Below are 57,671 nucleotides of genomic sequence, written 5' to 3' on the forward strand. Positions count from 1 at the left end.
CACGCTATTGCGACGCTGAAACACCCCGCGCGCAAAATGGATCTGGTGGCGATAGCTCACCTGGATCGTGCGTTCTATGACCGTGTTCGGCATAGACTTAGAATGCCTGGCCGAACCGCTCTTTGACCAGCCTGGACTGAAAAGGGAGATCAGACTCCTGATCCCCCTGCGGACACACAGTCCCCCCAGCAATGGAATTGCCGCTGACGAGAGGCAGCCCAGGGGAAGGATCCTAGTGACGATCGTGAAAGCTGTATAAATGCCCCCCTATTCCCTCGCTCACGTGCGTGTTGGAAAACCGCTCCCCGAACGCAGCACGACCAACTGAGTGAACGTACGTTGCGCCGATTGGTCGTGGGCGTGGGGGCATTGGTCGATATTAAATCTCCATCCATGGGAGGTCGCTCGCCAAATCCGTTTCATCCGCCACCGGTCGCGGTCGAAAGCCGCTCCCGACACCACCACGACAAACCGGGCGAACGTACGTTCGGCGAGTTGGTCGTTCAATCAAGGACCGAGAAACCCATATAATCTTCCTAAAGCAATATACTCAAATTACTTGTGACTTTTTGGAATGAAAACTCCTCTCCCCGACTTGTAGCATTCAACGACCAATCGGCGCAACGTACGTTGAGCAGATTGGTCGCGAGAGGGGGGTGTTGGGTGAGACCGGATCTCCATCCATAGGAGGTCACCGGCTAAATCCGTTTCATCCGCCACGGTCGTGGCCGAGAGCCGCTCCCGACACCACCACGACCAGCCGGGCGAACGTACGTTCGGCGAGTTGGTCATTGGGATGGAAACAAAGAAAGAAAATCCCGCAGTCCCGAAGCAAATCCATCCGTCCTTTTCCCCTCCTCCTGATGGCGTAGATGGCAGGCGAGCCTCGCCTCACTCCCGTCATCGCGGTTAAGGTAGGGCGAAACCCTTCGTCATCGCCAGATTGCTCGAAAGCCCTACCTCGAGGCACGATCCGACAGAAGGCAGTCAACCAATTGTCAATCGCTGGATCTGACCGCAACTCAGCCCATGACACGACTAGAGCGAATTGCGCAGCCACAACGCTAAATGACCCACCAACACGCCCACAGAACTGGTTGTGAATAGCAGATCAGGCGGTCTCTGGCCTCTCAGGGATTTGGCGAAGAAGTAAATGCCTATTAATCCTAGTGATGGCCCAACAATTTGCATGACCGGATAGAGCAACTCAAAAGGGAATACCAAGCCAAACCCATAGGAATTGGGGACGATTACGACCGCAAGAAATGCGAGCCAACCCACGAGTATATGCAAGAACGCCACCATAGTAGCTAATCGAATAATCTTCATCACGTGCAGCATTCCTTCATGAGTCTACAGCTGCTCAGGACCGGACGGAGTGGGGAACTTGAACTGGCTTAACCTCTCAAAAATCTTACCAATATCAGAACTAAGAAATTGCTATTCCACAACAAGCTACCAGCCAAGGCAAGATCGTTGCGCACCGAATCTGAAACCTTTCGCTTCGCGAAGTTCTCGCTACAGTCCTCCCCATGCTGTCCCTTGAGACACTCGCCCAACTAGCAACAGACTATCCCGACGCCCTCCGGGCGAAGGTCGCGGAATTTTCTCTTGGCCAGACTCACTTTGCGTTCAATCGCCAGCCAGCGGTGATGGGAGTGATCAATCTGTCCGCCGACTCCTGGTATCGAGAGAGTGTCTGTTTGACCGCCGAGGCTGCCATCCAACGCGGTCGAGTGCTCCAAGCCCAGGGCGCACAGATCGTGGACCTCGGTGCCGAATCAACCCTAGCGCACGCCACCAGGGCGGATGAAGGGCTTCAGAACTCCAAGCTGCTGCCGGTGGTCAGGACACTCGCGAACGAGGGGCTGATTGTGTCGGTAGAAACCTATCTTCCCGAGGTCACCAAGGCTTGCCTGGACGCAGGAGCCAAGATCCTCAATCTGACCGGCGTGCGGCAGAGCGCGGAGATGTATCGCATGGTCGCCGACCACGACGCGGCGGTTATCATTTGCTTTGTCCAGGGCGCCCACGTCCGCGAGGTGACCGATCTTGAACTCGGCAAGGATCCCATCGGGGCGTTGCATGAGTTCTTCGCCCGGCAGATCGAACTGGCGGTCCAGCAAGGCGTGCGGAAACTGTTTATCGACCCGGGGCTGGGCTTTTACTACCGGAACCTGGGAGATAGCGCGGCTCGGGTGCGCCACCAGATGAACATCTTTCTGAACGCCTTTCGGCTTCGGACGTTGGGCTACCCTATCTGCAACGCGCTGCCCCACGCCTTCGAATTCTTCGGCGATGAAGTTCGCTGCGCCGAACCCTACTTCGCGGTGCTCGCCGCCTTGGGTAAGACCGACCTTTTCCGCACCCACGAAGTCCCTCGGATCAAGGCGGTGCTGGATACGATGGCTTGCTATCAGAGGCCCTGAGCAGCGACCGCTGGCCGATACGAGTAGGACCGCTTTGACGACGGATTTCTCGGATCACACGGATGGAAGAAAAATGGGGAAGCCGCGGCCGGGGCACCTGAGGTGTGAACAGGAGCGACAAGACAAGATGACCAATACGGGCGTTTCTCACCTTGGCGGCAGGGCCTTGAACCCGCAGGGTTCAAAAAGATTAGCCGGGGGTGCTGGCACCCCCGGAACCATTAAAATTACGGAGCATCGCGCAGCGATGCCACCGGCTTCTCATGCTTGAATCACCCCTACTCAAGGACCCCGATCCGTTGGTCGGTCCACTCGCCGACGGGTGGCACGCCTTTCAGGGTGCTGTAAAACAGGGGACCGACAGACCGGGGGTGTCGCTGCGCTCCACGCCCCGGCTAAGCTCTCAGAACCCTGTGGGTTCTCCGTAACGGATCCAGGAACTCACCCGACGAAGTGCGTGAGAAAGGTAGTGAAGCCGCGACGGACTCAGCGGCCTTATGCCGGGCTTTCAGCCCTGAATGGGAGGGGGATGTTTACCTGGGGTTTGTCACCCCAGGCTGTGATGGGACGCACCGTTGGTGCTTAAGCCTAAAGGGCCTTCGACCCAATACCAAACCCAGCCTAGACATTCACTCGTGGTGTTAGGGTCAGCGGGCCACAGGCCCAGCACCATTCCAGCCTGGGGTGACAACCCCAGGTTCCCTCAGCCCACACACGCTGAGGGCTGAAAGCCCGCACCATCAACGGGGAATTGGCCGCTGAGCTCGACCTGAATCTCACCCACTTCTAACCGCGCCCTTCCGCGTTTCCACTCCTTAAGGCTCGCCGCGGCTCACTAACCTCCTATACACATCGGGCTTTCGGGTCTCCTCGGCCAGCCTGCTTTCTCACCCTTCACCAGGAAACGCGCGTGCGATTTCCAGGTAGTCTTTGTCTGCGACCAACGGACACCACATCGCATACTCACTGAATGACAGGAAGGTTTTCGGCTTTCGCGCTTGTATCCAGAGTTCCCGAGAGATCACGAGTCCGGGCGGCGGCTTGTCATGTAGGAACTCGCCGCTGAGAATTTCAGGAACTGACAACTCATCAAAGACTTCCCAGCCAGCTTGAGCAAATCGGAAGCCCTGACAACCTGTCAGAAAATCATAGAAACGACGAAGAACCTCCACTCGACACTCCATCCGTTCCAAGCGCCAGTTGGCGCATGGCAGGCTCATCCCCGGGGGCCGCACGTAGCAGCATGAGGAGTCATTCGCTGAGTGCGTGCCGATCTCCACGCAATCCGCGAACTCCAAGACGACCCCATTCAAGAGAGCCCACTCTTGCTGGCGGAAGATCTCAGCGAAGTGGGATGCCCCACTGCGATTGCTCCCAAAATCGATCATGAATCCAAAAACAACCATCGTTCGGCTCGAGCTCATTGTTTCCAGACCTCGGAGATTGACTCGCGTCAACCGGGTCCTTCGCTCGCGCGCCGCTTGCACTCTGCTATAGCTTGCTCTATCCAAACACGAGACTTCTCGCTCGAAGTCGCCTCAAGCCATTGTTCAAGACCGCGCAAATTATCAGGCGTGGTCAGTTTTTCCACGCGAGCTTCACTTTCCTGTCCCTACAGGTCCAGGGAACGATCTCGTTGGTTGCCGTGACGTGAGCGGCACGTCGAACGGCTGCGGTGGCTCGATTGACATCAATCCATCCGATCAGCATTTCGTGGAATTTGTCTTTTTCGTCCATCCGATCAGTTCCTCAAGCAGGTAGGCAGTCACCCAGAAAATGTTGGCCTTATCGGCATCCCAAGGCTTAGAGGCAGCCGATCACCATGCTGGCTCCGACGTGATCGGAGGCAAACGAAAAGACACCTCCCCTTCAAAAAGCTGAACGTCCAGCGCTTCCACTCCTTGGCGCTCGCCCTCCCAGACTACCCGGAGACCAAATCCTCGAATCGTGTTCTTAAGTTTCTCCAAGAAGCAAAGCTCCTGCCGAGCGACTCGCCGCTCATGCTCCTCAAACACCAACCTAGCCGCAGATGGCATATCGACCAGTTCGCAACGGGCGACAACCGCCCCATACGAGTCACGGGCGTCTGTAAACCGGAACCAAATGGCTCCGGCGTCATCCACCACTGCACCTCGGGTTTTCATAGTCGCACCAGGAATCATGGAACAGCGTGGTCGGTGAAGACATCTGACAACACTCGTTGCCAAGCCGAATTCTGGAACGGAGTCGCCATTCGACTTTGATGATACAAGCGTCCGTGATTCGCCAGTGTGCCTGGTTTCGCGACCACGTCGAATCCAGCTGCTCTGACGCTCGAAATTTTTGCGCTACCCACGGTCTTTGACAATGCAATAGTCCGAGGAAAGGGAAAAGCCGTCCTAAACTGAAAGGCTGCTTCCTGCGGACTGCCACCAATCAACACCGAAAAACCTGGCGGATTCAGAGCGTCTTCAGCTGATGTTAATCCCATGTTTGATTTCCCTCCCATTCGATGAACCGTGAGATCACCCGGCGGTTCGCCATCCTCCTCGAGTGAGGGTGCCCGCTTAAAATTCAGAAACCGTGGCTGGGTTTCCAACACAGCATCCGTAACGAGCGCAATGTTTCCGCCGATTGTAGTTCCCAAAACCGCATAGGTTCCAATTCGGTAAAGGAGCGATCCCCTGACAGAGTGCGCGAATGTTGCCAAGGTTCCTCCACCAAGCGCCTGGGAGTTTTGGTAGATCGTCTGAATAGAGACCTGACCTGAAATCGTGAGGCTGGGGTCGTACCCACTGGGATCCGTGTTGTTGACAGGATCGGCTAGAGCATAGCTGTATTTATGCAGCCCCGCCGGCAGTTCCCGCTGCCCCTCGTAGGAGTCCATCGTTCTGAAGCGGCCGACGTCAGGTTCATACTGCCGGGCGCGCAGGTCCTGCAGCCCGCTGGCTGGATCATAGAACTCGCCTGCATAACCTGCTGCTTCTCGATCCTCCTCGGCGACCGTTCGCGTTGGCTCCATTAGTGCGACCAAGGGGCTGCCGAAGGCATCATAGCCGCGGAGGTCCGCCAACGTCCCCCCATCCTTCACGTGCCCACGCACCGAGTGATGCCCGTCTACCAACGCATAGCTCACTCGATCCATCGCCGCTTCCGCGATCGGATGCAGCCCATGCAGGTAGCTACGATCCCCTTCCCCGTCTTCCCCTCGCTCTGCCACTCGCTGCGCATAACCACTTGGATGCTGCGGATCGATCAGGAAGCGGGTGAAATTCGTTCGCCATCGCTGCTCGACCTCGTCCCACTCGACAACTCGCTTCCCCACCCGCTGGCCATCAGCATCGTAGAGAAACGTTGTCAGTATGGATGGCGCCGCCAGAAGTTCGGCGGCGCCGACAGGGAATAGGCCCGGCAGTAGCAATAGAAGGGAGAGCAGCCAACGCCTCGAGGTCCGTAAGGAACGACCGCTCAAGCGCTGCTGGTGGGCCGATCCGCTCCTATTACGATTCACTCGTGTCATGTGAGACATCCTCGCATGAGCCTGCCAGTTCGCTCGGATCCAACAATCCCGTAAACTAGGGGATACCGTTGGATTCGACCTTGGTTAGGCCCTAGTTCTAGTGAGGGGCTCGACGAGATCAGAACTCTAAACTCAATCGGACCATAGGTCCCCTTTTTGGGAGAGGCAGTCCGGCTATGGCAACTTCGTTCGGTTTCGCGTGGTTGGCGTGTTTCGCGGGCCATCCATTCTCCGTTTTAGGTTGAGGGCGCACCCCGGGGAGGGAACTTTCGACGTTGATGGCCCTGATGCGCTCCTCGCCGCGGCTCCTTCCACCCTTTCGAACGCCGAGCATTCATGGGCTCGACAGAGTCTCTCCCTACCAGCCCAAAACCGTTTCAACTCGGGTGCCCTCCACCCGCATCTCTTACGGCTTAGGAGGGACGGAAACTGGCGGCGGACCACTCGGTGCCTTGTCAATGCTCAAGCCGATGACGCGGTTAGTCACCCCGTAAATCATGTTGGTGTCCGGAACCTTGAACTGGTTCACCAAGTTCGTGACGGACTCGATTCCTAGGCGGGTCTTGAGGCGAGCTTGCAGCTCCGGATACAACCCGGTCTCGGGATCCAACAGTTCGCGCAATGCCTCCTTGCGCAACTCCTCGAAGTCCTGCAGGCGAACGCGCTCCGTGTAGCCAAAACGCTTCTGGAAGTCCTCGTAGATCACCCGCGCCAGCGTCTCGTAGCGCAGCGCCTCATTCATCTTCAAAATCGACATCTGCGAGAACGCGCTCTTGAGGAATCCCAGAATGATGGGCTTGATCCGCTGAACGTTCCCATCGTCGATGATCTCCTTAAGGCGGATCAGCGCATAGGGCTCCATCTCGGTTTGCTCCTCGGTGAAGTCGGGAAAACGCTGCCTCAGCTGCTGAAACCATTGCTCCGCTTCCGCGTTGCGATTGTTCACATACAGCTGGTAGACCACTTCGCGAAGAAAATTTCGATAGGCGACATCGATGCCGGTAACCCGCACGGTTTTCTCCTCCTTGATCATCTCGAGATAGCCCTGGTTGGCTACTGGGATCAGATCGAGATCCGGAGCGGTTTGAGGTCGTCCATCCTTCGTGAAGTTGATGATCCGGCCCCGGAGAACCAGAGAGTGAAGGGACTGATAGATGAGCCGGCGAAGCGTCACCAAGGTTTCACGGTTTCCAGGGTTCTCCGTGCAGTTTTTCAAACCCAGATATCCCCAGTAGATGGCGTGGGGATCAGGGAGCCGCCACTCCATCCGACCATACTTGGATTCGACCTCAGCCATGAGGGCGGGATCGAGCTTGTACCGCTTGTAGAGCGATTCCGCGCGCTGTTTCAACTCATCCGAGTCCGGATTGACCAGCATCGTGATATTGGTCGCGGCACCGCCCAAGGCGGTGTTCATCTCCGCATACCAGGCTCCTTTGTAGTAAAGATGCGCCTCGTCCAGGAAGTAGCCGATCTTGTGCTGAAAAAACCAGCCCAGCTCGCGGTAGACGTCGGCCTCCGTGGGATTGTAACGAAGCCCTTCGTCCCGCAGCAGCTCCACTGCCCGCATGACCCAGCGCCAACGGTCGGTGGGGGACGTGAACCGAACCGAAATGTTGTAGGCCATGTTCCAGGCCATGTGCGACCAAACCTGGGGAATCCGGGGCTCGAGCTTGGTAATCCAGTCCGACAGCTGAACCATCTCGAAGAACTTGCTCTGCTCCTGAAGCTGAGTCGCTCGGATCCACAGCGCATTCGCAATCAGACCACGAAAACTCCCCAGAGCCACGCTGGTGAACGCAAGCAGCGGAGGGGCATTTTCCAGGATGGCGGCCTGCTTCAACCCCATCACGGGATCGAGCCGCTGAACATCCAGCGATCGCTGCAACAAACCGGACAAAGCCAGCAGCAGCACCGCCACCACCGTCAGGACTTGCTTGTAGATCCGATGCATAACATTTCCACGCGGCTAGTGAGCCGATTGCGCCGTAGCCAACTCGCGCCGATTCAACAGCCAGATCCCCAGCACGGCGAAGAATCCGCCGGCCACCACCACGATCTGCAGCCATGCCGAAGCCAGCAGGATCCAGGTCACGCTGCGACCCGTGCTGAGCAAATCCACGGGCGAGGCCACATCAATCAACTTCACCACCGCCAGAATACCCTTGAAGAGAGGCAAGAACAAGGCGTCCAGGACCGGACGGACAGTTTGAAACTCGTCGGGTCGACCGCCGATCACCGTCTGGTTGCTGACCGAATCCGCCAACGTCCCGCTGGACATGATGACGACCAGCACGCTCAACGAGCAAAAGGCGGCCACCGGAAACGAGGTGATGCTGGCGGCAGCGAGCCCCAAGGCAGCGAGGAGCGCCAGCCAAGCGAGCAGAATGCCCAGGCCGCGGAAGAAATTGAAACCAAAGCTCCCGTCGCGATAGAGGATCTCGATGCCTTCATCCAGAGGAAACAGCAGGGTTACATCCTCCCGGCTTTGAAAAAAGACCAGGAGCCGCCCTTGCGAGTCCACCAGATTGCTGGGAATCCGAAACTCCTGAAAGGAATCCGAGGCAAGGCGCATCGGCGGTAGATCGCCCCGCTCGGTGGACCCCGGGGTGCTGAATTGCCAAACCCCGCCGTACAAACCGGCATCGTTGGTGGAGGCGGCGTAAAACTTGACCCGAACGAACAGAGGCTGATCCCCTAGCTGCGTGGCTGGCAGTCCGAGATCGAATCGCCAGACGCGCGTGGAGCGCGGAGGAACAATCTGGGCGCCGGCGTAGACCTGCTCGGCAATCGTCTGCCAGGTTTGCGCCCGGTCCTCCGGCTGCATCGTGGCCACATTGGGCACCTGGTTGAAACGCGTCCGAATCTCCTCTTCCAGATTCAAAGGTTCGGGTTTGAACCCCGCCCTGGCCACCATCACTTCCTGACGAAGGATCTCCTGTTGAATCGGATGGAGTCTCGAGGCTCGCCAATGGAGGAGGCTGTAGGTAGCCAAGCCGGCCACTCCCAGAAGCGCGGTGTTCAAGGCCAGGATTCCGAGCCATTTGCCCAGCCAGATCTGCCAGCGGCCAACCGGCTTCACCGCCACCATCTGGATCTGGCACTCATCGACATCCCGAGCCAGGCTCCCGCAGGCCAGCCACACCGTCGCCAACCCGAGCAGAAAGCTGGTCACACTCAGGGTGTAGGTCAGCAGGATCTGCACAAATCCCCGCGCCGTGCCGTCGTCCTTCAAGATGAGCGGCAAACCCACCACCGCGCCGAGCAAGAGGACGGCGAGCACCCAGAACAGCTTGAACCGAAAGGCTGACTTCCAGGTAAGGCGAGCGATGGCTAACAATGGTTTCATGCGCGGCTAGGACTTGGGCTTGCGCAGCAGGTTGGCCAACTTCTCGTTGGCTTGCGCCACCGATTCCGGACTCGGGGCCGACGCGGCCGAGGGAGCCGGAGCAGCCGCCTCAGCCTCGGTCGGGGAAACGGAGGCTGTTGACGGGGAAGTCTTGGGAGCACCTTTGACCAAGGCGGATAGTTTTTCGTTGGGCACCGGAGCGGCCGGGGCCAGCGAGGGGGACGCCGGATCGGCGGCCGTCGCGGGACTCGCCGCCACCAGCCGTTCCAGGACCTTGTTCGAGGAGGCTCCCCCCGACGCCTCATCCCCGCGAAGATAGGCTGCCACGCGGTTTCCGGACGTCGCCCCGGAAGTGGCCGACGCGGACTGACGCGCCCGTTCCACCACATCCAGAAAATAGCTCTCCAAATTCTGGGTGGGATTGTCGACCTTCACTTTGTCCGCCGCCGCCTCGCTGCGAATGATCTCCAGCACACGATCCAGGGTCGGCCGTGAGAGCACCGGAGTCGTGATGCGCAAGGAATCCGGCCGAGCGAGGAGATCGTGGAGCGGACCCATGGCTTGAATGCGCCCCCCGTAGTAGATCACCACCCGGTCACAGACATCTTCAACATCCGCGAGCAAGTGGCTGGTCAGGATCACGGTCTTGCCACGGCGGGCCAACGCGACGATGACATCCTTGACCTCGCGACATCCGATCGGATCCAGTCCGGCGGTGGGTTCATCCAGAATGATCAGGTCAGGATCGTTGATCAGCGCCTGGGCCAGCCCGATGCGTCGCTGCATGCCCTTGGAGAACTCCCCTACCGCGCGGGTATTCGCCTGGCTCAGGCCGACCATTTCGAGCAATTGGTCGGAACGGCGCGCCCGCTCCTTAGCCTCGATCTGAAAGAGCTGACCGAAGAAATCCAACGTCTCCTTCGAGTTGAGGAACCGGTATAGGTAGGATTCCTCCGGGAGGTAACCGATCTTGGACTTGGTCGCCACATGGCGGGGAGAATGACCAAAGATCTCAATATGACCCTTGGTCGGATTCAACAGCCCGAGCAGCATCTTGACCGTGGTCGACTTGCCCGAGCCATTGGGGCCCAGCAGGCCGAAGATTTCTCCGCGACGGATCTCGAAGTCCACATTGTCGACGGCCCGGGCCTTGGGCCGGCCCCAAAAGTCACTAAAGACCTTGGTCAGTCCGCGCACCGCGACAACAACTTCGTTCGCCGATCCAGGCGAACTGGAGGCGCCTGCCTCCGCTGGGTTAGATCCCAATGGGTTCATAGCATTAGGTTTGATGGTTTAGACGCTACCAAGGACTGTTCGGCATGGTCACCTTAAAATATGCGTCCTTCCGCGCTTGACCTTGCCTTGGGGCCATGTAGGTATGGCCCTTTGCTAGTGTAATCCGAATGGAACCGGTCTGTCCCATGAGCGACGACCGGTCCCGCCCGGCTAGCTGCACGTTGATATTAAGACGCACGTTTGAGAGATAGGCAAACGACTGGAAACGACCGGACCGTAAACGACCGATATGGCAGGACATAGTAGATGGGCGAAGGTTAAGCACTTCAAAGGCGGCATCGACGCCAAACGAGGCAAAATCTTCGCTAAACTCGGCAAAGAGATAACCATCGCCACCAAATTGGGAGGCGCCGATCCCGGAATGAACCCGCGATTGCGCATGGTCCTGCTCAAATGCCGTGGGGCCAATATGCCCAACGACAATATAGACCGAGCCATCAAAAAAGCCACCGGGGCAGGCGAGACGGTGGTCTATGAGGACCTCACCTACGAGGTTTACGGCCCACACGGGGTAGCGATGCTCGTGGAACTGAGCACCGACAACCGGAACCGGACCGCCGCGGAGATCCGCAGCCTGCTGAGCAAGAATGGCGGTTCCATTGCCACCGCGGGCGCAGTAAGCCGCCTGTTTCATCGCAAAGGCCAGATCGTCGTCGCCAAGGAATCCATCGCTGAGGACCGTCTGATGGAACTCGCCCTGGAAGCCGGAGCCCAGGATTTCAAGACCGACGAACACGGGTATGAGATTATCACGGATCCAGGGCATTTCGAGGCGGTCCATAAACAAATCGACGCCCAAGGAATTAAATGCGAAGTCGCCGAGGTGACCTCCCTTCCGGAGATCACTGTGCCGCTGGCCGACGACGCCGCGAAAGCGGCAGTAAACCGACTGATCGAGGTCATTGAGGACCACGACGACGTGAAGGAAGTCTACTCGAATGCCGAATTTTCCGATTGAAGATTCCAAGGGATTCCCTGCCCTGCACCCCGCAGGCCCGACCTCCCGATCGGGGGCCTTCGGTAAGACCCACGCCGCCCGGCTCACCTAAGCCAGCGAATGCCTGAATCTCCTTCACCCGTCAGCACGCGCTGCCTTCAATGGCTTTCCGATGCGATTTACTCGCATCGAAAGGCGTTCCTCTATCCACAGCTTCTGCTCACCGCCCTGTGCCTGTGGTACACCTACGAGAATCTGGAATTCAACACCAGCCGTGACTCCCTGGTCGGATCCGACAAGGCCTACCACGAGCTGTTCCGCAAGTTTCGCCGCGAGTTTCCGGTTCAGGACGATCTGGTCGTGGTGGTGGAGAGTGAGAATCTCGAAAAAAACCGCCAGTTCGTCGAACGACTCGGAGCCTATCTGGAGGCGGAGACGAATCTCGTCACCGGCATCTTCTATCGCCACGACCTAACTATGATGGGGACGAAAGCGTTGCTCTTCGCTCCCACCAATGACCTTATATCGTTGGGCGATCAGCTGGAAGCGTTTGCCCCCTCGATCCAACAATTCGCCCAAGCCACCAACTTGGTGGCCCTCTTTGCCGAGGTCAACCGACAGTTCAGAACCGCGAAACGCGACAACGAGGAACAGGGGGAAAAACTGGTCCAAGCCATCCCGGCATTGAGCCGGATTGTGGCGCTGGCCACCGACAGCTTGCGCCGGGTAGGCACTCCACCTTCCCCAGGGGTGACGGCGCTCTTCGACGGAGGCAGTGACGCGCAGAAGAAGATGTACATCACCATGGCCGATGGCCATATCTTCCTGCTGGTCGCCAAGGCCAAATCGGACGAGATGACCGGGAAGGCCATCAACAAAATGCGACAGCTCATCGCCCGGACCCAAATCGAAGTTCCGGGCCTGAACGTCGGGCTCACCGGGGAACCGGTGCTGGAGGTGGACGAAATGCGCCAGTCGCAAGATGACAGCACTCTGGCTACCATTGTCGCTCTCATCGCCGTCGCCTTGATCTTCATCTATGGCTATCATGAGACGGGACGGCCGCTCAAAGCCAATCTCTGCCTCCTGGTGGGACTGGCCTACAGCATCGGCTTCACCACCCTCGCAGTGGGTCACCTGAATATTCTGACCATCACCTTCTTCCCGATCCTGATCGGGCTGGCGATCGACTTCGGCGTGCATCTCATCACTCGCTATGAGGAGGAGCTGCGGAAGGGGAAAAGCGAACGGGAAGCGATCGAGAAGGCCATCGTGAATACGGGCGTCGGAATTTTCACCGGGGCGCTGACCACCGCAGGCGCCTTCTTCGCCATGGCGTTCACCAATTTTCAAGGCATCCGTGAGATGGGAATCATCTGCGGTGGAGGCATGATCGTGAGCCTGATTCCCATGATGACGCTGCTGCCCGTCCTGCTGCTGCGCGGGACGCAGAATCAGATCGATCAGGAGAAAGGCGAGGTCCTGCAGAAGGAGGAGGCCGCGGGAGTGGATCGTCGCGCAAAACTAGAACAGCTCTGGCTTCGTCATCCCATCCCCGTGACGCTGCTCGTGGCCGCCATCACGGCCTGGTCCTGGCAGTCGCTCCAGCGCGTCCGGTTTGATTACAACCTCCTGAACATGCAGAGCGAGGGCCTGGCCGCAGTGGTCTATCAGGACAAGCTGATTCAATCCTCCACCCGATCCGTGCTCTATGGGGCGGTCGTCGCCGATGATCGCGCCGAGGCCCTGCGTCTCCAGCAGGAGATTGAGAAACTGCCGAGCGTCGGCTCGGTGGACTCCCTCGTGCCCATGCTGGCGGAAAGCACCGAGCCCAAGATTCCGCTGATCCAGCGCGTGAAGCGACTGCTGGCCCCGATCCAGTTTTCACCCGCCGACGCGCGTCCGGTGGATCTCATGGCTCTCAACCAAACGCTGTTCGCCCTCCATGGCTATCTCACCCTGGCCATGGACCTGACCGTGAAGGAAAAGCCGGATCTCCACCAAACACTGAAAGTCCTCCGCAGCGAGATCGGAGATCTGCTGAACGAAATGCGGGCAGGAGAAAAAACCTGGGTGGCCGAGCGCCTGGCCAGATACCAGCAGGCGCTGTTGAATGACGTGCACCACATGCTGGGCCTGCTGAAGCAGCAATCGACCCAGCCAAATCTCAGCGAGCAAGACATCCCCCAGGAAATCCGGGAGCGCTTTGTGGGCGTCACCGGCAAATACCTGCTGCAGGTGTATCCCAAAAAGAACATCTGGGAGCGGGCCGCCCAGGAAGAATTCGTGGCCGAGCTGCGTGGGGTACTGCCCACGGTCACCGGGACACCGGTGCAGCTCCTGGAGTACACGACCCTGTTGAAGGACAGCTTCGTTGAGGCGGCGTACTACTCCCTCGCCGCCATCTCGGTGCTGGTGCTGATCCATTTTCGTCGGATCAGCTGTCTCTTATTGGCGCTCGTCCCCGTTTTCTTGGGAGCGATTTGGATGGGTGGATTGATGGGATACTACGGGATTCCCTTCAACCCAGCCAATGTCATGACTCTGCCCCTCCTGGTGGGTATCGGGGTCACCAACGGCATCCACATACTAAATCGCTATGCAGAAGAGAATAATCCAAGCATCTTGGCGCGAAGCACCGGTAAGGCCGTGCTGGTGTCCGGACTCACCACCATTGCCGGCTTCGGAAGCCTGATCCTCGCAAAACACCGAGGAATCGAGAGCTTGGGAACCATCATGTCCATCGGGGTCGCGACTTGTATGCTGGCGGGACTGACGTTCCTCCCGGCACTGCTCAATCTGCTCGAGCGGATGGGCTGGTCGATAAGAAAAAACCCAGTGTGACAATGCACAGTCAACACTGGGTCGGGAGGAACCGAGGATAAAACCTCAATCGTGCAAATAAGTTATTGGAATGCCCTTGAAAGTCAATTGCCTTATTCAAATGGATGGGTTTAATCCCATTCGGATCCCCTTTATGCTTATCGGGGATTCCAGAAACTCCCGGGCGGCCTTCCGGCCTCGTCTGGGCGACTCTTTCATGTTCAGGCACTTGGCACAAATACTTGTCTTTGCATTACTTACATTCATACCGATCTCGCATCTTGTAACGGCATCGGGGCTTGATGATGGTCCGGACGTTGGACCGGCTTTTGACCGCTTCTCCCTGACGCTGGACGTGGGGGAGCGGGAGGAGTGGTTGGGGCCCTTGTATTTTGAGGAGCGCAAGGGAGAGACCAGTGGTTGGGGTATCCCGCCGTTCGTGACTTGGACCGAGGACGCCGGCACCGAGTCGGCCGAACTGGACATTTTGTACCCGGTTCTGACCTACGACCGGTTTGGCAGCGAGACCCGATGGCAGCTGTTCCAGTGGTTGAACTTTTCAGGAAACCAAACGATGGAGGGCTCGGACAAGCGACGCTTCAATCTCTTCCCGTTCTACTTCCAACAGCGTTCCAAGGACCCAACCAACAACTACACCGCCTACTTCCCGTTTTACGGCACGTTCAAGAACCGCTTCTTCCGGGATGAGGTTCATTTTGTGATGCTTCCCCTCTATGTGCAGAGCAAGAAGCGCGGCGTAGTGACGGACAACTACCTGTATCCCTTCTTCCATTGGCGGCAAGGTGCGGGGGTGCGCGGATGGCAGGCCTGGCCGCTGGTCGGCAGTGAGCACAAGCCGGTCACCCAACGAACCAACATGTGGGACGAACTGGAGGAGATTCCCGGCCACGAAAAGTTCTTCTTCGCCTGGCCCTTTTTTCTCAAGGAGCGCGAACGGATCGGCACCACCAATGAACTCCGGAGCCTGGTGCTGGCCCCACTGTTTAGCTCGGAAAGGTCCCCAATGCGCGATTCCTGGGCGTTTCCCTGGCCGATTGGTTTCCGGCGGACTATCGACCGCGAGAAGGGCTATCGAGAATGGGATGCCCCCTGGCCTTTCGTCGTCTTCGCCCGCGGGGAGGGCAAGCATACCGACCGGGTTTGGCCGTTGTTCAGTCGATCGCAATCACCCACCCTCCGTACCAGCTTCTACCTCTGGCCATTCTATCGCGGCAGCCACGTCGATGCCCCTCCGTTTGCGCGGGATCACCATCGTTTCCTTATCTATGCGTTTTCGGACTTGCGCGAGCGGAACGTGGATACGGGCGAGGAGTTGCATCGCATGAACGCCTGGCCGCTCTTTACCTACCGACGCGACTTTCAGGGCCGCCAACGGTTTCAGGCTCTGGCCCTCCTGGAACCCTTGCTCCCGACCAGCAAGAGCATCGAGAGAGATTACTCGCCCGTGTGGTCTCTCTGGCGATCGGAATCCAACCCTAAAACCGGAGCGCGGAGCGAGTCCTTGCTGTGGAACCTGTACCGTCGGGAAACCACCCCGACCCGCAAAAAATGCTCGCTCCTGTTCGGTCTCTTCCAGTATCAGACCGGCGCTGATGGTAAGCGAATGAAGCTATTTTACTGCCCGATAGGAAAATCCGGAACCGCGGTCCAGTCGGCCTCGAAGCCGGATGCGGGCTCCGGCCAACCGTCAACGCCCCCAGCCCCTTGATCGACACATGTTTCAGAACATAGGCGAAATCATCCTGATGCTGGGCCGGACCATCGCCGCCCTGCCCAACTCGTTCCGCCAGAGGCGTAAGATTCTCGAACAGCTCTTTGAGATCGGCAACTGCAGCCTGCTCATGGCGTGCGTGATTTCGCTGTTCATTGGCGGGGTCGTGGCGCTGCAAAGCGGGCCCGTTCTGGCCGAGCGTGGGTTGGCGTCGGCCTTGGGCGGTTTGGTGGGGATCTCCCTGGCCAAAGAACTGAGCCCGGTCATGATGGCCGTCTTGATCGCCGGCCGAATCGGCTCGGCCATGGCGGCGGAGATCGGTTCGATGCAGGTCTACCAGGAGATCGATGCGCTGCGCACCATGAACATCAATCCGATTCACTACCTGGTGCTGCCCCGGATGGTGGCCATCTGCATCGCCCTGCCTCTGCTGGTGCTCTTCTCCATGCTGGTGGGCTGGTTTGGCGGCGCGTTCGTCTCCGTGGTCAACCACCAGATTGGCATCACTTTTCAGACCTTCCTCGGAAACCTCAAGGATGTCGTCGACTTCAAGGACATCATGAATGGGTTGGTCAAGAGCCTCGTGTTCGCTTTTATGATCGGCACGGTCTCCTGCCACCAGGGACTCACCACCATCGGCGGCCCGCGGGGCATCGGCCGCTCCGTGACCAAGGCCGTGGTCAACTCCATCGTGATGATTCTGATCGCGGATTACTACCTCACCCGCTTCCTGATCACTTTCGACTATGACTGAGCCGGCCACTCATAGCATCAATGTGAGCGTTCGCGGGCTCCGGAAGAGCTACCACGAGCAGCCGGTGCTCAAAGGCATCGACCTCAGCGTGGAACGCGGCGAGATCTTCGTGATCATGGGCCCCAGCGGCAGCGGCAAAAGCGTCCTGCTCAAGCATATCATCGGCCTGGAAACTCCGGACGAGGGGGAGATTTTGCTGGAAAACCAGTCCATCCTCCATACGGATGTCGCGCAGCGCTACCGGCTCGCGATGGTGTTTCAATCGGGAGCACTGCTGAGTTCATTGACCGTCGCCGAGAACGTCGGGCTCTACCTCGCCGAGCACCGGCTGAAGAAACCGGCGGAGATCGACAAGATTGTCACGGAGAAGCTCGAGTTCCTCGGGCTCAAGGGCGTCAAGAATAAGATGCCCTCGGAACTCTCCGGAGGGATGAAAAAGCGCGTGGCCATCGCCCGCGCGCTGGTGATCGATCCCCAACTCATCCTCTACGATGAGCCCACCAGCGAGCTCGATCCGCTGATGACCATCACCATTGGGGAGGAGATCCTGGCTCTCCAAGAACGCATTCACGTGACCTCCCTAGTGGTTACCCACGACCGCGACCTCGCGTTCGGAGTGGCCGACCGCATGGCGATCATGTCCGAGGGCGAGATCCTGTTCGTCGGCACCCCTGCCGAAGTGCGCCGGAGCGATCATCCCTTTATCCGCAAATTCCTAACCGCTGACTTTAAGTTTCAACCAAAAGAAGACTGACCATGAAAAACACACTGGAAACCCGGCTGGGGATTTTCTTTGCGTTCGCGCTGATCGCGGGCGTGATCATTCTCGAACTCATCGGCGCCGCCGACTTTTTCAAAAAGGGCTACCATATCCATGCAAGCTTCAAGAACGCCCAGGAGCTTCGCAAAGGCGATGCGGTCAAGATGGCGGGCGTCGAGGTGGGCAAGGTGGATTCCATCGATCTGACCAACGGCTTTGCGCGCGTCACGATGAAAATCACCCAGCCAGACGCCGAGATCAAAACCGACAGCAAGGCGGCCATCAAGTTCACCGGCCTCATGGGACAGAATTTCGTGTCCATTGAGTTCGGCTCCCCGACCAACAGCCTGCGCGCCCAGGAAGGCTTTTCTCTCACCACTTACGAACAGGCCGACCTGAGCACTCTCATGGTTAAGCTGGAGAGCGTGGCGTCCGGAGTGGAGGGCCTTACCAAGAGCTTCAGCACCGAGAATATCAGCGGACTCCTGGGACCTCTCACCGACTTCATGAAGAACAACAACGAGCGTCTCACCGCGATCCTGTCCAACTTCCGAACCGTATCCGATAACCTCGCGACCGGCAAAGGAACCCTGGGCAAGCTCATCAATGACGACTCGCTGTTCACCACCGCCATGAGCGCGGTCGGAAAACTCGATTCGACGATCGGCGACGTCAAACTGCTGATCAGCGACGCCCAAAAATCGGTGTCGAATCTGAATAGCGGGCAGGGAACGCTGGGATTGCTCATGAAGGATGAGGCGCTGTATCGCGAAACCACCACCGCCATGAGCAACCTCAAGGAGATCATGGAAAAGATCAACCGGGGTCAAGGGTCGGTCGGCAAACTGGTGAACGACGAAAGCTTCTTTAAGAATATTAAGCTCACCTTGCAGAAAGTGGAAAAAGCCACCGAAGGCCTTGAAGATCAAGGGCCGCTGAGCGTCCTAGGCATTGCTGTCAACAAACTGTTCTAGTCCAAGCTTTTCCCGGTTAGCGCTTTCCAAACCAACGGACGTTGGTAAACTACGCCCTCTATGAAACATCAGCTGGATTTCGAGAAGCCGATCTTCGAGCTCCAACGGAAGCTCGAGGAGCTGAAGAAGCATCCGGAGACCCATTCCTTGGGAATCAGCTTCGAAGAAGAGATCCGCCAAATCGAGGCCAAGATCGTCGAGACCCGGAAGCAGATCTACTCCAACCTGACCCCTTGGCAACGTGTGCAGCTGGCGCGACATCCGCGACGCCCGTACACCATGGACTACCTCAAGACGGTCTTTTCCGACTTTCATGAGCTTCATGGGGACCGGCTTTACGCAGACGACCAGGCCGTCGTCGGCGGGTTTGCCCGCTTGGGTGAGACCAAGGTCATGGTCATCGGCACGCAAAAAGGGCGGGACACCAAGGAAAACATCCGTAGAAACTTTGGCTCCGCGCATCCCGAGGGCTACCGCAAGGCGCTTCGGCTCATGCGAATGGCGGATAAATTTGGATTGCCCATCATCAGCCTGATCGACACCGCCGGGGCTTACCCGGGCATCGGCGCTGAGGAGCGTCACATCGCCGAAGCCATCGCGGTGAATCTCCGCGAAATGATGCTCCTTCAGGTACCGATCATCGCGGTCGTCATCGGCGAAGGCGGATCGGGAGGCGCGCTGGGAATCGGAGTCGCCGAGCGGGTGCTGATTCTCGAAAATGCCTACTACTCGGTGATCAGTCCGGAAGGCTGCGCGGCCATCCTCTGGAAGGATCGGGCGGCGACGGCCAAAGCTGCCGCCGCGCTCCGCATCACAGCCAAGGATCTCCTGGAACTCGGGCTGGTCGACGGCATCATCGCCGAGCCTCTGGGGGGCGCACACAACGACGCTGCGGGCACGGCAGAAACCATGAAGCATCACCTGACTAAAATCCTGGGTGAACTTCAGGCCCTGAGCATTCCCGATCGACTGCAACAGCGTTACGCCAAGTTCCGCGGCTTTGGCAAGGTCCTGGAGAAGCAACCCTCGGCCGCCTAACCCCAGGCTTCCACCCCGCCGGCGGACGAGCTCAAGCGCTCCAGGCCCCCGGTGGATCTGATGCCATCCAAGTTCCCTGCCATCATGAACGATCCTGAGCGGTTGCCGCTCTATCCCCTGACCTTCACACCAATCCTGATGGAACGCGTGTGGGGCGGACGCAGTCTGGAGCGCCTCTTTGGAAAAGCACTTCCCGAAGGCAAGCTCATTGGGGAATCGTGGGAAATCTCCGACCGCCCCGGAAGCGTGAGCACCATCGCCAATGGTCCGCTCGCCGGCACCGATCTCCATTGGCTCATGGCTCATCGGGCGGATGATCTGCTGGGTCCCAGCCGGGGAACCTGGACCCATTTCCCACTGCTGGTCAAAATTTTGGATGCCCAGGAGGTCCTGTCGCTTCAGGTGCATCCACCGGCGGCACAAGCCGCCGAACTCGGAGGCGAGCCCAAGACCGAGATGTGGTATGTGTATGAGGCGAAGCCGGGTGCGACGCTCCAGGCGGGACTCAAGCGCGGTGTCACCCGTGAGCTGTTCGAAAAGGCGCTGCAGGAAGGCAAAGCCGGGGACTGCGTGCACACCCACACGGTTCAAAAAGGAGACGCCATGTTTCTGCCCTCGGGCCGCGTGCATGCCATCGGGGCCGGAAATGTGATCTTCGAAGTGCAGCAGAACTCCGACACCACCTACCGCGTCTTCGATTGGAATCGCACCGGGCTGGATGGCAGACCCCGGGAACTCCACATTCCCCAGTCCTTGCGGAGCATCAACTTCGAGGACTACGAACCGCTGCTGATCCGTCCTGAAGAAGTGGGCCAAGGCGCGTTCAAATTCCGCTATCTGGTCGATGATCCGCTGTTTCGAATCAACACCACACAGATCCGCCGCGGCGAGCGCTTTTATCTGCGCACCACCGGAGCCCAGATCATCGGCCTGCTCGAAGGTCGCCTCACCATCAGCGCAGAAGGCCAGAGCATCGAACTCAAACCAGGCCAGTTCGCACTGCTGCCCGCCTCCCTCACTCGCACCTGCTTCAACGCCACCACCCGTTGCGAGTATCTCCAGGTCCAGTTCTAGAGTTCGAGCACGATCCAGTTAGGGATTGGGAATCAGCCGATTGATTGTTTCAGCGATGAGCACGTTCGCCTCCCAGCGGAGATGAACCCGGTCTTCTAGATAGTAATTCAGATCAAAGGGATCTTGGAGCTGCGGGTGGCTCGCAATGTCGATCAGGACGTCGTAGTCAGCCGTTGCGGCTCGAATCAGTTCGTTCAACCGTTGCCGTCGCGGGGGCACCTGTGGCGTGGGCTCCCCATTGGGCAGGATGGTGAAGGCGACGATGGTGTAACCCGCATCGCGGGCCATTTTCCAATACCGCCGGAGATCCGCGAACGCCAGCTCTCCTGATCGTTCCTTGATCTCACGCGCGCCTCCCCAGATGAACAAATAGTTCTTGCCGGGCTGATTAGCAAAGGGAAGGACCTGCTGCTCATATTGGTTCAACATCTCAGGAATACCGTCCCCCCCCCGCGATACATTGCGCTTGTTGAACCTACCCTTCCAGTGAGGCTGCTCAAAGAGTGCTTCTCCCCAGGTCGGGATGAGGGACTCCTCGCTCAGACTGTCGCCTTCGATCATGACGTTGATGGCTGGCAGTCCTAGGCCCACTCCCAAGGTCGTGCGGTACAAGCGTCGCACCTGATCATAAAGCTGATCGGAAATCGGCACATCAAAGATCCCCACAAAACTGATCGTCCCAACAAACGGGAAGAAGTCGTCCAGACGTGCCCCGATGCGCCAGGTGGGATGCCCGTTCCAAACCGGCGGAAAGACCCCTTGATCCTTGAATCGCAGATCCATGTTGGCCTGGCAGGTCACTTCCTCGGGACTGAAGGTTGCGAGCGCCATCTGAGGGTCTCCGGTATTGCCTCGGACGAACGTTCGCCGTCCTCCATGGCCGTAGTTGGAGGGTGGCGTCACGCCATTGGTGGAATAATCAAAGAAAAGTTCCTTGGCGTTGGGCCCTTGCGAGACGCTGCCTCCCGCCAGCAGCGAAGGTCCCTGCAACCTAGACTCACTCCCAACGATCAGCCGAGTGGAAGTCTGATCGGAGTCAAAGACCGCCAGCAGACTGAACTCCGAAAGAAAACCGGGGGCGAACGGATTAGGAAAGGCGATGGAGCCATCGGCGTTGAACTGAATCCCGTTCGTCGTCCATCGAGGGATGCCTAAATGATTCCCCTGGATCTGCCCCCACGGTCCTTTCAAGGCGTGCACCAGGGACCCGGAGCCCGAATTCAAAGCCTGTTGAAGTGGAGCCATGTAGACCGTGTGCTCAAACAGACCCAAGACTTTCAATCCCTTCACCCAACGGCTCAAAGAACTGATGGCCAACGGGTCAGCAACTCCTGCCCGTGCGACGTAGCTCGAGGCATCCGAATCCAACGGAGCAAGTCGAAAGAATCGGCTCCGAGTGTTGGGCTCAAGGTCCACCAGAATGGAGCCGGAGCCTCCAGCCAAGCGACCCGAAAGGGGAGCATACGGCCCGGACGGCTGAGCGGCCGCTTCGAGCTGATAGGACTGCAGCTGATCCAGCTCCCAACTCAACCTCAGCTGGCCATCCGGCAGCAATTCCACTTCCGGAAAGGATTTCGCCCGGACGGCCAGCGATCCACTGAGCAGAACCCCCACGAGCAGGCAGATGAATGGCTTCATATCAAAAAGAGTGAGCGCCCCCCCGGAGCATTCGGTCCGCGAGAGACCGAGGGTGAACCTTCCTTTAGGTTGTTACGGCTATACTGAGAAGCTAACCGTTCCGAACAGAAACGCAAGCGCGACAGCGCGCGCGCCGTTGGAACGGGCGTGAGACAGAGGTCCTCCGCACCCAATCGGCCGCTTAGGGAGCCTGTAACTCACTCCAGGCCCTGCGCCAGATCGTGCCATCATGATAGGCAGGGGGAACGGTCAGAAGGAAACGACCCACGCCATAAAAGAACAAGAAGCCTACACAAAGCCCCATGATCCAGGCGATGGATGAACCAATTCCCGACCAGGCGGAGAAGGAGGACCTCCTCACCGGCCGGGCTTTGGCCAAGCACTCAGCGCACACCATCCGCTGGTCATGCTCCGTGATGCATTCCCGACAGAAAAATCGTCGACACTCCGGACAACGCGCCACCGCCTCCCGGAGACCATGATGGTAACACCGCTGGTGGATGAGGGCGGAAACAGCCATGATGGTTCTATGCGGATGGAGGTGTCGGCTCCCCCGACGGCGCGGCCCAAGATGAACTGGGCCTGGCGTCAGATGCGAGATCCGCGGCTGTGGAGGTGGAGTCAGATGCCGGGTCAGACGGGGGCACGGCCTGGGCTCTCTGGATCAGGGGGAGCAGCTGCTCCACACATCGGCGTGAGGCGGCGAGCCGGCTGAAGGCCTTGACCTGGTGAAGCTGAACGCGAGTTTTGAGGGAGACCGAGCAGGTGGGGCCTCGGAGAATGTTGAAGAGGAGTGAGATCAGAAGCGCCACACCCAGCACCCCAAAGATCACGAGCCCGCCGCTGCCCAGCGCCCAGGCAAGCATCAAGAACGAGGTTCCAAAAAATCCCAATCCCAGGCTCATCAACCCTCCTGAGATCGTCCTCCGAATCACAATTGCCTCGATGTCCGCCAACAGAATGCGGCGATAGCGCTCCTCAAAGCCCGAGCAGTCCACGAGGAGCAGGTGGTCCGCGGCCAAATATACCCGACTAAACCTAAGCCATCCCAGACGTGGGGTTCGCAACCGGCTGTAGGAAGGCGAAGGCGAAGGGGGGACGTTCATCGGAACAGTTCCAGAAGTCCTAGGGCCAGTAAGATGACCTCCAACAGGAACAGCACCAGCGCCACCACCGCTCGTCGTTTCCGCCCCTCAGGGACCAGGCTGCGGGCGGGACCGAATGAGCGGATGGCGAAGTAGAGCCCCACCGGGACCGTAAACAGCAGGGCTGGATAGAGCAGCAGAGGCACAGTGGCCAAGACCAGAGCCGCTCGATCCGGAATAAATCTCCGGTGCGCCAAAATGTCGAGCTGCTGCCGATTTCGGCCCGACTCCAAGCACGACGGACAGAGATGCCGACCTTGGATCTCGAGGTCGCAGAGGGAACACAGGAATCGGCCGCACAAATCGCAGGGGCAGTGGGCCTTGCTCTCCGGATGAAAAAAGCAGCTGCCCTCCGAAGCATCGATTCGTCGCTCAGGCCCCTCCCGTCCGGGCGGAGAACTGGCGAGTGCGGGCAAAGTCAGAACCTCCAACGAGGCATTGCAGCCACCACAGACCATCGGGGTGAGGCTCCCCGGAGCGGGGCCTTCCAGAATCGCGGAGCACTTGGGGCAAGCCAATTCCACAGCGGCGCAGGAGGACGGCAAGCTACACGGGCGGAACCCGGCTGCCGCACAGTTCCTCGTAGGCGGCGGCCCACATTCCCAGCGCCACCGGAATCGCAACCACCAAGCCCAGGCATATTGCCAACACCCCGCCGAGGAGCAGTACCATGCTCAGCAGCCCCATCAACAGGAGGACCGGGATATTCTGATTCACGATGCGACGACTCACGTTGAGGGAGTCCAAAACCCCGTATCCACGATCCATCATGAGCGGGACGGCGAAAAACATGGCCAGGTTGAGATAGATGCTGAGCACCACCAGAATCAGGGAGAGGGCAACCACCATGACGAGCTGCACGCCCGCCGGAGCCACCCCCCCATTCGACTGGAAGAGGAAAAACAGAAACCCGGCGAAGGGTCCAACTGCCACGGCGGCCACAACGATCTGCACCAGCCCCAACAGGACTAAGGGAAGCCATCGCTTGGTGAATCCCGAAAACACCTCTTCAAACGACACCGTCTCCCCACGAAGGGCTTTCAAGAACAAGCTCCAAACTCCTCCCATCAGCGGAGTATTTACCAAGAGACCAATGCAGAACGAGAGAATGGGGATGGCACCCCCAGCCATCATGAGGAACGTGACGATGGCAACAGATCCGATAGCCAGCAGTGGCTCCGCCTTGAGAAACCCCCAACTCCGAGTCAAGCACGCCATCACGTCCAACCGCTCCACCCGGGCCCCGGAACTCCGCACCAGCTGGTCGGGGTCCATTGGCATTGAGCCGGACGCAGCGACCGAAGAAGCAACCCCCTCCTGCATCCGCTGAAGGACAACCGGTTTGCACAAGGCGCAGACCGAACGCCCTCCCAAGGCAACCAGCTGATCCGGCGGGAAAGGCTGGCGACATTCCGAACACGCGACCCGGCCATCGGCCGAGGCAACCGGGGGAATCTCGGGAGGGGGTGGAGAAACCGGAACTCCCGGCCCCACAGGTCGCCAATCCGGCATACCCGCCACCCAGACCTGCTGATACGCTTGCCATTCGGCAAGTCCTTCGCGCCACACCAAAGTGGTCGGCAGAATGGTCTTAGCCCCTACCAGCCGAGCCAATTCCGCATCGTCCACCGGCCCCTGCTGCTGTCCGTCCTTTGCGTAGTACCAGTTCATGTGTGCAATCAAGGAATCGGCCCCCACGGCGCCGTCTTAAGCCCTTCAGGAGGGCAGCATGGTGAATTTCCCGTTCGGGGCAACTCTTTTGTCGCACACCCCGGTGGCGAGCCGGCCAGCTTTGCCTTGTCATCAACGCTTGGATTCACTAGACAATTGCCCATGAACTGTATTGGCAGCTCTCGCACTTTTCTCGGCATTGTTCAAAGCAGTCTCTGCTTGGCCTGGATCATGAGCCTGCTCCTCGGCGGTCTCAACGCGGCGGAAACCCCGGCAGGAGTCTCCAAGGAAGCAGAGGCTCTGTGGCAGCAGATTGAATCGCTCAAGCGAACCAACGCCACTCCGCCCACGGCCATCATCCGCACCAACCGCGAAGCCTATACGCAATGGAGGCTCGAGCGCGCCAGCAACTCCGTGGCCTTGGCTGATCTCCAGCAACGCTTCTACAGCACATTCCCAGGCGACTCGAGGGCCACCAGCGCGAAGCGCGGGGAACTCGACTCCCTGCGCAATGCCAGGTCGGCCGGCCTCTCCAACGCCGTGTCCCGACTCGAGAAGGCCGAACAAGGTTTCCTCATGGATACCAACTCTACGATGGATGAGCGCTTCCGCATCCGACGAGGCATGCTGGATCGCAAATTAGCCCAGATCGGAACCGCAAACCGCAAGGACTATGCGGCGGCGGTTCGCGAGGGGACTAAGGAACTCATGAAGGAATTCCCCACCAAGCAGGAGCAACTCCAACAGGGTTTGCTGCGCGCCGTGGAGCAGGTCGGAAGCGTCGATGGCCTGTCCATCGCGCGCGAGGTGCTCAACTCCAGCACCGGCCGGGTCAAGCAAGCCAGCGAAGCCTTGGTCACCCGCCTTGACCGTCTGGGCAAACCTTTGGAACTTACTCTCACCAACATTTCCGGCGGCACATTCTCCACCACCGCCCTGAAGGGCAAAGTGATCCTCATCGATTTCGGAGCCACTTGGTCAGGGGCCTGGAAACGCGAGCTGCCCGGCTTGAAGAAGGCCTACGAGGAGTTCCATGACCAAGGACTCGAGATCTTCGGCATCAGCCTGGACAATGACCCCAAGAAAATTGAGGACTTCGCCAAGGCCGAAAAACTCCCCTGGGGCTTTTTCTGCGACGGCAAGGCCTATCGCAGCGAGGTGATCCTGAAGCTGAATGCCGGCAACATCCCCAGCCGCTGGCTGATCGATCGCAAAGGCACTGTTCGCGAGCTGAATGCCCGAGGCGATCTGGCCCGACTCGTGGCAGAGCTGATCGCCGAAAAACCCTAGCAGCCCGCTAGATATTCCGATACCAGCCGAGCCGTTGCGGGTTCAGGTTAATGTTGATCTGCTTGGTTTCCAAATAGGCATCGAGGCCGAAGGTGCCCAGCTCGCGGCCATGGCCAGACTGCTTGTAACCACCCCAGGGAGCCTCGTTGAACGTAGGATGATAGGTATTGAGCCAGGTGACCCCCGCCCGGAGCTTCTGCAACACTCTTAACCCCTTGGCCACATCGCGGGTGAACACTCCGCCTGCCAGCCCAAAAGGAGTGCCATTGGCCAAACTCACCGCCTCCGCCTCATCCTCGAACAGCTGCACCACCAGGACCGGACCAAAGATCTCCTCCTGAACGAGACGCATCGAGGGTCGGGTGCGCACAAAGATCGTGGGTGCCATAAAGTTTCCGGTGGCAAAGCTCCCCTCCGTGAGCCGCTGCCCGCCGCACAGCACCTCGGCGCCCTCCCGTTTTCCCAACTCAACATAACCCATCACGCGGTCCAAATGCGCGCGCGTGATCAACGGTCCCATCTCCGTATCGGGATCCATTCCATCTCCCACCACGATGCGACAGCTTGCCTCGGCGAGGGTCGGTAGAAATCGATCCGCCAGGGATCGCTGCACCAGCAACCGCGAACCGGCGCTACAAACCTCGCCCTGACCCGCAAAAATCCCGAACAAGGCATACTCGAGCGCAACATCGATATCGGCATCGGCGAAGATGATGTTGGGGCTCTTGCCACCCAGTTCCAAACTCACCTTCTTCAGGTTTCCTGCGGCGGAAGTCAGGATCTTGCGTCCCGTCGCCGTGCCTCCGGTGAACGCGATCTTGTCCACTTCCGGATGCGCAGCCAGGGCTTCGCCCACGATGGGTCCCGCCCCCAGCAGCAGCTGAACCGATCCGGGCGGAAATCCCACACCCGCGATGATCTCAAACAAAGCCATCGCCGTGAGGGGAGTTGCCTCGGCCGCCTTTAGAATGCAGCAGTTCCCCGCCGCCAAGCCGGGCGCGAGCTTCCAAGCCGCCATCAGCAAGGGGTAATTCCACGGGATGATTTGAGCACACACCCCAATCGGCTCCCGCACCACCATGGAGGTGATATTAGGATCGGGAACTTCATACGTCTGTCCGAGTGGCTTCGTAACCAAGCCGGCGTAGTAGCGAAAGCAGGCCACCGCATCCGCCACATCGCAGCGGGACTCGCGGAGCGGTTTGCCGTTGTTCAGGGTTTCCAGCCGCGCCAACTCCTCGGCCTGCCCTTCCATGGCGTCGGCCAGCTTGAACAGGAGCGCCGCGCGCTCCTGGGCTCGCATACGCGGCCAGGGCCCCTCGTCGAACGCCTTCCGTGCGATGCGAACAGCCCGATCCACGTCCTCTGCCGACGCCTCCGCAACCGCTTCCAGCACCCGGTTGTTCGCGGGATTGGAAACATCCCGGCTCCCCCCCGCATCCGGCGCCTGCCACTCTCCTCCGATGAACAGATTCCCTAGTTTCATAGTGTCCCTTCAGTCTCCTCCACCCTCATGAATGCCGAATGATCATCGAACGAATCTCGGTCATCTCCTCCATGGCATAGCGGACGCCCTCGCGTCCGAATCCACTGGCCTTGATGCCCCCGTAAGGCATGTTTTCAACGCGAAACGTGGGCACATTATTGATCAGCACCCCCCCGACCTCCAGGGTCTCGAACGCCTGAAATGCCCGCGTTAAGTCCCGGGTAAAGAGCCCCGCCTGCAACCCAAAACGCGAATCGTTCACCCGCGCGAGCGCGTCTTCAAAACGGTCATAGACCTGCAGGTTGACGACCGGCGCAAAGGCTTCCTGGGAGCAGATCGGCATCGCGTCGCTCACCTCCTCCAGAATTGTTGGATTCAGAAACAACCCTTGAGCGGTCCCACCCGCGATCACTCGGGCGCCCCCCTCCACCGCCCCTCGAATCAGGTCCAGCGCGCGAGTTACCGCCTGACTGTCGATCATTGGGCCCACGACGGTCCGCCGGTCCTGCGGATCCCCCACCACCACCGCGCGCGCGACATGGTCGAGCAACCGCTGCCGGAACTGGGCGTAAATCGGCCGATGCACCAGAATCCTCTGGACGCTGATGCAGGACTGTCCCGCATTGGAAAACGCACCGCTGGCAATGGCGGGGATGCCAAAGTCCAGGTCCGCATCCTCATGAACCACCACCGCGGCGTTCCCACCCAGTTCCAAGGTCACCTTCTGTCGCCCCGAACGCTCCTTGATCTTCCATCCCACCTCGGGACTGCCCGTGAAGGAGGTCATGGCCACCCGCGGATCTCCTACCAAATGTCCGGCATCCTCGTTGGAGCAGGTCACGATGTTGACCTGCCCTGGCGGCACGCCGGCCGCGCCGAGAATCTCCGCGAGCATCCACGCGGTGAGGGGAGTTTTGGGTGCCGGCTTGAGGATGAGGGCGTTCCCCGTCGCCAGGCAGGGCGCGAGTTTGTGCGCCACCAGATTCAGTGGGAAATTGAAGGGTGAGATCCCATAGACGATTCCCACCGGGAATCGCCGAGCCCAGCCCTGATGACCTTTTCCAGAGCCAAAGGCCTCCATGCTCAGCACCTCGCCCGCAACGCGTCGAGCCTCCTCCGCCGCAACGGTGAAGGTGTGGACGGCGCGCTTCACCTCGGCCTCCGCCAGGGTCACGGGCTTTCCAGACTCTGCCACGATCAGACGGGAGAGCTCGGCCTGCCGGCGTTCCACCGCTTCCGCGATCCGCAGAAGCAGTTCGGCTCGCTCATACGGCGGGGCTCGGCGGGACACGGCGAAGGCTCGCTGCGCAGCCGCCACCGCCAAGTCCAGGTGGACCCGAGTGCCCATCGCGCTGAGGCCCACCGGCTCGCCGGTTGCAGGATTTAGAACAGCCACCTGCTGCGGGGGCGATATCCACTCGCCGCCGATCCAGAGACCGGCGGCAGGCTTGAGACTGGAGGCATCGGATTCCATTCCCGGAGTCAACGCGGAGATCCTACATTCTCTCGACCTCCCGCTTCTCTACAAAAATCGGCAGGCCTTCCTTCGTAAAATTATCCATGAAAGGCTCCGGATCAATGGCCTCGGGCATCATCACCCCTCGCTCCTTCAGCTTGCCTGTCACGATCAGCTTGGCGGCCAGCGCCGGCGGGATGCCGGTCTGCACCTCGGTGAGCGAATAGCCATAACGCTCAAAGGTCTCCCGATGGCTATCCATGGTGTAGACGAAATACTCCACGCGTTTCCGGTCCTTCGTGCCCGAAACTTCCGTTCCGACGCATGAATAGCCATCCACAGTGGCGCCCAACTGTGCGGGCTTGGGCAAGTTCGCCGTCGCCACGCGCACCGGCGCCACCTCCACACCGTCCACCTTCACCTTCTTCCACGTATCCAAATTGAGCAGAGCCAGTGATTTGGCCAGATGATAAACTTTGTCCGAGAGGGTGTATTTGAAGACGGAGTACTGCACGCCCTTTTCCACAAACGGGGGATAGGTTCCCAAGCTCACCCCTTCCTCATGGGCCACAGCGTAAGTCTTCATCAGGCCGATCGGCTCCGGGAACCGCACCCAATCCACCTCGGTTTCCAGCGGTTTGCCGGTCGCCACCCGACCGTCCTTCACATAGTACGGCACCGCTCCCAGCTCTTCGAACAGGGTTTCCGGGTTAAAGAGAACGGCGAATCGATAACCCTTGACCTCGGCGTTGTCAGCATCGAGCACCCGAATGCTGGACGCTGTGTCCAGCCGGTCCATGGCCCAGCGGGCAAAGACATTGACCGCGCCCGGATCCATTCCCATGCACAGCAGGCCCAACAAACCCTTGTCCAGGAATGGATGGTTAAAGCGCTCGATCTCAGCCTCGAAGGAGTTCTTTCCGGGGCGCTTCACCCCAGGAGGGGAATAGATGTCCGCAGCCAGATCGATGTAGTGAGACCCTGCCTGGGCACAGGCCTCCAGCACCGAATGATTCACGAAGCATGGGCAGGCGTTGAGAGTGATTTCGATCTTGCGCTCCTTCATGAACTGCACCAGGGAGCTGGTATCCATGGCGTTCACCTGCTGAACCTCAAAGCGGCTCTTCTTGGTCTGCTCATGAAGCCGCTGAGCGAAGGTCGTATCGATGTCGCCCAAGATAATGCGATCGAAACAGTCGTAGTCATGCAACTTCTGGCCGATTACCGACCCCACACCGCCGATGCCCATCACCATTGCGTTTGCCATAACTCGCCTTTCGCCATTGTTCCTCTAGCCAGCGGCTTCCCTCGCCCTGACTTGCCCCTAATCTAGGGCATAGACACGCCGAGCGCAAAGGGCCACTGGCCAAATCTGGGTTATAATCGACAAAAAATTGGACTGCTCCAGGCGGGCGGTTCCAACCCCTTCGGAGGGAAGGCCCAGGCAACAGAGCACCGGAGGATGCGCACGCTCAAACAGGGAGTGAGGGGTGTCTAGAAACAGGACGACCGGAACGCTAACCCCGGCGGAAGGAGTCCTGTGAGTTGGCAAACGGCCAAGGTGTGCTTCATTAGGGTATGGGAAACGTGGCCTTCCAGGAGCTTCAGGCGCGGGACAAGGAACATCATCTGCACCCGTTTACAAACCATGCCGAAATGCATGCCATGGGGACGGAAGTGATCACCCACGCCGAGGGGTGCTACCTGTTCGATGCCCGCGGACGAAGGCTCCTGGATGGTCTGGCCGGCCTCTGGTGCGTCAATGTGGGCTATGGCCGGGAAGAAATCGTCGCTGCGGTCCAAGAGCAGATGAGGAAGCTGCCCTACTACTGCTCCTTCTTCAACTCCACCACCGAGCCGGCGATCGAGCTGGCAGATAAGCTGGCCAAATTAGCGCCCGGCCGGCTCAAATACACCCAGTTCTGCTGCTCCGGGTCGGAGGCCAACGAGACGGCGATGAAGATGATCCGCGCCTGGAACAAGTGGCGCGGACGCCCCCAGAAAACGAAGCTGCTCTCGAGAAGCTTTTCCTATCACGGCGTGACGCTCGGAGCCACCAGCCTGACCGGGTTGCCCAGCACCACGGTTCCCTTCGACCTTCCCCTGCCCGGCTTTATCCAAGTCCCAGGGCCTCACCACTACGCGGCGCAAACCGAGCTTGATCCCGTCGGCTACGGCGAATGGTGTGTGTCGGAAACCGCGCGGATCATCGAACGTGAGGGAGCCGAAACCATCGCCGCGCTGTTCATCGAACCTGTTCAGGGCGCCGGCGGAGTGATACTCCCGCCGCCCGGCTACCTGGCCTCCTTGCGTCATTTGTGCCGGGAGAAGGACATCCTGTTCGTGGCTGACGAGGTGATCACCGGCTTCGGCCGCTTGGGAGAATGGTTCGGCAGCCGGCTGTGGAATCTAGATCCCGACCTCATGACCCTGGCCAAGGGCATCACGAGCGGGTACCTGCCTCTCGGCGCGACCATGGTGAGCCAGGAAATTGGGGAAGACCTCATTCGCGCGGGCTACTTCGCTCACGGATACACTTACAGCGGCCACCCGACAACCGCCGCCGCAGCGATCGCCAATCTCAACCTCCTGGAGAGGGACCAACTGATCCCCCGAGTGCATCAGGAAATCGGCCCCTACTTTCAAGCCAAGCTCCGGGAGATGGGGGACCATCCGGCAGTGTCGGAGGCCCGTGGAATGGGGCTGATCGGCGCGCTGGAGTTGGTGCCGTCGGGGGCGAAAGCGGCCCTGAAACCAGACTCCGCTTTAGGGGCGAAGGCCGCCAAGCTCGCCCGCGAAGAAGGGGTCATCGTTCGCGGAATCCGCGATCTCATAGCCCTGTCCCCACCCTTCGTGATCCAACATCGTCAGGTGGATGAACTTTTCGACGGCGTCCGACGCGCTCTCGATCGGCTGGTTTCCAGTTAAGGAGCCTTGCGCGACACGGGCTTGTCCCGGCTGGGAATCCAAAGTCGCAGCGTCGTCCCCTTGCCTGGAGCACCTTGGAGAATAAAGTCTCCACCGAAGCGGAGAATCTGTTCCTTCACACCGGACAAGCGAAAGGTCCTGGGGTCCGCTAGTTGCCCCTCGGTAAGGTTCGGCCCGTTGTCTTCAATCTCCATTACCAAGCGGCCCGACTCCCGGGTCAGACGCACCTGAATGGCGGTGGCGCTGCCCTGGATGGCCACATTGCTGAGGGCCTGCTCCAGAATCGGGCAGAGCCGAGTCGCCGGACTTTCTTCGCTGGCGCTGTCACGGATCTGAGAGAACACCGTGCACTGAATGCCCGTTCGCTGCTCAAACTCTTTCGCTTGGCTGCGCATAGCCTCCACTGGCCCCAGCCGCACGGCTCGGCGCCCTCGCTCCTCCCCGGATTTTAGCTTGGCTACGGCCCCGCCAATGTCGCCCAACTCCGACTCCAGAACCCGGCACTCCTCCAAATCCACAGTCCTCCCGGATCCCAGTTCGGCCACGCGACGCTTCAGCTGGGCAATTGACTTGGCCAACTCGTCGGCCGCCTCATCGCGCTGACGGAGCAGCTGGGCATGCGAGGACTGGTACCGGGCCGCGAGCGATTTCCACTGTTCACAGGCGCTGCGCAGGCTCTCCTCCGCCCGACGCCGAGCCGTGGTGTCCCGGATCACCAGCAGATGGCACGCACCGATGCAATCAGGAGTGATCGAGAATTCCAAATCGCCCACCTCCCCGTCCGACTTCAAAAACTGCACCGAACCTTCCAGCAGCCCGTCCTTGCACCACCGCTGCCAGCGAACGTTCCAATCATCCCCATCGACGAACATCTGGTGAACCGCCTTGCCTTTGATCTGCTGCAGGGAGCGCCCCAGCAAATTGGCCGCCGCCGTGTTCGCCGCCAGGCATCGAGCCTGGTCGTCTACCAGCAGCATGGCTTCCAGGGCATGATCGAAGACCGACCCGTAGCCGCGGGAACTCACTCGCGAGACAGCCTCCAGCCGCTGCTTCTCGACAATATGCTGGATCACTCGCGCCAGCAGCGACGGCTCGATCTGTCCTTTGACCAGGACGTCCCGCGCCCCGGCGGCCACCGCATGCTGGCCGAGCGTCGGGTCGTCAACTCCCGTCATGATCACAATGGCAACCTGGGGCGCCGCCCGATGAAACCGCTCGAAGGTGGCGAGCCCCTGGCTGTCGGGAAGGTTGAGATCGAGCAGAATGAGGTCGATGCCTCCCCGAGCCAGGATCTCCAGCCCAGTGCCAAGACGCTCAGCACACATGAGATCGAATCGGTCATGAAGGTTGGCACAGAGGCCCTCACCTATCGCCCGGGCATGGGCGAGGTTGTCTTCTACCAGCAACACCTTGATCGGCTTGTTATGCATCGAATCGTTTGCGTAAACTGTGTGTGGGTTACGTACCCTTCAAAATCTCTTGTCGCACGCGGCTGACACACTCCGGGCAGACGCTATGGCTAAACCGGACATCGGCGTGGCTCACGATGTAGCTCTCCACCTGATGCCAATAATTCCGGTCATCCCGGATCTTTTTGCAATACGAGCAAATGGGCAATAGCCCCTGAAGCTGCTTCTCGCGCACGATGGCGGCCTCCAACTGGGTGACTCGCTCCGCCAATTGGTGTTGGAGCTCAACGATCCGCAACCCGACCTGGATCCGCGCTCGCAGCTCATCCTGATTGAAGGGCTTGGTGATGTAGTCATCCGCGCCGGCCTCCAATCCGCTGACGATGTCTTCTTTCTCCCCTTTGGAGGTCAACAGGATCAGGTACTTGGAACTCAGGGGGGTTGTTTTGCGCAGTTGACGGCATACTTCAACGCCGGTTAACCCGGGCATCAACCAGTCCAAAATCGCCACCTGAGGGCTATCCGGCTCCTGCAGAGTCTTCAAGGCGTCGGAACCACACTCGGCCACGACAATCTGATGCCCCCAACGCTTGAGAACCCTCTCCAGCAGCCAACGCGATGTCACATCGTCCTCAGCAACCAGGATCTTCACGCGACCTCCCTTTCCCGGACCAAGCGCAGGGCGTCAGCCAGTCGGGTGATCTCCTGATCCAACGGGGCGACCAGCGCCAACCCGCCATCTAAATCGCCCCCCTTGCAAATTTGCTCCAACTGGAGGGCAAGATCGGTCGCCCGAGCTGCCACAAAGTTGCCGGCTGCCCCTTTCAGGGTATGGGCTGCCCGCTGCAATCGAACACTGTCGCGCGCTTCGGCAGCCGCATGCAGTTCCTTCAACCCGCCGAGGTGGTCCTCCAGAAAGATATCGATGATTTCTCTCAGCAGGTCGGCATCTCCGTCCATGCGCTCCAAGGCGATGGCCAGGTTCATAATGACAGGCGGCGGATCCTTCGGACCCGTTACCTTCGCCGATTCACTCGTATTTGGAGCCATGTAATTGCGACGCGGCGCAACTCTTTGGTCCACCGTCTGGTGGTCAAGGCCGATCCGCTCGGTTTAGGAAGCAAGTGTCGTTCCCACTTAAGTCGTTGAGGAATAATCGGTCGACCGGCAAAAAACTATAGGGAGAAACCTCAGGCAGGTAGAGCATGCGGCCTGGCCCGGTCCTTGCCTCCCAGGGAACGAGGTCTGGCAAACTCCTCCGGTAACGGGCAAATTTACCCTCCCCGGAGGGCCGTGGGAGGCGAGCATGGGGGTAAGGAGCTCCTGCTTCAGCAGATTAGGCGCGCGAACTCGCTTCGTGGCTGCATCCGCCTTCAGCCCAATCCATGCAGTCGTTCAGCACGCGTTTGCTTGATCCTTTTGCGAAATCCTTCGTTGTTCGTCGCTTACGTATTTCGCTCAATACGCTCGCTCCTCACGCCTCGGTTTTCGCAAAAACCTGCTGCGCAACCGCATGCCGCCCTACTGCATGGATTGGGCTGAAGGCGGAACTCCGTACGGAGCAAGAGCCTACTCTACTCCAGCGGGATACGATAGCACGCGGCCTCCGTTTCGTTGCGAACGAAGAGTAAATCCCCCGCAAGAGCGGGCGGGTTCCAGCACTTGCCCTGCAGCGGTTGAAAGAGCGTCAGTAGGGTTGCTTGCTTCGGAGAAATCTCGAAAAGCAGCACCCGACCATCCTCGGCGGTCACCAGCAGTCGCCCCCCTACCAACAAGACCTGGCCATGCCCATAGCGGCCTTCCTTCCAAGCAAGCTCTCCGGTTGCCAAATCGAGGCACGCCAGCATGCCGTCATCCAAACCGTAGGCAAATCCATCTCGGGCGACCGGATTGCTGAACTTGGATCGGAACCGGGTGGTCTTCCACAGTTCATGGGCCTTCCAGGTGTCATTGGTGCGCTGAACCTGAATCAACCCGCTGCCCGTGCCATAGCCACTGGAGATGAGCAATCGATCGTTCTCCAATCGAATCGGCACGGCTACATGGGGATGGTTCTTCTTCCAGGGATAGGTCCACAGCACGGCTCCGTTGGTCGGAGAATGGCTGGAGACATGTTCATCGTTAAAAATCACCACTTGCTCCTCACCGGCGAACCGAGCAAAGACGGCCGCGCTATAACCTGGACTCGCCTTACCACCGCCCCACAGAAAAGTTCCATCGCCCAGCGCATACGCCACCAACGAACGATCTTTCCGTCCCCCGACGCTGACGACCACCCGGCCATCGCCCACCAGAGGTGCGCTGGTAAACCCCCACTCAGGAAGCCCCGCCGAAAACTCATCCTTCACCTGGTGCTGCCAGACCAGCTTGCCGGTCGTCAGCTCCAGGCAATTCAGCCAGCCCGTGGCTCCAAACGTCACCACCCGATCCCCCACGATGGTGGGCGTCGCCCGCGGTCCTTCCCCCGCCAAAGGATTCTGGTAACGAGCCACATCTCGCCGTTGCCAGCGCCGCTCGCCCGTGACGGAGTGGAAAGCTGTCACGCATTCGTCTTCGCCCACCTGCTCCTGGGTGATGGCCCAGTCACCTTGAACGGCAAAACCACTCCATGCTCCCCCCACCGGCTGACGCCAGAGCAAGACCGGCGGCCGGGACACCCAATTGGTCGCCAACCGAAGCTCAGGTAACATCGCGTCACGAGTGGGACCGAGAAATTGAGGAAAGCTGCGCGGGGTCTCCTGCTGAACGGGAGCAACGACCGCGGACGCGGGCAGGCCCGGAACCTGGGTCAACGGCTTGTTCGGCCGGTTCCATCGCCAGGTGAATTGCGGAACCAGATCGCCGGAGAATCCCTGAAAACGAAACACCATCGCCGCCAGCACAACCAGGCCGAGCACGCCGCCCAAGATGCGAAAACGCCTCCGCCAGGGAAGACGCGAGAACAACAAGAGCCAGAGCAGGAGGGCCGCCAAAGTGGCCAGCACAGCCCCAGCGCTGCGCAGATTTCGCGCCTGAAACGCCCTCTCCGCATCCAACTGGAACACCACCACCACTACGGCACCTATCAATAAGATCAGGCCGGCAAGCCACCAGCGAGGGGCACGAGGTGCCGGGAGCGAAGTCGGGGGATGGTCAGAGTTCATGCGTTTCAGTTCAGCCGGACCAACCTGCCTGAAGCCCAACCCGAGCACAATTCAGAAGCGAAAACAGGACTTCCTAAATTGCGGCGGGCAGCTAGCGTCCAGACCTATGCATTCCCCGCCCCAGAAGACTTGGTACGCCCTGGCGGTTCTCTTTTTGTTGAACGCATTGAACTTCTACGACCGCCAGATCCTCGGGGCACTGACTGAACCCATTCGCAAAGAACTCTCCCTGAGCGACACTCAGATCGGTTTGCTCAGCACCGCGTTCACCCTGGTGTATGCGGCGGTCGGCATGCCACTGGGTCGACTCGCCGACACCCACCCCCGCAACCGCATCCTCGCCATCGGGGTGGCTGCCTGGAGTCTGCTTACCGCCGCCTCCGGGCTCATCCGCGATTACTCGTCGCTGTTCATCACCCGCCTGGGTGTGGGCATCGGGGAAGCCAGCTGCGCTCCGGCAGCCAATTCGCTGATCGGCGATCTGTTCCCTCCTCACCAACGAGCCCGCGCGCTCTCGATCTTCATGCTCGGCCTGCCCGTCGGATTGTTTCTTTGCTATTGGTTGAGCGGAAAGATGGCGAGCGCGTACGGCTGGCGCGCCGCCTTCTTTCTAGCGGCCGCGCCGGGCCTGGTTGTGGCCGTTCTCGCTTGGACCATCCGTGAACCGCTCCGCGGCGCGAGCGAAGGAACCGGTCAGCCAGCACGCCAACGACCCGGATCCCCCTGGCGAGTCGTGCTGGGAATTCCCACCCTGTGGTGGATCATTCTTTCTGGCGCTCTGCACAATTTTAACATGTATGCCGTCAACGCCTTCACGGTGGCTTTCCTCGCCCGCTACCACCGGGTGAGTTTGCCCGATGCCACCTGGATCACTGCTTGGATCTTGGGAGCGGTGGGCGTTATCGGGTTACTGGCGGGCGGCTGGGCTTCGGATCGGGCCAGCCGAACCAGCAAGGAAGGCCGCCTTCGACTCACCGCCATTGCGATGCTGGCAGCCGCACCCTGCGTGTATCTGTCGCTCCGGCAGCCGTCGGGCTCGGTGGCAGCCTTCGCTCTACTGATGGGAATGGGATCACTGCTGATGTTCGTCTACTACTCCTGTGTCTATCCTGCGATTCAAGAGGTGGTGGAGCCTGGGCTGAGGGGCACGGCGATGGCTGTCTACTTCTTTGCCATGTATGTGCTAGGCGCCAGCCTGGGTCCCGTGGCGACTGGAGCGTTGAGCGATCACTTCGCCAAACGCGCTATGCTCCAAGCCGGTGCAGACGTCGTCACCGAACCCTTCAAAGCGGCGGGCCTGCACACCGCGATGCATCTCATCCCCATCCTCTGCCTGCTGCTGGGCCTGGTGCTCTACGCCGCATCGCGCACCGTGAAAGCGGACATGGAAAAGCTAAACGCCTGGATGCGCGGGAATTCGTGATCACTCACCAACGTTTTCCCCGGCCGTGATGGAAAAGGGCCCAAGTTTTAAAACGCAAAGGACGCAAAGGACGCGATGAGGAACCCGAGGAAGGACAAATACAGAATGCTTCTTTCCCCTGCAGACATAGCGTCCTTCGCGATTCAACAGTCCTCGGAGTGGTTCCCGAAATCCGTCTTACAGCCTCTGTCAGTTCCCCGACCAAGAGGCTTTGTGAGCTTCGTGCCTTTGTGAGAAAAAATCGGGTTCCTTCGCCCTATCCCCGTGTCTCACGCATCCATCTTGCGATAACGCCGCGCCCAAGGTGCGAGGCGTCCATAAACCAGCCGAAGCAATGGGTTCACCCAATAGACTCGCGGCTGCGGCAACAGTTGCGGCTTTCCACCCATACGAAGGATGAACGCGTAGCGGCTGGCCAACTGATCCTCGGTTTGGATCTCCTGACTCAACACGGCGCGGGCGATTTGCGGCTCCATCCCGACAAAATCAACCAAGGTCGCCCCCACCGACCGAGCCCAAACCGCACCTTCGTGCGCCAGCATGGCATTGGGATGCTTGTCCCCGTGAAGATCATTCCACCCCTTCTTCCACTGGGTCATGCGCTGGCCAAACCGCATCGATAACAAGCCGGCCGTCACCTGCCCCTCGCACTCCGCAAAGGTCAGTCGCCCCAACCCACGCTCGGCGAACGGCCGCCACAATTGAGCGAGCGCTTCGGGCGTGGCGGGTGCGGGACGGGTGTTCTGACGTCGGCAAGTCGCGCACATCAATTCGAAAAACAGGGGCAATTCCGATTCACCCCCTTCGCGGATGACCACCCCCCGCTTACCCGCTTGGCGAATGTGCTTTCGCGTGCTGCGTGAAATCAGCTCTTCCCATCCCGGGTTGCCCACATCGATGCAGCAGGTTGCGGTGATCAGCTTCGCCACCGCGTTGAGCGCGAACCCCTGCTGAAGCAGCAAAGGGTCAAAGTGACCGGCAAAATCAGGTAGCTGCAGCACGATGCCGCGGATACCGCGCAGCTTCGCCAATCCTTGGGTCGCCTGGATGAGCAAGTTCATCAACCCCTCATCATCCCGATCCACCACGGGCCCTTTGCTGACGTAGGCCATCGCGCCGAAACGGGTGGAGCGGACGAGAAGCTGCACGCCTCCCCGAATCAGATCTCCCTGCCGAACCACAATGCGGAGCGGTCGCCAACCCTCATGCCTCTTCACACCCACCCAGATGGAGGATTGTTGGAAATGCCCGTGAGGTGTGGCTTGAAGAAACGCGTCCCAGTCGCGATCGCTTTCTTCGTCCGAGACCCGAAAGTCGAACGGTTTAGCCGAATCCCGGTGCGTCAGCGGACGAAGCCGGGTTGCAAGCGTTATCTGAGCGTCGTTGGTTGTCATCAGTTGAGCTGGCCGTGAAAGACCCCGGGGGGCTCACGACGCCACGGCGGCCCATTCAAAGGCCAGCTGAAAGGCATCCCCAGCGGGAGCCTTCCACGCAGGGAGTATCGGCCATCCCCGACGGAGATGAAGCCCGCCTCGTTGAACGACAAGTGGAGAGGGATGCAGGGCAAAAATGGATGATTGCGTCGACGGCCCATCTTGTTTCTAATCTTCGCGTCACTTTGCCCCGAGTTTGGGGCTAAAACAAACGATTTACCTATGGATTTAACACGCACGGCCTACGGCACCTGGAGCGGCGGACGGTTTATGCATTTCGGAGATGAACTGCCGGAAGATCGCTTCATCCACGTCATCCAGCACGCTTACAAAAGCGGCGTTCGCACCTTCATGACCGCCGATGTCTATGGGAACGGGGCGGCGGATGAGATGCTGGGACGTGCGCTGAAAGGGATTCCCCGGGACACTTATTGCCTGGTCGGCGCGATCGGCCATGACTTTTATACCGGAAAGCGCGACGGCTCCAAAGGCTTCCCGCGCTTCACCCATCCCCAACTCCGTCAGCCAGCGGCCTATTACGACTATGTGCGCATGGCGACCGAAAAGTCGTTGACCCGCTGCGGGGCCGACAGATTCGACTGCCTGCTCCTGCACAACCCGGACTCGACGGGTTACTCCAGCGATGCGGTCTGGAAGGCGATGAGCCGTTTGCAGGACGACCAGCTCACCGACCGACTCGGCATCGCTCCCGGGCCAGCCAATGGCTTCACCTTGGACATCATCCTTTGTCTGGAACGCTTCGGCCCTCTCCTGGATTGGGCCATGATCATCCTCAATCCGCTCGAGCCCTGGCCGGGCACGCTCTGCCTGCCCGCGGCAGTGAAGCACGACGTGAAGATCATCACCCGCGTGGTGGACTACGGTGGCCTGTTCCATGACGATGTCAAACCGGGGCACAAATTCGGCTACGGCGATCATCGCACCTTCCGGCCGGCGGGCTGGATCGAGGCGGGCAATGAGAAGCTCGAGAAAATGCGCTCAGTGGCGCAGAAGCATGGCCTGACCATGCTGCAGCTCGCCTCCATCTGGAATCTGTCGCAGAAGCCGGTGGAAAGCGTGATTCCCACCTTCATCCAGGAGACAGATCCGCAGAGCAAATCCATCGAGGCCAAAGTGTCCGAGCTGGCGAATCTACCGCAGATCACCCTCTCCGAAGCGGAGTCCCAATTGATCGCCGAGGTCGGTAACAACAAGGGTTGCATGGCGCTGAAAGGCGCCAATCGATCCCACTCAGGCGAACCCGAGGCGGATCATTGGGGAGTCTCACCGGATCTGGATGGCGTAGGGAAGCGCTGGGGCATCAACCCGGACACCGATCTGGTCTGCACCCACGTGACCCCCGCCAAGGCTACCTGATCGGGGTGCTCTACCGACACGACGGATCTGCGGCCAGTCGTCGGGCCGAGTGTCCGACACCTCCTGGATGAGCCACCCAAGATAAAAACCACACGCGCCGTGGAAACGAAGCCAGAGGAAGCCGACCCAGCCGGCTCACCGTCGCCTCTCTCCGATCCAGAGCGCTGGGTCGATGAGCATGGGGACTACCTGTTCAAGTTCGCACTGGCCCGGCTGCGCGACGCAACGAAGGCGGAGGACCTGGTCCAGGAGACATTTCTTGCCGCGCTGAAGGGCGGACAGCACTTCGCTGGTCGCAGCGCCGAAAAGAGTTGGTTGATCGGAATCCTGAAGCATAAGATTCAGGATCACTACCGCAAAGCCAGCCGCCTGACCTCTTTTACCGACCTGGAGTTTTATTCCGACGAGGAGGGGGACCGATTCATCCCTGAGGGTTTGTTCCAAGGAGGATGGATTCATGACGCTGGCCGGGAGCTGGGGCCCATGGAGTGGTCGTCAGATCCGGGCGCGAGCCTCGACAGCGCCGTGTTTTGGAAAACCTTTCACGACTGCTCAAGCAAAATGCCCAAGACTATCGCCGCCGTTTTTATGATGCGCGAGGTGGATGGCATCGAGAGTCGGGACATCTGCCAGACGCTCGACATTTCCGAGAGCAATCTCTGGGTGATGCTGCATCGTGCCCGCATGGCGCTGCGACGCTGCCTGGAGACCAACTGGTTTGGCAAGCCGGGCTGAAATGAAGCTCCACGAGCCATTGATGCCCCGATGGGCCGCCTGGGGCTGGAATATCACCCCCATCGGCACTGAGATGTCACGCTTGCCCTCGCTGGCCACCGAGCAGCCGACGCAACGCCCTGGAACCTGGCAGTGTAAGGTCCCGAGGATCTCCGACGACTTACCTGTTACCGCTCAACTTCGCGAGCCATCGGGGACGCACCCAGATGTCTACGGGCGGCAGAAGGCATAGTTATCATGGAACGACTCAAAACCTGGCTCAGCAACCTGCAGGATGGGCTGCGCTCGCTCTCTCCCCATTGCCAGGAGGCCGTCCGACTTCAATCAAAGTCGCTGGATCAAGCCCTTACCCTCGGGCAGCGACTCGGGCTACGCATCCATCTGATCCTGTGTAAATGGTGCCGGCGCTACGCCCAACAGATTCGATTCCTGCGCCAAGCAGCTCACGACCATCAAGACCGACTGACCGAGGCTTCGACGCACTCACTCACCGCCGAAGCGCGCGCCCGCATCAAGCGATCCCTGGCCGACGACAACCACTCCTGACCGCTTTCGTGATGAACCCCGGGCGACACCCCGGCAACTCATCTCCCCTCTCCCCCACGCCAGAACGAGGAAGTATTCCTCTGTAAGGTTCCCGTCCGGCTTACGACTCATGATTACCAGGCCAGCGTGTTGATGCTGAAAGCATCCGCGATCCCGGCCTGGCAGCATCCAGCGAATGAATCAACGAATGAACCGCATCAACCTCCACCCTCCCGTTCTAGTTACTCTTCTGGCCTCAGGCCTCATGACCGCTGTCACCTTCGCCGCCGCACCGGCAACCTCATCGGTCGAGCCACCCGCGAATGGCCGACTCTTTAACCTCTCCGACGCGAAGGACCGATACGTCAACCACGTCTCCAAAGAACAGTTCGAAGCCGAATTCAGGAAGTTGCGGGATGATCCCGGCGCGATTCAGCATTACAACCTCGGCCCGGACAAAGTAGCGATCAGCGGCTATGACCCGGTTGCCTATTTCACGCAAAGCAAGGCGCTTAAGGGCCGCAAGGAGCTCAGCGCAAGCCATCGGGGCGTCACGTATCACTTTGCTTCCGAGCAGAACCGGAGCACGTTCGCCAGTTCCCCCGAAAAATTCGTGCCGACCTACGGCGGTTGGTGCGCCACCGCGATGGCCAAAGGCGAGAAAGTCGAGATCGATCCCACCAACTTTAAGGTCACCAATGGTCGGTTGTTCTTATTCTTCCGGGCGTTCTACGCCAACGCCATCAAGGACTGGAACAAGGACGAACCCGGCCAAACCGTCAAGGCCGACGCGAACTGGAAGAAAATCGCTGGTGAATAGCGAACCCATCAACCTACCTATGAAGAACCGTCCATCCCAAACCATCGCGAGCTGGATTCTGCAGCTCATCGCCGCCGTGATCCTGGCACAGACTCTCTTCTTCAAATTCAGCGGGGCTGAAGAATCAAAATTCATCTTCACGACGCTCGGCGTCGAACCGTGGGGCCGAATCGCCTCCGCCTGGATCGAACTTCTCGCCGTCGTCCTCCTGCTCATCCCACGCACCGTCGCAACCGGTGCGCTTCTGGCGCTTGGCGTGATGACCGGAGCCATCGGTTCCCATCTCACCAAGCTCGGGATTGTGGTCAAGGACGACGGCGGGCTGCTCTTCGGACTCGCCCTGACGGTGTTTGTCTGCAGCGCCGCGTTGGTAATGATGCGCCGTCGGGAGTTTCCCCTGGTGGGCGGGTTCCTCTCAGCGCGTGATGAAGTCAGCGATGCGCCCCCGACCCGCCAGGCTTAGGGCGCACCACCGGTAGCCCTCCACCGCCCGCCGCCCTCCTAAGCGGGGGCCGGCGGTCTTCAGCCGCAGGGAATCACTCCCCTGACTCCACCGCCTCACACTTCGTGCTTGGCTGATCATCGCTTTGGCAGTATGCCTCGGTGGAAATCTACAGCCGCACATGATCACTGACACGCCATCGACCATAAGCCCGGGTTACTCGGTCGTGCCGAAGCGGTCCGCTGAGGGGGATGACCTTGGCGAGTTGCTCGAGGTCTCGATGGGCCCCCACCATCCTTCCACCCACGGCGTCTTCCGCATGGACGTGGTGCTCGATGGTGAAACCATCGTCAAGCTGAAGCCCGTTTTCGGGTATCTGCACCGGAATCACGAGAAGATCGCGGAGAACACGACGTATTTGGCTTCGATGCCCTACACGGATCGGCTGGACTATTTTTGCTCGCTCACCAACAACTGGGCTTACGCGTTGGCGGTCGAGAAATTGGCGGGACTGCAGGTCCCGGATCGGGCGGAATACATCCGGGTGATCACCGCCGAACTCACTCGCCTCATCAATCACACCTGTGTCACCGGGTTCTTGCTCATGGATATGGGCGCGTTGGGCACCCCGCTGATGTATGCCTTCCGGGAGCGGGAGAAGATTCTCGATCTGTTCGAAGCTCTCACCGGCGCCCGCATGATGTGCAACTACATGCGCTTCGGTGGGTGTCGGGTGGACCTGCCGGTGGGTTGGCTGGAGGCCGCGAAAAAGGTCGTCGACGAATACCCCCGTTTTCTCGACGAGTTTGAAAACCTGCTCACCACGAATGAGATCCTCATGGCCCGGACTCAAGGCGTAGGGGTGTTAAAGCCCGAACTCGCCGTGGATGCCAGCATCACGGGCCCGGTGTTGCGCGCCAGCGGGGTGAACTATGATCTGCGCAAAGTGGATCGCTATGGAATCTACAGCCGCTTCGATTTCAAGATTCCCCTGGGCGATCACGGCGATGTTTACGACCGGTACATGATCCGCACCCTGGAAATGCGGGAGTCGATCAATATTTTGGAGCGAGCTCTCCAGGAGATTCCCGATGGCCCCATCATCGATCCCAAGGCCAAGCTGCGCGGGTTCCGCCCCAAGCCCGGTGAGGCTTATGGCCGCATCGAGTCACCCAAGGGCGAACTCGGGTTCTATCTGATCAGCGACGGGAGTCCGAACCCCTATCGATATCGCGTTCGCCCGCCCAGTCTGATCAACCTCACCGCCCTCGAAGACATGTGTCTCGGCCAAAAGATCGCCGACGCCGTCGTGATCTTGGGCAGCATCGACATCGTCCTCGGGGAGGTTGATCGCTAGCAGCAAACGAGGGCCACCAAGCGCTCGTCACCCCTGGGCTCTCCACGACACAGCCCTTTCCCGTTCGACCACCTAGGGCCTATCAGGGCTCGAGTGGAAATCAGAACTATAAACCTCATCGGACCGCTTCGCGGTCAATTCTCGCCCTACCCGCTATCGTCACGACGGTAGGGAGAGACTCTGTCGAGCCCGTGAATGCCCAAGGTTTGAAAGGGTTGAAGGAGCCGCGGCAATGCACGCTGGTGGGTAATCCACATTGCGAGGCCCCCTCCATAGACCCCTCCGGCTCGCGATCCAAGCTTTCTGCTACCCCTCCGGCGAAAAGTGCTTTAGTCTTCCCCCTTATTGCTGCCCGACAGCAAAGCTATGTCGAACGAACCGAATCATCCGTCCCCCGAATCCGCTCCCGCGGCGCATCACCATTTTATCCATCAGATCATCGCTGAGCACCAGCAGACCGGACAGTACGGCGGCCGGGTCGGCACCCGCTTTCCTCCCGAGCCGAATGGTTATCTTCATATTGGCCATGCCAAGTCGATCTGCCTCAACTTCGGCCTGGCACGAGAATTTAAAGGCACCTGCAATCTCCGCATGGACGACACTAACCCCACCCGCGAGGATGTGGAGTATGTGGAGTCGATCCAGCAGGATGTGGCCTGGCTAATCGGAGGCTGGGCGGATCAGTTCCTCGCTCTGAAGAAAAGCGGAGACCAGAGCGGCACCGGGGTGCTGGCCAAGGACCAGGCAGGAGTCAAGCTGGAACCTTTCTACGCCTCCGACTACTTTGATCAGATCTACGCGTTCGCCGTCGAGTTGATCAAACGGGGCAAAGCCTACATTTGCGACCTGAGCCCGGAGGACACCGAGAAATATCGCGGCTCCCCCGATCGCCCCGGCCAAAACAGCCCCTTCCGCGAACGCTCCATCGAGGAGAATCTCAATCTATTCGAGCGCATGCGCGCCGGTGAGTTCCCCGACGGAACCCGAACTCTGCGCGCGATCATCGATATGTCCTCGCCGAACATCTGGCTGAGGGATCCCGTGCTCTACCGTATCCGCCATGCGGAACACCATCAGACCGGGAAGAAATGGTGCATCTACCCGATGTACGACTTCGCCCACTGCCTGAGCGACTACATCGAAGGCATCACTCACTCCATCTGCACCCTGGAATTCGAAGTCCACCGTCCCCTTTACGATTGGATTCTCGAACAGCTGCAACTCCCACGCACGCTCCCTAAACAGTACGAATTCGCCCGTTTGAACCTGGGCTACACCGTCATGAGCAAGCGCAAGCTCCTGCAATTGGTGCAGGATCGCGTGGTGACGGGTTGGGATGATCCTCGGATGCCGACGATTTCCGGGCTGCGCCGCCGGGGCTACACACCGGAGTCCCTGCGTCGCTTTTGCGAGATGATCGGGATCACCAAGTTCAACGGCATCACCGACCCCTCCGTCCTGGAGTTCGCCATCCGCGAAGACCTGAACAAGCGAGCCATTCGGGCGATGGCTGTGCTCCGGCCTCTGAAAGTGACCATCGAGAACTATCCCGAAGGTCAGGTGGAGTGGTTGGAGGCGGTGAACAACCCCGAGGATGCCTCGGCCGGAACCCGCAAGATCCCCTTCTCCAAGACCATCTACATCGAGCAGGAGGATTTCATGGAGCACCCCGCCAAGAAATTCTTCCGGCTCTACCCGGGCAATGAAGTCCGCCTGCGCTATGCTTACATTCTGATGTGCGTGGGGGTCGTGAAGGACGCCGCCGGGAAGGTGGTCGAACTGCGCTGCACCATCGATCCCACCTCAAAGGCCGGCGACGTCACCGCCGGCCGGAAGGTCAAAGCGACGATTCATTGGGCCTCCGCCGCCCATGCCTACCGAGCCGAGGTGCGGCTCTACGACCGTCTCTTCTCCGTGGAGCAACCCGACGGACAGCACGGCAAGGACTTCAAAGGTTTTCTGAATCCGGCGTCCCTTGAAGTATTGACCGACTGCCAGCTCGAACCCTCGCTCCGGGAGGCCAAGCCGGGAACCCCCATTCAGTTTGAACGGCTGGGATACTTCTGTGCCGACGTGAAAGATTCGCAACCGGGGGCTCCCGTGTTCAACCGAACCGTGCCCATGAAAGATAACTGGGCAAAAGAGCTGAAGAAGGGCTAGGATCCCTCAAAATCACCGTCCATCTGCGTGCCCTGCATGAATACCTCTGCGCCTGACCGAAATCGATTGTATCCGGAAGTGTTCAGGGCACGCTCGGCCCGAGCTGTCTGGCAGTCCCTCTTGCTCCCGCTCCTGCTGGCGGCGGGAGGATCGACCAGCACCGCGGCGGATCCCACCCCCAACCGTGTTCAGCCACCACCTGTTCCCGCCTCGACCGGAATAAGGTCCGAACTGGCGGATCAGGGGCCGGTGTTTTTCGGGACGATTCGCAATCGGCTCTGGGAGGAAAACACCACCATGAAAGGCATCGTGGTGAAGCTGGGAACCAACGACACCGACTATGTCTGTTATGACGAAGATCTCCTTCGGGTGTCCCTGCTCTGGACGGGTGCCTTCCTGAATTTCCCAAACCGAGGACGAGAGCAGATCCAGCATCCACAGCCAGCCGAGGTCGCTGGTGTGGTCCGCTTCGGCTCACGCCCGATCCCCGGATGGTCCAAAGGGGGAAGCTTCGAGGATCCTCGTCCCGAACGACGCGGTCCCCTGCCCCGCGATTGGGCCAAGTACCAAGGGGTTTCCCTGCACGGCAATCAGGTCGTGCTGCGCTACTCAGTCGGGGACGCGGCGGTGCTCGAACTCCCCGGCTTAGAATCCACCGCAGAGGCCTCGGGATTCACCCGCACCCTGGAACTGGGGCCCACGAAAGAGGCGCTGGCAATCCTGCTCGCCACCTCGGAGTCGGCAAGCCCTCTCAAGGCGGGGATCAGCTCGATTCGTGCGGCTAGCCCCGAAGCTCTCCGCTCCAACGCCCCGCCCGCCGCAGCGTCCGGCGATCTGGCGGCCATCCTGTATGCCTCCGGCGAGGAACTCAGCGCCTTCAAAATGGTGGCCGGTCCCGCAGGTGCCACGTTGAGGATCGATCCCGGCAATCGAATTGTTTTGGTTCTTCCTCCCTCGACCACCCCCACGCTGGTCAAAGTGCTTCAGTGGACGGGATCGCGCGCCAGCTGGAAAAACTTTGCCGACCTGGTTGCCAAATCACCGGCGCCTATCGAAGTTAAGCCGCTCACCCGCCCCGGCCCGGCCCGCTGGAACCGAACCCTCCAGCAGACGGGCTACGCGGGGACTAACCGAGGCCCCTTCCAAATCGACCTTATCACCGAACCCAGAGAGAACCCTTGGAACCTCAAGTATTTTTTCAGCGCGGTGGACTTCTTTAAGGATGGCAGTGCAGCGGTCTCGTCGTTCCATGGCGATGTCTGGCTGGTGAGAGGACTCGATCGCACCCTCCAGAAGATTCAATGGAAACGCTTCGCGACCGGACTCTTCCAACCGCTCGGACTGAAGATAGTGGACGAGACGGTGTACGTGACCTGTCGTGACGCCCTGGTCCGACTGCAAGATCTCAACCAGGATGGAGAAGCGGACTTCTACGAGAACTTTAACAATGATACCGTGGTCACTCCCAACTACCACGAGTTCGCTCTCGACCTGGATACGGATTCCGCCGGCAATTTTTATTTCGCCAAAGGCGCCCCCTGGCCGCCCGATGTCAAATCACCGCATCAGGGAACCATGATGAAGGTCAGCAAGGACGGGAACCGCTTGGAGGTCATCGGCACCGGGCTCCGCGCTCCGAACGGCGTCAGTGTGAGTCCCAAGGACGAGATTTTCTTTAGCGACAACGAGGGAAATTACATCCCCACCAGCAAGATCAGCCTGATCCGACCCGGGAATCTGTTTTATGGGATGCTCCCCACCGCCCACCGCCCGCCCCCTTCCGAATTCGAGCCTCCGATCTGCTGGCTGCCAAAAACCATCGACAATTCTAGCGGCGGCATGGTGTGGGTGACCGGGGGCAAGTGGGGTCCGTTGGAGGGAAGCATGCTCTTCCTGTCCTATGGACGGGCGTCGCTCTTTTCCGTGATGCAGGAAACCGTGAACGGGCGAGTCCAGGCCGGCGTGGCGCCGTTTCCGTTTCGCTTTCCAGCCGGTGTGATGCGCGCACGCTTCAATCCAGTCGATGGCCAACTGTATCTCGTAGGCCTGCGAGGTTGGCAGACCAGCGGGGCTCGCGATGGCGGCTTCTTTCGCATGCGCTACACCGGCGAGCCTCTGCATTGGCCGCTTCAGTTCCACGCTAAGAAGAACGGACTGGAATTGGAATTCAGTCTGCCGGTGACCCCAGAAAGCGCCAAAGACCCGGCCAACTGGGCGTTGGAGCGTTGGAACTATGTGTGGTCTCCCGATTATGGGTCACCCGAAGTCACCACCGCGGAATCCCGGCAGAAGGGACATGACAAGGTGGACGTGGCGGAAATCAGCCTCACAGGCGATGGAAAAAAGGTTTTTCTGAAGATCCCCGGAATGAAACCGGCCATGCAGATGCGCGTGCGATTCAAACTGGCGGACATCGATGGCAATGCCATCAGCCGAGATCTGTATTTGACACTGCACAACCTTGCTGACTAAGGAAAAGAAACGAGTATGATGCATCCCATGCGAACGGTATTTTTTGTGTGTCTTGGGCTGATGACCGGACTTGGGTTTATGGCGACCGCGGCGACTCGTGACGCTGCCGCAAAACCTTGGCTGATACCCCCGCACATCCTGGAGTTTACCGGACCCGTGATCAAACTGTTTGGCACCAACTTGTCGTTCGGAGCCAAGGTTTCGATCATCGAATCGAAGGCGGCCAAAGGAACTAAGCCTTCCGGCGGTGTGCTGCTCTGCCGCGACGGAAACACCATCTTCGAGCCGGATGCCGCTCCCATCAAGGCGGCTCGCGGTAGTAAAAAGGATCAGGAAGGCGACTTCGGCCTGCTGGTGGTGACCCTGGCTGACCGGGGCCTGACCTATGTCGTGAGTGAAGGTGTCTCCGGATACACGGAGATTCCTATGTCCCGCGAGGCCACCGGCCGATGCGCGCTGGATTCCAAGGAACTAGGACGTGAACGAGTCCAAGGATATGACTGTGTGAAGAGCATGGTCGCCATCGTGCCCGAAGTCGGTGAAGGACAAGTCTTCCTGGTGTGGACTGCACCCAAACTGCGGAACTTTCCGGTCAAGATCGAGCGTCTCAAAGGCGGAGCCAATTTTTCCATCTCCTTCTCCGACATTAGGTTCGAACGCCCGCAAGACAGTCTGTTCGCATCACCTCAAGGCTACAAACGCTACGAAAGCCTCAATGCCATGACGGAGGAAATGACCCGCCGGGTCTGGAATGTAATGCGCCGACCGGATCCTTCCCTGGCTTTCCCGCCGGACACCACCCGCCCGGCACTAAATTCGGGTTCCCGCCAGTCCGGATACTGATACCCTCCGGACTCGGGGCTGTCCGAAATGTGTGGCAACAAACTGCCATCGTTTATGGATTGAACTTTTTTCCCGAGCTGGCATGCTGCGCGGCTCCTGTCGTGAGGACAGGACTAATTCGAACGTCGGTTTTTTATGCAGCACATCCGCAACATCGCCATTATCGCACACGTCGACCACGGTAAAACCACACTGGTTGACTGCCTTCTTAAGCAATCCGGCACCTACCGGGCCAACCAGGCAGAAACGCATGTGGAACGCCTGATGGACTCGATGGATCTCGAGCGCGAGAAGGGCATCACGATCCGAGCCAAGAACGCGGCCTTCAAGTACAAGAATTATCACATCAACATCGTCGACACTCCGGGACACGCCGACTTCGGCGGCGAGGTGGAGCGGATCATGAACATGATCGACGGGGTGTTGCTGGTGGTGGACGCCACGGACGGCCCTCAAGCCCAGACTCGATTTGTGCTGCGCAAAGCTCTGGAAGCCGGTGCGAAGCCGATCGTGGTCATCAACAAGATCGACCGGGAGAATTCCAATCCCAAGAAGGTGCTGGATTTGGTGTTCGAACTGTTCATGAGTTTGAACGCGACGGATGAGCAGTTGGACTTTCCTTATATCTACGCCAGCGCCAAGCAAGGTTTCGCGAAGGTGGAACTGGACCATGTGACCGGCACGATGGAGCCACTCTTTGACGCCATCGTCAAACACATCCCCCCGCCCCGAGCGTTTGCCGGAGAAGGTTTCCAACTTCTCGTGGCTAACCTCGACTACAGCGACTACCTGGGCCGGATCGCTTTCGGCAAGATCCATACCGGCAAAGTCGCGTTGGGCGACCCCGCCATCTGCATCCATGGAAATGGCAACAAGACCAAGGGGAAGATCACCGCGATCTACCATTTCGAAGGAATGAAGCGGATCGAGATCAAGGAAGCCCATGCCGGAGATATCGTGGGATTGACTGGATTCGAAGACGTGTTCATTGGCGAGACGTTGTGCGACTCCGACCTGCGCCAACCCCTGGGTTACAAGCCCGTAGATCCGCCTACGATCCAGATGGAGTTCGCCGTGAATGACGGTCCGTTGGCCGGCACTGAAGGCAAGCTCGTCACCGCCCGCCATATCTGGGAACGGCTCGTGAAGGAGACCCGGACGAACGTGGCCCTCCGCATCAAGCAGACGAGCGACCCGAAGGTATTTGATGTCGCCGGCCGCGGTGAAATGCAGATCGCGATCCTGGTCGAGCAGATGCGACGCGAAGGTTATGAAGTCCTGGTCAGCCGTCCCGAGGTGCTTTACCGAAAAGCTGCCGACGGCTCGTTCCTGGAGCCGATCGAGCGCCTGTTCCTCGAAATTCCTCAAACCGCCATGGGCGGTGTCATGGAGAACCTGGCCTCCCGCAAAGCGGAGATCACCAACATGAGCCATCACGGCGAGGACGTCAGCATCGAGGCCTTCATCCCCACTCGCGGGCTGATCGGCTTTGAGACCGACCTCGTCAACCTGACTCGCGGTATGGGGGTGATGAGCCATCTGTTCCATGAGTATGGACCGGATCGAGGCGAGATCGCAGCGCGCAAGAATGGGTCCCTCGTCTCCATGGAATCGGGCGAGGCGACCGCCTACGCTCTGAACATGGTCCAGGAGCGCGGCCGGCTCATGATCGAGCCCGGCGACAAGATCTATGTCGGACAGATCGTCGGCGAGAATGCCCGGGAAAACGACATCCCGGTAAACCCCTGCAAAGCCAAAGCGCTGACCAATATGCGATCCCAGGGCGATGGCAAGGGCATTCAATTGAACGCTCCGCTGAAGCTCAGCTTGGAAAGAGCGTTGGAATACATTGGATCGGACGAATACGTGGAAGCCACGCCCGAGAGCCTTCGCCTACGCAAGAAGCTTCTCGATGAGAATCTGCGGAAGCGCGCCGGTCAGAGCCGAGTGATGCGAGTCGTGGAAAGCTAAGCCAAGCCGCCTAAAACAACGGCACTTGAAATTCAAAACGCCTCAGGACGCGATGTCCTGAGGCGTTTTTGTTGATCGGAAGATGGGACCAAGAGCCTGCCGGACCAGACAGTCCGATCTAGGGTTTACCCATCTTGGCAAAGATCTGATTGGCCTCCTCCAGGGTTTCCTTGGAGCCAATATCAAACCACAGGCCCGGAACCTTCCAGGTAAAGACCGGAGTCCGGGGGCATAGCCACTGGATCAAACGCCCGGGCTGATCCGGGTTGTTCCCTTCCTGGATGTACTGCCGGATCTGCGGAAGTGTCGCCTTGGGATAATAATAAAGAGCGATGCCAATCAAACTCGTCGCGGGATCGGTGGGCTTTTCCACAAAGCTCTTCAGCACCCCGTTGGCATCCAAGTCGACCACCCCATATTTCTTGGCCGCCTCCAGGCTCTGCACATCAAAAATGCCCAGGATGGGGGCGTTTCGCTCGCGGCAAACACGACCGAAATCGGTGAGATCTTGGGAGAATAAATTGTCGCCCGCGATCACCATGATGTCGTCGTCCACCTTCTCCTGCGTCAGAACATAATGCAGATCTCCAATCGCCCCCAGCCGGTTGTCCTCGGAGGTCGAGCCATCGTTGACCACCTTGATGACGGCACTACCCCGGGTTCCCTGGTTCTGAGCCGCCCAGGCCTCGAAGTGCGGGGTGAACTTGGCGTTGGTCACCACGTAGATGTGGTCAATCTTTCCCGCCGGACACAGACGATCCAGCACATGGTCGATCATGGGCTTACCAGCCACCGGGAGAAGCGGCTTGGGCTGGTTGAGTGTCAGCGGATAGAGCCGAGTGGCATAGCCGGCGGCAAGGACGATGATTTTCAAGTGGACTAGAGGCTAGTTTTTGTCGTTTTGGAACAATGTGGGCGCGACCTTGCGAGCGTAGCTGCGGGACCGCTCCAGGATCTCGGCGCCTGACTCGCTCGCCAAAGCGCTCTCCGCGAGCGCAATGGCCTCGCTCATCTTAATCTGGCGAATCAGAAACTTAATCGCCGGAACCAGAGGGGGCGCGACGCTGAACTCAGCGACACCCAAACCTAGAATCAGAGGGGTCAGCTGGGGATCACTGGCCATCTCCCCGCAGATGCCTGTCCAGATTCCGTGCTTCTTGCCCGCGTCCACCGTCGTCTTGATGAGGCGCACGATGGCAGGATGGGTCGGCTCGTAGAGATGAGCAATCTTCTCGTTCAGCCGGTCCACCGCCAAGGAATATTGGATCAGGTCGTTCGTGCCCAAACTGAAGAACTTCGCCCGCTTGGCCAAGGACTCAGCTGCCAGCGCCGCAGAAGGAATCTCGATCATGGCGCCAATCTCCATGTCCTCATTGAAGGCAACGCCCTCAGAGCGCAGCTCCTGCTTGACCTCCTCCACCAACGCATTGGCCTGGTTGAGTTCGTCCAAACCGGAAATCATGGGATACATCATCTTGACGTTTCCATGCACCGAGGAACGGATAATGGCCCGCAGCTGGGCTCGAAAGATCTCCCTCTCCTGCAAACAAAACCGGATGGCTCGCCAGCCCAGGAACGGGTTCATCTCCTGCGGCACCGCCAAATGGGAGAGGATTTTGTCGCCGCCTAAATCCAAGGTGCGGATAATGACCGGGCACGGATTCAGCGATCGGGCCACCTCGTCATACGAGGCAAACTGCTGCTCCTCGGTGGGAGGGGTCTCTTGGTTGATAAACAAATACTCCGTTCGAAACAACCCAACCCCCTCCGCCCCATTGGCTTTTACCGCCTCGATGTCCTCCGCGCGCTCGATGTTCGCCGACAACACCACGCGAACCCCGTCCCGGGTCACCGCCGGCTGATCGCGAACCTCACGGAGCCTGTCCTCTAAACTCACCTGCCGTTTGACGATCTGACCATACTCGAACAGAGTCTGGTCCGTCGGATTCAAAATCACTAACCCGTTGTAACCATCGAGCAGGATCTCCTGCCCATTCCGTAGGTCTTGGCTGATGGTCTGCAGCCCAACCACCGCCGGAATTCGATGGGACCGAGCCATGATGGCCGTGTGAGAGGTCCGACTGCCGGCATCGGTCGCAAATCCCAGAACCTTCTTCTTGTCCAGCATGGCGGTCTGGGAAGGGGTGAGATCGTGGCTGATGATGATGCACGGCTCGGTCAGACTCTCGAGCACCGCTGGCTGCCGCCGACCCAACAAATTGTTCAGAATGCGTGAGGACACATCTCGCATATCCGCCGCCCGCTCCCGCAGATACTCATCCTCGCTCTCACTCAGCGTGGTGGCATACTTTTCCGCAAACTGATGAAACGCAAATTCCGCGTTCATCTTTTGCTGCTGAATCCTGCGGGTTACTTCTTCAATCAACGTAGGATCTTCCAGAACAAGAAGATGCGCATCAAAAATACTCGCATCCTTAACCCCAAGAGTTTGGGTCACCTGACGCTGAACCTCCAAGATCTCCTTGCGAGTATCGGCCAATCCCTGCTCCAACCGCTTCACCTCGGCGTCCAATTCCTCGTCAGGAATGGTGTAGTGAGTGATGGAATCCTCCTTGGGGTTCACCAAAACGAGAGTACGCCCCCGGCAGACCCCGGCTGAAACCGGGATCCCCCGGAAGATCCGTTCCGCCTTCTTCCGCGACGCTGGCACGGAAAACTCTTACCTGCCCCGGAGGCACTTGGGAAGACAAGAATCGTTCCGCGATTGACACCCAGCCGGGAGATACTTAGCGTCCGACCGTAAATACCGAGCGGACGCCCCGAATTTACACTTCGGGGATTTTTTGTTTTCCCAGTTCGAGATCATTATGGCTAACACGATTTTGGTAGGCGCCCAATGGGGCGATGAAGGCAAAGGCAAGATCATTGACGTCCTCACCGAACAGGCGGACATCGTGGTCCGTTCCCAGGGCGGTAATAATGCGGGGCATACGGTCTACCTGGGGCCAAAAAAATATGTGCTGCACCTGGTTCCCTCGGGAATCCTGCGCAAGCGCAAGGTGTGCGTCATCGGCAATGGCGTCGTGATCGATCCCATCAACCTGGTTCAGGAGCTCGACGGACTCGAGAAACTCGGGATCAAGATGGGACGCAACCTGCTGATCAGCGAGACCGCCCATCTGGTCTTTCCCTACCACCGTGAGCTGGATGCCCAGCGCGAGGTGACCAAAGGAAAGAACAAGATCGGCACCACCAAACGGGGCATCGGTCCGGCCTACGGGGATAAGGCAGCCCGCACCGGCCTGCGAATGATCGACCTTACCAAACCGGAGCAGTTTGCCGAGAAGCTCAAGCTGAAGATCAAAGAAAACAACGAGATTTTGAAGGCGTTTGGAGCCAAACCGCTGCAGTACAAACAGATTTTAAAGGACTATCTCGCGGCGGGAAAACGCCTGACGCCTTTCGTGGCCAATACCGTGGTTTATCTCCACGAGGCCTGCCGCGCCAACAAGAACATCCTCTTCGAAGGCGCCCAAGGCACGTTCCTGGATATCGATCACGGGACCTACCCCTACGTCACCTCCTCCAACACGACGGCGGGCGGAGCGTGCACCGGGTCAGGGGTGCCCCCGCATCGAATGGACAGTGTCATCGGCGTGATGAAGGCCTACACGACGCGTGTCGGCGAGGGACCTTTTCCGACCGAGAACGCCGAACTCTCTGATTTCTTGCATGGGTTGGGACGCGAGTTCGGTGCCACCACGGGCCGGGCTCGCCGGTGCGGATGGTTCGATGCGGTGGCGACCCGCCATGCCGCCATGGTCAATGGCATCGACGACCTGGCCGTGACCAATGTCGATGGCCTCGACACTCTCGATGTAGTTCGTGTGTGCGTCGGATATCGCCACGCAGGGAAGCGCTATGACTACGTTCCGGCCGATGCCGAGGTCCTGGGTCAGTGCCAGCCCGACTACGTCGAATTTCCCGGATGGAAGACTGACACGAGCAAGGCCCGCCGCTGGAAGGATCTGCCCGGAAAAGCCCGCGCTTACCTGGACGCCATCGCCCAGTTGACCGAAGCCCGATTGGCGATTGTCTCGGTAGGGCCGGCGCGCGATCAAACTTTGTTCCTCTGAGACCAGTTCGGTATTGATAATTCCCTGCTTACCAGTCAGTTTAGGAGTCAGGCAATCCAAAGACTCGCCTCCAGACTGGTAGCATGAGCGCGCGAAGAGCCATCGAGATTCTTCTCGTGGAAGATAACCCGGGGGATGTGCGTCTCGCCCGGGAGGCTTTCTACGATGCAGCTGTCCCCCATCGGTTTCATTGGGTGCAGGACGGCGTCGAAGCCCTTGCATTCCTCCGGCGAGAAGGTCGGCACGAGCAAGCACCCATCCCCGACCTTGTTCTACTGGATCTGAAGCTTCCGCGCAAAGGTGGTCAAGAACTGCTCGCCGAGCTGCGTAAGAACCAGGAATTTGATCATCTCCCCATCTTCATCCTGACCAGCGCATTCGCTGAGGATCCCGTGCATCAGGTTGCTGTCCAGCAAGCCACGGTGTTCCTGACCAAGCCCATGGGGATCGACGGATACATCCGCATGGCCCGATCCATCGGCGACCGCTGGCAGACCTTGGCACCTGGGCCGGTCACGGCCGGTTCGGAAGTCTGGCGAGGACTCGCACCGACTGCTTCGCGCAATGACTGAAAGCACTCCCCGCAGCTCTCCGTCCAACGCCTCCTCGTCGGGTGCTCCCGACGAGAACCGTCCTCCTCTCCTCCAACGCCTGCGAACTCGGTTGCTCCTGCTCGTCGCCCTGGCCGTAGCGCCCATGTTGGGCCTGGTGCTATTCACAGCCTGGGATCAACGAAACCAGGCCCACGAGGAGGTGCGAAGCGAGGCCCTCCGACTCACGCGCATTGCGATCAAACTCCAAGAACAGCATCTGGAGGCCGCCCGCCAACTCCTTTCCACCCTGGCTCAAATGGGCCGCTGGAGATCAGCCACCAACCCGGCCGCCACCTCATTGCTCTTTGGACAGCTCATGCAGTTGCACCCGGTCTACACCACCATCGGGGCCGTCGATGCGGAGGGGAATGTGATTGCCAGCGGTTCCGCCCTTGCCGAAGGTGAGGCCAAGGTGACCAGCAAACTCTGGTTCCAGCGTGTCCGCCAGTTGCGGACGTTCGCAGTCGGCGACTACAGCGTCGCGAATCCCCACCGAAAACTCACCGTCAATCTGGCCTACCCCATCCTGGAAAGGACCAACCAGATGTTCCTCGGGGCGGTTTACGCGGCACTCGACTTCTCCTGGATTGGC

At 59.4% G+C, this 57,671-nt stretch carries 46 protein-coding genes (1 of these 46 running past the window's edge); 25 read left to right on the forward strand and 21 right to left on the reverse strand.

The genetic code is table 11. The features are described 5' to 3' along the window. Positions 1-1,532 precede the first annotated feature (1,532 nt). Complete coding sequence (locus JNN07_12995; protein ID MBL9168653.1) at positions 1,533-2,429, forward strand: dihydropteroate synthase; 897 nt, start codon at positions 1,533-1,535, stop codon at positions 2,427-2,429. A gap of 887 nt (positions 2,430-3,316) precedes the next feature. On the opposite strand, the gene JNN07_13000 is transcribed toward JNN07_12995, so the two are convergent. From JNN07_13000 to JNN07_13025, 6 genes are all read right to left on the reverse strand, one after another. Then, positions 3,317-3,853 carry a hypothetical protein gene (locus JNN07_13000; protein ID MBL9168654.1) on the reverse strand — a complete coding sequence of 179 codons (537 nt, stop codon included), beginning with the start codon at positions 3,851-3,853 and terminating at the stop codon, positions 3,317-3,319. Between the two features lie 393 nt (positions 3,854-4,246). After that, entirely contained in the window at positions 4,247-4,573 is a 327-nt protein-coding gene (locus JNN07_13005) for a hypothetical protein (protein MBL9168655.1), read from the reverse strand. A 14-nt stretch (positions 4,574-4,587) separates the two neighbouring features. Next, the gene (locus JNN07_13010) at positions 4,588-5,919 is read right to left on the reverse strand and encodes an RHS repeat-associated core domain-containing protein (protein MBL9168656.1); all 1,332 of its coding nucleotides are present in this window, start codon (positions 5,917-5,919) and stop codon (positions 4,588-4,590) included. A 415-nt stretch (positions 5,920-6,334) separates the two neighbouring features. Further along, positions 6,335-7,882 carry a hypothetical protein gene (locus JNN07_13015; GenBank protein ID MBL9168657.1) on the reverse strand — a complete coding sequence of 516 codons (1,548 nt, stop codon included), beginning with the start codon at positions 7,880-7,882 and terminating at the stop codon, positions 6,335-6,337. A 15-nt stretch (positions 7,883-7,897) separates the two neighbouring features. Then, entirely contained in the window at positions 7,898-9,277 is a 1,380-nt protein-coding gene (locus JNN07_13020; protein ID MBL9168658.1) for an ABC transporter permease, read from the reverse strand. Positions 9,278-9,283: 6 nt separating this feature from the next. Continuing rightward, positions 9,284-10,552, reverse strand: coding sequence for an ATP-binding cassette domain-containing protein (locus JNN07_13025; GenBank protein MBL9168659.1), 1,269 nt, complete (start codon positions 10,550-10,552; stop codon positions 9,284-9,286). Between the two features lie 250 nt (positions 10,553-10,802). On the opposite strand from JNN07_13025, the gene JNN07_13030 reads away from it, so the two are divergent. The 8 genes from JNN07_13030 to JNN07_13065 all read left to right on the forward strand — a co-directional run bounded on the left by JNN07_13030 (position 10,803) and on the right by JNN07_13065 (position 20,665). Beyond that, on the forward strand, positions 10,803-11,531 hold the full coding sequence (locus tag JNN07_13030) for a YebC/PmpR family DNA-binding transcriptional regulator (protein MBL9168660.1): 729 nt from the start codon (positions 10,803-10,805) through the stop codon (positions 11,529-11,531). A 99-nt stretch (positions 11,532-11,630) separates the two neighbouring features. After that, positions 11,631-14,354, forward strand: a complete 2,724-nt coding sequence (locus JNN07_13035) for an MMPL family transporter (GenBank protein MBL9168661.1) — start codon at positions 11,631-11,633, stop codon at positions 14,352-14,354. Positions 14,355-14,562: 208 nt separating this feature from the next. Next, positions 14,563-16,062 (forward strand): hypothetical protein, encoded by a 1,500-nt coding sequence (locus JNN07_13040; GenBank protein MBL9168662.1) that lies wholly within the window; start codon positions 14,563-14,565, stop codon positions 16,060-16,062. A 7-nt stretch (positions 16,063-16,069) separates the two neighbouring features. Next, entirely contained in the window at positions 16,070-16,819 is a 750-nt protein-coding gene (locus JNN07_13045) for an ABC transporter permease (protein ID MBL9168663.1), read from the forward strand. Then, a complete protein-coding gene (locus JNN07_13050) occupies positions 16,812-17,573 on the forward strand; it encodes an ATP-binding cassette domain-containing protein (protein MBL9168664.1) in 762 nt (253 codons plus the stop codon). Before JNN07_13045 ends, JNN07_13050 begins: the two co-directional genes overlap by 8 nt. 2 nt (positions 17,574-17,575) lie before the next feature. Then, positions 17,576-18,553, forward strand: a complete 978-nt coding sequence (locus JNN07_13055; GenBank protein MBL9168665.1) for an MCE family protein — start codon at positions 17,576-17,578, stop codon at positions 18,551-18,553. A gap of 60 nt (positions 18,554-18,613) precedes the next feature. Then, positions 18,614-19,591, forward strand: coding sequence for an acetyl-CoA carboxylase carboxyltransferase subunit alpha (locus tag JNN07_13060; protein ID MBL9168666.1), 978 nt, complete (start codon positions 18,614-18,616; stop codon positions 19,589-19,591). A gap of 84 nt (positions 19,592-19,675) precedes the next feature. Further along, positions 19,676-20,665, forward strand: a complete 990-nt coding sequence (locus JNN07_13065; protein ID MBL9168667.1) for a class I mannose-6-phosphate isomerase — start codon at positions 19,676-19,678, stop codon at positions 20,663-20,665. A gap of 18 nt (positions 20,666-20,683) precedes the next feature. Here the strand turns inward: JNN07_13065 and JNN07_13070 are convergent, their stop codons facing one another. The 5 genes from JNN07_13070 to JNN07_13090 form a co-directional block, all read right to left on the reverse strand. Next, positions 20,684-22,303 carry an SGNH/GDSL hydrolase family protein gene (locus JNN07_13070; GenBank protein MBL9168668.1) on the reverse strand — a complete coding sequence of 540 codons (1,620 nt, stop codon included), beginning with the start codon at positions 22,301-22,303 and terminating at the stop codon, positions 20,684-20,686. Positions 22,304-22,484: 181 nt separating this feature from the next. Continuing rightward, a complete protein-coding gene (locus JNN07_13075; protein ID MBL9168669.1) occupies positions 22,485-22,823 on the reverse strand; it encodes a rhomboid family protein in 339 nt (112 codons plus the stop codon). 7 nt (positions 22,824-22,830) lie between these two features. Continuing rightward, positions 22,831-23,409, reverse strand: a complete 579-nt coding sequence (locus JNN07_13080) for a hypothetical protein (protein ID MBL9168670.1) — start codon at positions 23,407-23,409, stop codon at positions 22,831-22,833. Beyond that, the gene (locus JNN07_13085) at positions 23,406-23,972 is read right to left on the reverse strand and encodes a hypothetical protein (protein MBL9168671.1); all 567 of its coding nucleotides are present in this window, start codon (positions 23,970-23,972) and stop codon (positions 23,406-23,408) included. The genes JNN07_13080 and JNN07_13085 overlap by 4 nt, the downstream gene beginning before the upstream one ends. Before the next feature lie 22 nt (positions 23,973-23,994). Continuing rightward, positions 23,995-25,119 (reverse strand): DUF4339 domain-containing protein, encoded by a 1,125-nt coding sequence (locus JNN07_13090; protein MBL9168672.1) that lies wholly within the window; start codon positions 25,117-25,119, stop codon positions 23,995-23,997. A gap of 162 nt (positions 25,120-25,281) precedes the next feature. On the opposite strand from JNN07_13090, the gene JNN07_13095 reads away from it, so the two are divergent. After that, positions 25,282-26,409, forward strand: a complete 1,128-nt coding sequence (locus tag JNN07_13095) for a TlpA family protein disulfide reductase (protein MBL9168673.1) — start codon at positions 25,282-25,284, stop codon at positions 26,407-26,409. A 7-nt stretch (positions 26,410-26,416) separates the two neighbouring features. On the opposite strand, the gene JNN07_13100 is transcribed toward JNN07_13095, so the two are convergent. Genes JNN07_13100 through JNN07_13110 form a run of 3 tightly spaced genes read right to left on the reverse strand, consistent with a single transcriptional unit; the run spans position 26,417 to position 30,618 of the window. Next, a complete protein-coding gene (locus JNN07_13100) occupies positions 26,417-27,895 on the reverse strand; it encodes an aldehyde dehydrogenase family protein (protein MBL9168674.1) in 1,479 nt (492 codons plus the stop codon). Between the two features lie 25 nt (positions 27,896-27,920). Beyond that, on the reverse strand, positions 27,921-29,369 hold the full coding sequence (locus JNN07_13105; protein MBL9168675.1) for an aldehyde dehydrogenase family protein: 1,449 nt from the start codon (positions 29,367-29,369) through the stop codon (positions 27,921-27,923). 22 nt (positions 29,370-29,391) lie between these two features. Next, on the reverse strand, positions 29,392-30,618 hold the full coding sequence (locus JNN07_13110; GenBank protein ID MBL9168676.1) for a saccharopine dehydrogenase NADP-binding domain-containing protein: 1,227 nt from the start codon (positions 30,616-30,618) through the stop codon (positions 29,392-29,394). 311 nt (positions 30,619-30,929) lie between these two features. Between JNN07_13110 and JNN07_13115 the strand changes: the two genes are divergently transcribed. Continuing rightward, positions 30,930-32,279, forward strand: coding sequence for an aminotransferase class III-fold pyridoxal phosphate-dependent enzyme (locus JNN07_13115; GenBank protein MBL9168677.1), 1,350 nt, complete (start codon positions 30,930-30,932; stop codon positions 32,277-32,279). On the opposite strand, the gene JNN07_13120 is transcribed toward JNN07_13115, so the two are convergent. The 4 genes from JNN07_13120 to JNN07_13135 form a co-directional block, all read right to left on the reverse strand. Then, the gene (locus JNN07_13120) at positions 32,276-33,709 is read right to left on the reverse strand and encodes a response regulator (protein ID MBL9168678.1); all 1,434 of its coding nucleotides are present in this window, start codon (positions 33,707-33,709) and stop codon (positions 32,276-32,278) included. The genes JNN07_13115 and JNN07_13120 overlap by 4 nt on opposite strands. 28 nt (positions 33,710-33,737) lie before the next feature. Beyond that, positions 33,738-34,340, reverse strand: a complete 603-nt coding sequence (locus JNN07_13125; protein MBL9168679.1) for a response regulator — start codon at positions 34,338-34,340, stop codon at positions 33,738-33,740. Further along, entirely contained in the window at positions 34,337-34,738 is a 402-nt protein-coding gene (locus JNN07_13130; protein ID MBL9168680.1) for an Hpt domain-containing protein, read from the reverse strand. The genes JNN07_13125 and JNN07_13130 overlap by 4 nt, the downstream gene beginning before the upstream one ends. 524 nt (positions 34,739-35,262) lie before the next feature. Beyond that, a complete protein-coding gene (locus JNN07_13135; protein ID MBL9168681.1) occupies positions 35,263-36,831 on the reverse strand; it encodes a PQQ-like beta-propeller repeat protein in 1,569 nt (522 codons plus the stop codon). Between the two features lie 106 nt (positions 36,832-36,937). Here JNN07_13135 and JNN07_13140 point away from each other — a divergent pair, with 106 nt between their 5' ends. Further along, positions 36,938-38,254, forward strand: a complete 1,317-nt coding sequence (locus JNN07_13140) for an MFS transporter (protein ID MBL9168682.1) — start codon at positions 36,938-36,940, stop codon at positions 38,252-38,254. A 269-nt stretch (positions 38,255-38,523) separates the two neighbouring features. Here the strand turns inward: JNN07_13140 and JNN07_13145 are convergent, their stop codons facing one another. Next, positions 38,524-39,648 carry a GNAT family N-acetyltransferase gene (locus JNN07_13145; GenBank protein ID MBL9168683.1) on the reverse strand — a complete coding sequence of 375 codons (1,125 nt, stop codon included), beginning with the start codon at positions 39,646-39,648 and terminating at the stop codon, positions 38,524-38,526. A gap of 261 nt (positions 39,649-39,909) precedes the next feature. Between JNN07_13145 and JNN07_13150 the strand changes: the two genes are divergently transcribed. The 10 genes from JNN07_13150 to typA all read left to right on the forward strand — a co-directional run bounded on the left by JNN07_13150 (position 39,910) and on the right by typA (position 52,389). Then, positions 39,910-41,064: an aldo/keto reductase gene (locus JNN07_13150; GenBank protein ID MBL9168684.1), complete on the forward strand. Its 1,155-nt coding sequence runs from the start codon at positions 39,910-39,912 to the stop codon at positions 41,062-41,064. Positions 41,065-41,163: 99 nt separating this feature from the next. After that, the gene (locus JNN07_13155; protein MBL9168685.1) at positions 41,164-41,799 is read left to right on the forward strand and encodes a sigma-70 family RNA polymerase sigma factor; all 636 of its coding nucleotides are present in this window, start codon (positions 41,164-41,166) and stop codon (positions 41,797-41,799) included. Between the two features lie 237 nt (positions 41,800-42,036). Continuing rightward, positions 42,037-42,345 carry a hypothetical protein gene (locus tag JNN07_13160; protein ID MBL9168686.1) on the forward strand — a complete coding sequence of 103 codons (309 nt, stop codon included), beginning with the start codon at positions 42,037-42,039 and terminating at the stop codon, positions 42,343-42,345. 187 nt (positions 42,346-42,532) lie between these two features. Further along, the gene (locus JNN07_13165; GenBank protein MBL9168687.1) at positions 42,533-43,144 is read left to right on the forward strand and encodes a YHS domain-containing protein; all 612 of its coding nucleotides are present in this window, start codon (positions 42,533-42,535) and stop codon (positions 43,142-43,144) included. A 19-nt stretch (positions 43,145-43,163) separates the two neighbouring features. Then, positions 43,164-43,607, forward strand: a complete 444-nt coding sequence (locus JNN07_13170; protein ID MBL9168688.1) for a DoxX family protein — start codon at positions 43,164-43,166, stop codon at positions 43,605-43,607. 160 nt (positions 43,608-43,767) lie between these two features. Next, the gene (locus JNN07_13175; GenBank protein ID MBL9168689.1) at positions 43,768-44,943 is read left to right on the forward strand and encodes an NADH-quinone oxidoreductase subunit D; all 1,176 of its coding nucleotides are present in this window, start codon (positions 43,768-43,770) and stop codon (positions 44,941-44,943) included. Between the two features lie 366 nt (positions 44,944-45,309). Further along, complete coding sequence (locus JNN07_13180) at positions 45,310-47,103, forward strand: glutamine--tRNA ligase/YqeY domain fusion protein (protein ID MBL9168690.1); 1,794 nt, start codon at positions 45,310-45,312, stop codon at positions 47,101-47,103. Between the two features lie 36 nt (positions 47,104-47,139). After that, positions 47,140-49,575, forward strand: coding sequence for a hypothetical protein (locus tag JNN07_13185; protein ID MBL9168691.1), 2,436 nt, complete (start codon positions 47,140-47,142; stop codon positions 49,573-49,575). Between the two features lie 27 nt (positions 49,576-49,602). Next, on the forward strand, positions 49,603-50,418 hold the full coding sequence (locus JNN07_13190) for a hypothetical protein (GenBank protein MBL9168692.1): 816 nt from the start codon (positions 49,603-49,605) through the stop codon (positions 50,416-50,418). Positions 50,419-50,553: 135 nt separating this feature from the next. Further along, positions 50,554-52,389 (forward strand): translational GTPase TypA, encoded by a 1,836-nt coding sequence (gene typA / locus JNN07_13195; protein ID MBL9168693.1) that lies wholly within the window; start codon positions 50,554-50,556, stop codon positions 52,387-52,389. A gap of 118 nt (positions 52,390-52,507) precedes the next feature. Here the strand turns inward: typA and JNN07_13200 are convergent, their stop codons facing one another. Further along, the gene (locus JNN07_13200; GenBank protein MBL9168694.1) at positions 52,508-53,254 is read right to left on the reverse strand and encodes a nucleotidyltransferase family protein; all 747 of its coding nucleotides are present in this window, start codon (positions 53,252-53,254) and stop codon (positions 52,508-52,510) included. Between the two features lie 21 nt (positions 53,255-53,275). Beyond that, positions 53,276-55,060, reverse strand: a complete 1,785-nt coding sequence (ptsP, locus tag JNN07_13205; GenBank protein ID MBL9168695.1) for a phosphoenolpyruvate--protein phosphotransferase — start codon at positions 55,058-55,060, stop codon at positions 53,276-53,278. A gap of 154 nt (positions 55,061-55,214) precedes the next feature. Here ptsP and JNN07_13210 point away from each other — a divergent pair, with 154 nt between their 5' ends. From JNN07_13210 to JNN07_13220, 3 genes are all read left to right on the forward strand, one after another. Beyond that, positions 55,215-56,486, forward strand: a complete 1,272-nt coding sequence (locus tag JNN07_13210) for an adenylosuccinate synthase (protein ID MBL9168696.1) — start codon at positions 55,215-55,217, stop codon at positions 56,484-56,486. Between the two features lie 83 nt (positions 56,487-56,569). Next, complete coding sequence (locus tag JNN07_13215) at positions 56,570-57,058, forward strand: response regulator (GenBank protein ID MBL9168697.1); 489 nt, start codon at positions 56,570-56,572, stop codon at positions 57,056-57,058. Then, positions 57,051-57,671 carry the start of a HAMP domain-containing protein gene (locus JNN07_13220; GenBank protein ID MBL9168698.1) on the forward strand. Its footprint extends 1,317 nt past the window's final position, so the window shows 621 of its 1,938 coding nt (coding positions 1-621); the start codon lies at positions 57,051-57,053; the stop codon falls past the right edge of the window. The genes JNN07_13215 and JNN07_13220 overlap by 8 nt, the downstream gene beginning before the upstream one ends.

Source organism: Verrucomicrobiales bacterium, from assembly GCA_016793885.1.
GTDB lineage: Bacteria > Verrucomicrobiota > Verrucomicrobiia > Limisphaerales > UBA11320 > UBA11320.

Bases quoted from the DNA above. Each gene is read 5' to 3' on its own strand.
- JNN07_12995 (MBL9168653.1), top strand. From the start codon at position 1,533: ATGCTGTCCCTTGAGACACTCGCCCAACTAGCAACAGACTATCCCGAC.
- JNN07_13000 (MBL9168654.1), bottom strand. From the start codon at position 3,853: ATGAGCTCGAGCCGAACGATGGTTGTTTTTGGATTCATGATCGATTTT.
- JNN07_13005 (MBL9168655.1), bottom strand. From the start codon at position 4,573: ATGAAAACCCGAGGTGCAGTGGTGGATGACGCCGGAGCCATTTGGTTC.
- JNN07_13015 (MBL9168657.1), bottom strand. From the start codon at position 7,882: ATGCATCGGATCTACAAGCAAGTCCTGACGGTGGTGGCGGTGCTGCTG.
- JNN07_13020 (MBL9168658.1), bottom strand. From the start codon at position 9,277: ATGAAACCATTGTTAGCCATCGCTCGCCTTACCTGGAAGTCAGCCTTT.
- JNN07_13025 (MBL9168659.1), bottom strand. From the start codon at position 10,552: ATGAACCCATTGGGATCTAACCCAGCGGAGGCAGGCGCCTCCAGTTCG.
- JNN07_13030 (MBL9168660.1), top strand. From the start codon at position 10,803: ATGGCAGGACATAGTAGATGGGCGAAGGTTAAGCACTTCAAAGGCGGC.
- JNN07_13035 (MBL9168661.1), top strand. From the start codon at position 11,631: ATGCCTGAATCTCCTTCACCCGTCAGCACGCGCTGCCTTCAATGGCTT.
- JNN07_13045 (MBL9168663.1), top strand. From the start codon at position 16,070: ATGTTTCAGAACATAGGCGAAATCATCCTGATGCTGGGCCGGACCATC.
- JNN07_13050 (MBL9168664.1), top strand. From the start codon at position 16,812: ATGACTGAGCCGGCCACTCATAGCATCAATGTGAGCGTTCGCGGGCTC.
- JNN07_13055 (MBL9168665.1), top strand. From the start codon at position 17,576: ATGAAAAACACACTGGAAACCCGGCTGGGGATTTTCTTTGCGTTCGCG.
- JNN07_13060 (MBL9168666.1), top strand. From the start codon at position 18,614: ATGAAACATCAGCTGGATTTCGAGAAGCCGATCTTCGAGCTCCAACGG.
- JNN07_13065 (MBL9168667.1), top strand. From the start codon at position 19,676: ATGAACGATCCTGAGCGGTTGCCGCTCTATCCCCTGACCTTCACACCA.
- JNN07_13070 (MBL9168668.1), bottom strand. From the start codon at position 22,303: ATGAAGCCATTCATCTGCCTGCTCGTGGGGGTTCTGCTCAGTGGATCG.
- JNN07_13075 (MBL9168669.1), bottom strand. From the start codon at position 22,823: ATGGCTGTTTCCGCCCTCATCCACCAGCGGTGTTACCATCATGGTCTC.
- JNN07_13080 (MBL9168670.1), bottom strand. From the start codon at position 23,409: ATGAACGTCCCCCCTTCGCCTTCGCCTTCCTACAGCCGGTTGCGAACC.
- JNN07_13090 (MBL9168672.1), bottom strand. From the start codon at position 25,119: ATGAACTGGTACTACGCAAAGGACGGACAGCAGCAGGGGCCGGTGGAC.
- JNN07_13095 (MBL9168673.1), top strand. From the start codon at position 25,282: ATGAACTGTATTGGCAGCTCTCGCACTTTTCTCGGCATTGTTCAAAGC.
- JNN07_13100 (MBL9168674.1), bottom strand. From the start codon at position 27,895: ATGAAACTAGGGAATCTGTTCATCGGAGGAGAGTGGCAGGCGCCGGAT.
- JNN07_13105 (MBL9168675.1), bottom strand. From the start codon at position 29,369: ATGGAATCCGATGCCTCCAGTCTCAAGCCTGCCGCCGGTCTCTGGATC.
- JNN07_13110 (MBL9168676.1), bottom strand. From the start codon at position 30,618: ATGGCAAACGCAATGGTGATGGGCATCGGCGGTGTGGGGTCGGTAATC.
- JNN07_13115 (MBL9168677.1), top strand. From the start codon at position 30,930: ATGGGAAACGTGGCCTTCCAGGAGCTTCAGGCGCGGGACAAGGAACAT.
- JNN07_13120 (MBL9168678.1), bottom strand. From the start codon at position 33,709: ATGCATAACAAGCCGATCAAGGTGTTGCTGGTAGAAGACAACCTCGCC.
- JNN07_13130 (MBL9168680.1), bottom strand. From the start codon at position 34,738: ATGGCTCCAAATACGAGTGAATCGGCGAAGGTAACGGGTCCGAAGGAT.
- JNN07_13135 (MBL9168681.1), bottom strand. From the start codon at position 36,831: ATGAACTCTGACCATCCCCCGACTTCGCTCCCGGCACCTCGTGCCCCT.
- JNN07_13140 (MBL9168682.1), top strand. From the start codon at position 36,938: ATGCATTCCCCGCCCCAGAAGACTTGGTACGCCCTGGCGGTTCTCTTT.
- JNN07_13145 (MBL9168683.1), bottom strand. From the start codon at position 39,648: ATGACAACCAACGACGCTCAGATAACGCTTGCAACCCGGCTTCGTCCG.
- JNN07_13150 (MBL9168684.1), top strand. From the start codon at position 39,910: ATGGATTTAACACGCACGGCCTACGGCACCTGGAGCGGCGGACGGTTT.
- JNN07_13160 (MBL9168686.1), top strand. From the start codon at position 42,037: ATGGAACGACTCAAAACCTGGCTCAGCAACCTGCAGGATGGGCTGCGC.
- JNN07_13165 (MBL9168687.1), top strand. From the start codon at position 42,533: ATGAACCGCATCAACCTCCACCCTCCCGTTCTAGTTACTCTTCTGGCC.
- JNN07_13170 (MBL9168688.1), top strand. From the start codon at position 43,164: ATGAAGAACCGTCCATCCCAAACCATCGCGAGCTGGATTCTGCAGCTC.
- JNN07_13175 (MBL9168689.1), top strand. From the start codon at position 43,768: ATGATCACTGACACGCCATCGACCATAAGCCCGGGTTACTCGGTCGTG.
- JNN07_13180 (MBL9168690.1), top strand. From the start codon at position 45,310: ATGTCGAACGAACCGAATCATCCGTCCCCCGAATCCGCTCCCGCGGCG.
- JNN07_13185 (MBL9168691.1), top strand. From the start codon at position 47,140: ATGAATACCTCTGCGCCTGACCGAAATCGATTGTATCCGGAAGTGTTC.
- JNN07_13190 (MBL9168692.1), top strand. From the start codon at position 49,603: ATGCGAACGGTATTTTTTGTGTGTCTTGGGCTGATGACCGGACTTGGG.
- typA (MBL9168693.1), top strand. From the start codon at position 50,554: ATGCAGCACATCCGCAACATCGCCATTATCGCACACGTCGACCACGGT.
- JNN07_13215 (MBL9168697.1), top strand. From the start codon at position 56,570: ATGAGCGCGCGAAGAGCCATCGAGATTCTTCTCGTGGAAGATAACCCG.